Source organism: Pseudomonas sp. RL_105y_Pfl2_101 (genome assembly GCF_963970585.1).
In the GTDB taxonomy this organism is placed as follows: Bacteria; Pseudomonadota; Gammaproteobacteria; order Pseudomonadales; family Pseudomonadaceae; genus Aquipseudomonas.
Map to the genome: position 1 here is coordinate 1 of NZ_CAXAPG010000035.1, position 57671 is coordinate 57671.

Below are 57671 nucleotides of genomic sequence, written 5' to 3' on the forward strand. Positions count from 1 at the left end.
GAAGCGCCTTGCTGCGCCCGGAAGGGCTGAAAAATGAAGAAAATGGATCAAATTTCGACGCGGGTCGTTTTTTGAAAAGTACTGACGGCTCGATAGCCGGAGAATATCCGGCTATTTCAGACCATCCCTAAAGGGCCTGAGCGACTAATTCATTAATTTATTTTTTATCACGCTCAGTTTCGCCTTGTGTACCGAACTGATAATGGCTTCAGCTGTTTTATTCCACTTGAACGGCTTGGCTGAGAACTCATTGTGAGCCTCGATGAACTGGCGGATAGTTGTCTTCAAGTCGGCAACGCTGGTGAAGGCACCCCGGTACAGCGCTCGCCTTTCCAGTTGTGCAAACCAGCCTTCTACAGCGTTCAACCAGGACGCACTGGTCGGTGTGAAGTGCAATTTGAAACGCGGACGTTTTTCCAGCCACTGCTTGATTGCAGCCGTTTTGTGGGTCGAACTGTTATCCAGGATGACATGCAGATCCAGCGCCGGTGGTGTGCTGCGATCAATCTGGTGCAGAAAGGCCAGGAATTCCTTGGCGCGATGGCGTTGCGTGATCCGCCCGATGACTTGGCCGGTCATGATGTCGAATGCCGCGTACAGACTGGCTGTTCCGTGGCGCTTGTAATCATGCGTCCGACGCTCGATCTGTCCGGGGCGCAGAGGCAACATTGGCTGGGTGCGATCCAAGGCCTGAATCTGAGTTTTCTCGTCCACAGACAGCACCAGGGCGTTGTCTGGTGGATTCAGATAAAGCCCGACCACGTCGACCACCTTGTCGGCGAAATGGGGATCGTTGCTGATTTTAAAGGTCTTCAGACGATGGGGTTTGAGATCGGAAGCAGCCCAGACCTGACGCACCTGCCAGGTGGTGACCCGCGCATATTTGGCCATCAGGCGAACACTCCAGTGAGTCGCCTCCTTGGGTACTCGCCGGGTAGTCAGTGTGAGGATCTCGCTGACTTTTTCAGCCCCGAGTTTGAGCGGCTGACCACTACGTGGCAGGTCGCTCAAGCCCTCGACGCCCGCCTCCAGATAGCGTTTTCGCCACTTGAACACTGTCGGCGGCGTGACCTGCAACTGTTCGCTGATGACCTTGGGCGTCAATCCATCCGCCAGTAGAAGCAGGATACGTGCACGCAGGGTGAGGCTCTGTTCCAGCGTACTCATACGCAACCAGCCTTGCAGGATAGCGCGATCAGAAGGCGTTAAAGCGAAGGGGGAAGTCGGTCGAGCCATGCGCATAACCAAGCCATGATATTGAGCGCTTAGTATATTCCTGACCGACATATAAATAAATGAATTAGCCGCTCAGGCCACTAGCTACTGTCATATCTGACAGTAGTCGTCCCGCTTTAATGGGATCAGTCTTATGGTTCCTGTCTTCGCTAGGAAATACGCCATGAATACTGGAAATCCATTCTCTACGGCTGGGCGCTCCGGCCTGACAGCGCTGACGTTGGTACTTGCGCTGCCCGCACTGGTCAGCGCTGCAACCGATAGCCCCGAAGATTCGCTCCAAGCGACGTCTGCCAGCGTATATGCCGATGCGATCGGCAGTGCACGCTTTGAGCGTTCGGCAATATAAGGGTGAGCAGGGGTACACGATAGAAAGCGGTAATTTGTACACCCGCGATGGCGACACAGGCTCGCTGGTGATGGTCAGGTCGCCTGACGGTGCGATCACCGCTATAGTCGATGAGCCTGGCAAGCGTGGTTTGTTGGTGGTCGATGCGCAGGGGAAAAGCTCTTTTACCCAAGAGCCGCCCAACGATTATATGACTCCCGATACCGTTGAGATGTCTGAGGCTTCAGCGCCTGTGGTGGATAGTTCAAAAGCTGGCGAGCCGCGCTATATCGACATGTTGGTGGCGTATAGTGCTGATGCTCTGAATCGAATTAATACTGACCCTATCGCCTATGCCTTTGCGCAACTTGAAACAGCCAATCTCGGTCTCAGGAACTCGCGTGTTGAGGACCTTTCCTTGCGACTTGCTGCTGTTAACATATTTGACGTGAACTACCAGGTTACTGAAGATGGATTGGCGCTTTGGCAGGTGATGCTGGCATCTTATAGAGCTTTGTACCGTACTGACCTGAGTGCTACCTATTCGGTGGGCGGCAATGCAGGTGGATGGGGTTATCGGTCTGGCTATACTTCAGTTAATGCTTGGAACTCCCCTGCTGCTTTTCGACATGAAGTTGGGCACAATGCTGGCGGCACACACTGCAATAACAACCCGAGCAACTATAATTTTGGCTATAGCAATGGAAAATCCTCTACTTACCTTTGCGGTAACAAGGTTCCCTATTATTCGACGCCGGCAGTCAAGGATACACATGGCTTGCCATTGGGCAATGCACAAACCGCCGATATGGCTCGTGTATGGCGAGAAAATGCGGCGCGAATGTCAGGCTACAATGCGGAGTTGCCAGGTCTACGTATGCTTGTTGTCAGTGGGCTGCAAGATCATGTGTCGACTTATCTCCGAGTCCCCGGCATTGAGCGACTTTACAGTGGGGGGATAGTTGCTCTGAATGCAAATATTGGTCCTACTCAGTTGACGCCCGGCACAGACGAGAAGTTTACGATGTTGAATGCGTCATTATTGAACGCCCAGGGTCAAGCAGTAGTCGTGAAGTTGCGGGGTATCCGCACCGAAGAGGGGGGGGAGTACGCTTGGAGTGAGCATATGAACAGCAAGCGCTTTATTGGAGCGCTTAGCCAATGGCTTGGCCTCGAAATACAGTACGATGTACGGGACAATATGGCGCTCCCGTCGGGATATTACAATGGGATGTTGCAGTTGGAGGCTCGTAGACCTAATTCTGATTGGAAGCAGCCAATTAATGTTTTCATCTCTGTAAAAAAATAAATTGAAGAGATCGCGGCCTTCAGCAGCTATTGGATGGGTCTCTATCCATGCAATAGCTGCTGAAGGCCACAGTCTATCTGGGCTGAAAAGACCTTATATCAGTTGTCGTAACCGAGGTTTGGCGACAGCCAGCGCTCAGTCACGCTCAAGTCCTGGCCCTTGCGCGCGGTATAGCTCTGGACCTGGTCTTTGTCGATCTTGCCCACGGCGAAGTATTGCGCCTGGGGGTGAGCGAAATACCAGCCGCTGACCGCTGCCGCCGGGAACATGGCGTAGTGTTCGGTGAGGAACACACCGCTGCGCCCGGCCTTCAGTTCGCTGGCCTCGGGGTCGAGCAGGCGGAACAGGGTGACTTTTTCAGTGTGGTCCGGGCAGGCCGGGTAGCCGGGGGCAGGGCGGATGCCGGTGTACTGCTCCTTGATCAGCGCCTCGTTGTCCAGGTGTTCGTCCTTGGCGTAACCCCAATGTTCCTTGCGCACCTGCTGGTGCAGCCATTCGGCACAGGCTTCGGCCAGTCGGTCGGCCAGGGCCTTGACCATGATCGAGTTGTAGTCGTCGCCGGCCTCCTGGTAGGCCTTGGCGACTTCCTCGGCGCCGATGCCAGCGGTGGTAATGAAACCGCCGACATAGTCGGTCACCCCGCTGTCCTTCGGCGCGACGAAGTCGGCCAGGGAGAAGTTCGGCTTGCCGTCGGTCTTGATGATCTGTTGGCGCAGGTGATGCAGGCGGGCCAGTGGCTTGCCATCGTCGCCGTAGACTTCCAGGTCATCGTCATGCACCTGGTTGGCCGGCCAGAAGCCGAACACGGCGCGGGCGCTGATGAGTTTCTCGTCGATCAGCTTGCGCAGCATTTCCTGGGCATCGGCGTACAGCGCGGTGGCCGCTTCGCCGACCACTTCGTCGGTGAGGATGCGCGGGTATTTGCCGGCCAGGTCCCAGGAAATGAAGAACGGTGTCCAGTCGATGTATTCGGCCAGGACGTTCAGGTCGATGTTGTCGAGCACCTGGGCGCCGGTGAAGGTCGGCTTGACCGGCTGGTAGCTGCTCCAGTCGAACTGTGGCTTCTTGGCCACGGCGGCGGGGTAGCTCAGGCGCTCGGTGCGGGCGCTGCGGTTGGCCGTACGCTCGCGCACGTCCATGTAGTCCAGGCGGGTTTTCTCGACGAACGCCGGCTTGAGCTCCTTGGACAGGAGCTGGGTGGCCACGCCCACGGCGCGCGAGGCATCGGTGACGTAGATCACCGCATCGTTGCTGTACTTGGGCTCGATCTTCACCGCCGTGTGGGCCTTGGAAGTGGTGGCCCCGCCAATCATCAACGGTAGGTGGAAGTTCTGGCGCTGCATCTCGCGCGCCACATGCACCATTTCATCCAGGGACGGGGTGATCAGGCCGGACAGGCCGATGATGTCGCACTTCTGCTCCTTGGCCACCTGCAGGATCTTCTCCGCCGGCACCATCACGCCCAGGTCGACGATGTCATAGCCGTTGCAACCGAGCACTACGCCGACGATGTTCTTGCCGATGTCATGCACGTCGCCCTTGACCGTGGCCATCAGGATCTTGCCCTTGGCCTCTGGCTTGTCGCCTTTTTCCGCCTCGATGAACGGGATCAGATGGGCTACGGCCTGCTTCATCACGCGGGCGGACTTGACCACCTGGGGCAGGAACATTTTGCCGGCGCCAAACAGGTCGCCGACGATGTTCATGCCGGCCATCAGCGGGCCTTCGATGACCTCGATCGGGCGGGCGAAAGACAGTCGCGATTCCTCGGTGTCTTCAACGATGTGGGTGGTGATGCCCTTGACCAGTGCATGTTCCAGGCGCTTGTTCACTTCCCAGCCGCGCCATTCCTCGGTTTCTGCTTCCTTGACGCTGCCGTCGCCCTTGTACTTGTCTGCGATGGCCAGCAGGGCGTCGGTGCCTTCGGGGGTGCGGTTGAGGATCACGTCTTCCACGGTGTCGCGCAGTTCTACCGGGATCTGGTCGTAGATCTCCAGTTGGCCGGCGTTGACAATGCCCATCGTCAGGCCCGCACGAATCGCATACAGCAGAAACACCGAGTGGATCGCCTCGCGCACCGGGTTGTTGCCGCGGAACGAGAAGGACACGTTGGACACCCCGCCCGAGGTCAGCGCGTAGGGCAGTTCGTCACGGATGTAGGCGCAGGCGTTGATGAAGTCCACGGCATAGTTGTTGTGCTCTTCGATGCCGGTGGCGACGGCGAAGATGTTCGGGTCGAAGATGATGTCTTCGGGCGGGAATCCCACTTCATTGACCAGGATGTCGTAGGAGCGCTTGCAGATTTCCTTCTTGCGCGCCTCGGTGTCGGCCTGGCCGGCTTCGTCGAAGGCCATTACCACCACGGCGGCGCCGTAGCGCTTGCACAGCTTGGCGTGATGGATGAACTGCTCGACGCCTTCCTTCATGCTGATGGAGTTGACGATGCCCTTGCCCTGGATGCACTTGAGGCCGGCTTCGATCACTTCCCATTTAGAGGAGTCGATCATGATCGGCACGCGGGAGATGTCCGGTTCGCCGGCAATCAGATTGAGGAAGGTCACCATGGCCTTTTTCGAATCGAGCATGCCCTCGTCCATGTTGATGTCGATCACCTGGGCACCGGCCTCGACCTGTTGCAGGGCCACTTCCAGGGCTTCGGTGTAGTTGTCCTCACGGATCAGCCGGGCGAACTTGGCGGAGCCGGTGATGTTGGTCCGCTCGCCGACGTTGACGAATAAGGAGCTGCGATCGATGGTGAACGGTTCCAGGCCCGACAGGCGGCAAGCCCGTGGAATCTCTGGGATTGGCCGCGGTGCGTAGCCAGCCACGGCTTTGGCGATGGCTTCGATGTGCGCCGGGGTGGTGCCGCAGCAGCCGCCGACAATGTTCAGGAAGCCGCTCTGGGCGAACTCTTCGATGACCTTGGCCGTTTCGGCTGGCAGTTCGTCGTATTCACCGAATTCGTTGGGCAGGCCGGCGTTGGGGTGGGCCGATACGTGGGTGCTGGCCTTGTTCGACAGCTCCTCCAGGTATGGGCGCAATTCGCTGGCGCCGAGGGCGCAGTTCAAGCCCACGGAGATCGGCTTGGCGTGGGCCACGGAGTTCCAGAAGGCCTCGGTGGTCTGGCCCGAGAGGGTGCGGCCGGAGGCATCGGTGATGGTGCCGGAGATCATGATCGGCAGTTCGACGCCGAGTTCTTCGTAGACCCCTTGCACGGCAAAGATCGCCGCCTTGGCGTTCAGTGTGTCGAAAATGGTTTCGATCAGGATCAGGTCGGCGCCGCCTTCGATCAGGCCCTTGGTGGCCTCGGTGTAATTTTCCACCAGTTCGTCGAAGGTCACGTTGCGGTAGCCGGGGTTGTTCACATCCGGTGACAGCGAGCAGGTGCGGCTGGTCGGGCCGAGCACGCCGGCGACGAAGCGCGGCTTGTCCGGGGTTTCCAGGGTCTTGGCGTCCGCCACCTTGCGGGCCAGGCGCGCGCCTTCCAGGTTCAGCTCGTAGGCCAGGTCCTGCATGCCGTAGTCGGCCTGGGACACCTGGGTGGCGTTGAAGGTGTTGGTTTCCAGGATGTCGGCGCCGGCATCCAGGTAGGCTTTTTCAATGGCGCCGATCACGTCGGGACGGCTGAGCACCAGCAAATCGTTGTTGCCCTTGACGTCGCTCGGCCAGTCGGCAAAGCGTTTGCCGCGGTAGTCCTGTTCTTCCAGCTTGTAGCTCTGGATCATCGTGCCCATGCCGCCGTCGAGGATCAGGATGCGTTCCTTGAGGGCCTGCTGGAGAAGATAAAGGCGAGCGCTGCGATCAGTCATAGGACTACCTGGAAAAAAGACCATTACGAAGGCCGGGATGATAGCAAACCTGCGCAGGATTTGATCATGATGGGCTTTTGCATGAATATCGCTCATGTTTGCAAGGCGATGCTGGCCCGGTAGAATCGGCGGCTTATCTCTTAGGGACCCGAGACATGCCGTACCGCGTCTTATTCGGCAGTCTGTTACTGCTGTTATCTTTTACCGCAGCCGCCGGGAGTCCCGCTCCCACGATCTCCTACACTCGCGACATCCAGCCGATCTTCACGGAAAAATGTGTGGCCTGCCATGCCTGCTACGACTCCGCTTGCCAGTTGAACCTGGGCAGCGGCGAAGGCGCGGCACGGGGGGCGAGCAAGCGGCTAGTGTACGACGGCGAGCGGCGCCAGGCGGCCGATCCGACCCGCTTGTTCTATGACGCCTCCGGTCAGCGCGCCTGGCAGCGCAAGGGCTTTTATTCGGTGCTTGACGCCCAAGGCAGCCAGGCTGCCCTGATGACGCGCATGCTGGAGTTGGGCCACCGCACGCCGTTGCAGCCCAACGCCAAGCTGCCGGAAGAGATCGTGCTGGGCCTCAATCGTGAAAACAGCTGCGCGATGCCGGATCAATTCAACGAATACGCAGGTGCCCATCCCAAGGAAGGCATGCCCCTGGCCGTCACCGGCCTGACCGACCAGCAATACCAGACCCTGCAACGCTGGCTGGCCACGGGCGCTCCGATCGATCAGCAGGCCCTGGCCCCGAGCGCCGGCGAAGCCTTGCAGGTGGTGCAATGGGAAAACCTGCTCAATGCCCCTGGCGCCCGGGAAAGCCTGGTGGGCCGCTGGTTGTTCGAGCATTGGTTCCTGGCGCACATCTATTTCAAGGACGGCGAGCCTGGGCATTTCTTCCAGTGGGTCCGTTCGCGCACGCCCACCGGTCAACCGATCGACCTGATCAACACCCGCCGTCCGAATGATGACCCCGGCACCCGCATCTATTACCGGCTGTGGCCGGTGCAAGGGGTGATCGTGCACAAGACCCACATTACCTATGGCTTGAGTGCGGCGAAGATGGCGCGCATCAAGAGCCTGTTCTACAGCGGCAAATGGCAGGTCTCCGCGTTGCCGGGCTACGGTCCGGAGCGCCGGGCCAACCCGTTTTCCACCTTCGAAGCGATCCCGGCCCAGGCTCGCTACCAGTTCATGCTCGATAACGCCGAGTATTTCGTGCGCACCTTCATCCGCGGGCCGGTGTGCCGTGGCCAGATCGCCACGGACGTGATCCGCGACAATTTCTGGGCGCTGTTCCAGGCCCCCGAACATGACTTGTACATCACGGACCCGAACTACCGCGGCCACGCCACGCCGTTGCTGGCGATGCCGGGGCAGAACGACGACGTGGGCAGCGTCGTCAGTCTGTGGCTCGACTACCGGGACAAGCGCAACGACTACGAAGTCTTGCGCCGCGACAACTATGCCGAGCAGCCGGCGCCGAGCTGGTCGACGCTGTGGGCCGGGAATGACAATGCATTGCTGAGCATTTTTCGGCACTTCGACAGTGCCTCGGTCAAAAAGGGCCTGATCGGTGAAGTGCCGCAGACGATGTGGCTGTTCGACTTCCCGTTGCTGGAGCGCACCTATTACCAATTGGCGGTGAACTTCGATGTATTCGGCAACGTGTCCCACCAGGCCCAGACCCGGCTGTATTTCGACCTGATCCGCAACGGTGCAGAGCAGAACTTCCTGCGCCTGATGCCGGCCGACTCCCGGGAAGACTACCTTGACGACTGGTACCAGGCCGGCGGCAAATTCAAGATGTGGCTCGATTACGAGGCCATCGACGATGACACGCCGACCGCCCTCAAGCTTGATGAGCGCGACCCCAAAGGCGATTTCACCCGGCAACTGCTGTCCCGTTATGGCGAGCTGAATGCGCGCCCCGATCCGATCAACCGCTGCCACGGTGCCTACTGCTCGCGCCCGAACATCGACCCGACGCTGCAAAACGCCGAACAGGCCCTCAGTCGCCTGGTGTCACGCCCGGCGGCGGGGCTCAAGGTGATCGACCAACTGCCGGAAGCAACCCTGCTGCGCGTCGAAACCGCCAGCGGTCATCGTGAGGTCTACAGCCTGCTACGCAACCGTGCCCACAGCAACGTGGCGTTCCTGCTGGGCGAGGAGGCGCGCTACCAACCGGGGCTGGACACCCTGACGGTCTACCCCGGCGTGCTCAGCAGCTATCCGAACTTCATCTTCAACATTGCGGCCGGGCAAGTGCCGGCGTTCGTCGAGGCCATGCAAGGCGCCCAGGATGCTCCGGCGTTCGAGCGGATTGTCGAGCGCTGGGGCATTCGCCGCAGTCACCCGCAGTTCTGGTACTACTTCCACGACCTGAGCCAGTACATCCAGGAGACGGAGCCCGTGGAAAGCGGTGTGCTGGACATGAATCGCTACCAGAACCTCTGATCGACAGCTCCGGCGGCAAGCTCCGTGCCGCCGGGTGCTTTCCTGACAAAAATACTAGGACTTTGTCCGGCGCGATGATTGGCGTAAACTGCCGGCAAGCCTGCGAGGAGTTTCCATGACCGCCATTACCATTACCGATGCCGCCCACGATTACCTGGCCGACCTGCTGTCCAAGCAGAACACCCCAGGTATCGGGATCCGCATCTTCATCACCCAGCCCGGCACCCAGTACGCTGAGACGTGCATTGCCTATTGCAAGCCGGGGGAAGAAAAACCCGAAGACACCGCGCTGGGGCTCAAGAGCTTCACCGCGTACATCGACTCGTTCAGCGAAGCCTTCCTGGACGATGCGGTGGTCGACTACGCCACCGACCGCATGGGCGGCCAGTTGACCATCAAGGCGCCAAACGCCAAGGTGCCGATGGTCAATGCCGACAGCCCGGTCAATGAGCGCATCAATTACTACCTGCAAACCGAAATCAACCCGGGGCTGGCCAGCCACGGCGGCCAGGTTTCGCTGATCGACGTGGTGGAAGACGGCATCGCCGTGCTCCAGTTCGGCGGCGGCTGCCAGGGCTGCGGCCAGGCTGACGTTACCTTGAAGGAAGGCATCGAGCGCACCTTGCTCGAGCGCATTCCGGAGCTCAAGGGCGTACGCGACGTGACCGACCACACGCAGAAAGAAAACGCCTACTACTGATTGTGGCGAGGGGACTTGGCAAAACCTCACCCGCCCTGTAGGAGCTGCCGAAGGCTGCGATCTTTTGATCTTTCGCTTGAGACCCAAGTGTCAGCGCAAAGATCGCAGCCTCGCTTCGCTCGGCAGCTCCTACAGCAGGGGCAGGTTGGGTCTTGCTGAGCTTCAGGGCCTGTAGAGATGCGCATGCCCGGCGCGGTACAGCGAAGACTCGCTGAACACATCGTTGCCCAGTACACGTCCCACCAGAATCAGCGCCGTGCGGCGAAAGCCCTTGGCGTGTACCTTTGCTGCGATATCGTCCAGCGTCCCCATCACCCAATCCTGGTCCGGCCAGGTCGCCCGGTGGATCACGGCAATCGGGCAATCGGCGCCATAGTGGGGCCGCAGTTCGTCGACGATTTTTTCCAGATGATTGACCCCCAGGTGAATCGCCATGGTCGCCCCATGCTGTGCCAGGCTGCCCAGTTCTTCCCCAGCGGGCATCGGGCTTTTGTCGGCGTAACGGGTGAGGATCAGGCTCTGGGAAATGTCCGGCAAGGTCAATTCGGCGCCCAGTAGGGCGGCGCAGGCTGAGGTCGCGGTCACCCCCGGGATGATTTCGAAAGGGATGTCCAGTTCCCGCAGGCAGCGAATCTGCTCGCCAATGGCGCCGTACAGGCTCGGGTCGCCGGAATGCACCCGGGCCACGTCCTGGCCCTTGAGGTGGGCACTCTTGATCAATTCGATAATCTGTTCCAGATGCAACTCGGCGCTGTTGATCACCTGTTCGGCGCAATGGCCTTCGAGGACGGCGGTTGGCACCAGGGAACCGGCGTAGATGATTACCGCGCAATGGCGGATCAGTCGTTGGCCTTTGACGGTGATGAGGTCCGGGTCGCCGGGGCCGGCGCCGATGAAGTACACGGTCATGACCGGCTCCTGTGCAAGGTGGGTGAGCGTCGCCCAGATGAAGATCGCTCATGATCCTGGGCGCCGATTATCGGGATTTATGCCACGACCGCCAATGCCAGCGTGCTCTTGGGGCCTTTTTGGCGAGTAATCAACAGCGTCGCGGGCGGCGTGCCCAACCGGTCGGCCAAGGCCAGGGCGGCGCTTTCGGCGATGCCGTAGCAACCGGTGCGCTCGAAGGCGATCTCGGAGCGGTGACTGAGCCGCTGCTCGTAGCTGGCCAACTGTTCGACACTGAAACAGGTCAGCGGCAGGGCCAGTTGCCCGGCCAGTTCCAGCAGCCCGGGCTCGTCACGCTTGAGATCGATACTGGCCAGGGCTCGTACCCGATGAAGTTCGATGCCGTGGACCAGCAGCGTCTGGTCGAGCAAGGCCCGCAGCGTGCTGGCCGGGCAACCCCGCTGGCAGCCCAGGCCAATCACTAGGATCGGCTCGGCGCTCATGCGTCGTGGTGGGCTTGACCGTCACGGCGAAACAGCCAGGCGCTGATCAGGCCCAGGGCCAGCCAGAACGCGACGTTGGTCAGTTGCGAGGCGATCTTGAACTGACTCTCCAGGGCTTCGGGCGCCAGCATCGAGTGGACTTCGGGCTGCGGCGCACCGATGACGTGGGGCACCAGCAACGTCGCCACGCCCAGCACCTTGAGCAGCCAATGCCGGCCGAAGGCGATCAGGGCAATGCCCACCGCCGTGGACGCCGCGGTGCCGATCCACCACATCTGCCGTTGGGCCAGGTCGGCCGCTGCGGTGCCAGGCAATTCGGGGGGAAGGCCCAGCGTCGGCGCCAAGACGAACGTGGCATAACCGGCCAGGCCCCAGAGCAGGCCCTGGGAGGTCCGAGTCGGTGCACGCAAGGTGTACAGGCCCGCGAGCATCAGGGCAAACCCCACGGCGACCACCAGGTTGCCGCCCGTGGTGGACAGCACGCGCTGCCAGCCGTCTTCCGGCTCCCAGGCCTCGGCATCATGGGTATGAGCCGCCCCGGCGGCGTGTTCATGGACCTCGGTCGCCGGGGCCTTCTCGAAGGTTTCCGCCTGGAGAATCAGCGGCGATACCCAGAAACTTTGCAGCAGGGTCAGCAGCAGGGCGGCCAGCAAGCCGCTGAAACCAGCGGTTTGCGCGATACGCTTGATCATGTCGTCAGTTCTCAATGGCACGGGAAGGCGGCGCTGTGGCGGGTATCGTGGGCAGCGTTGTGCACCGCTTCGATGTGGGAGAAACCGGCGAAATAGACCAGCCCTGCGCCCAGGATCGAAGCCAGGATCGCGGTGCTCAGGCGTTGGCTCAGGGTGGTGGTGCTGCTGGCGGTGCGGGCGGTGCTGCTGATGGTCGACATGGCGCTTCCCTCTGTTCTTGTTCAGTGGGCATTCGAGCGCGATGAGACCCCGGGCGAAAGCCCGCCAAGGTTCGAACAGCGCCCGCCCACCGCGGGTTTGTTGATGCATGAGTCATGGGCCGGTCTCCGGGCTCGCGAGGGGCCAGAACCTGGCCTGCAAGCGTCACCTTCCCATGCCCTGGAGCACAGTGGTTCAGACGCTTCGCTCGCTTACCGTTGCGGGGGCAGCACCGGACTGACGTGGCTTTGGAGTAAAGCACACGATTCACCGGTTTCCCGTTTCACCCTGTGAAGGGCACCCATGACTAGGCGCACAGGAGAGCATGGGCGGGGGCGGGGCGTCAATTGGCGAGGTGCCGCCTACCCCTACACATGTAGGGTATTCATCCAGCATTCAGTGATATTTAATTCATTTCAAGTCAAAGCGGTGATGTTAGTCAGGTGACTCAGTCATGACCCTGTTTTTGAAGGTGTTTGAAATTAGCGAGGCGCAGTTAGGAGGTGTCTAGGTGAAGATGAAATTTGATCTGCGGACTGAATGCCGCTGTTCGATAACTGAAGAGAAGGCAATGTTTTTTGGGTTCGCAAGCATGGTCATGTTTATGTGTAGGCGGTATTCCACCTTTCGGATGCTGACATTGGATTTCTGGTTGTCGCCTGCAATTGATCATAGGCAGATAGTGTTTTTCTTTGATCGTGTTGGGCTGCCCAGGGGGTATGTGACTTGGGCGTATCTGGCGCCTGATTCCGAGGAGCGCTTGCTCTCGGATCCAGAGTTTTTGCTTCACCCTTCGGAGTGGAACGAAGGGGGTAGAACTTGGATTATTGATTTTTGTTTTCCTGTCGGGGGTGCAAGAGAGGCTATAGGGAAGATGAAGGAGATTTTCCGAGGGGAGGGTGTTGATAGGGTTTACTGGGCTCGCAAACGTCCCTATGTCGCACGTTGCGGACGTTTAAAGAGCTGTTCAATGAAATTGCGGGACTTTTAGATTTTCAAGGGGCAATTAAGGTTGTTTGGTTGGCGCTTTTTAAAGATTTGCTGGCGGTGGCGGTAAGCTAATTTACTGGAACCGCTTTATTGACCGAAAGGAGATATGGAAATGCGTGATTTGACGTTGGCTGAAATCGAGATGATCAGTGGGGCTGTAGGTCCATTGGGGGCAGTCGCTGGCGCTGCTGCAGCGGGGGCGGGGTATGTTGGAACCCAGGCAGGAAGCGGTTCGCCGGCCACGTGGACAGGAGCGGGGGCGGCCATGGTGGGTGGCGCGGTAACTGGATTTTTTACGCCCGCTACCACCGCACAAGCAGCCGGGGCAGCGATGATAGGTTTTTATGGAGGTTTGGCGGGAGGGTACGTAAGTAGGGGGCTCGGAAATACTGGCGCCTAGTTTCTTAGCTTGAATTCGCAGATGGAAGTCTAAGATTGCACTGTATGGCCGCGTGGCTGAATGCGGGGTGGGCTTCTATCGCGAACGTTGGCTTGTAACAGATGACTGCAAGATCGTGGTTGGAGTTTTTTAGTTTGGTGGTGTTCAGGTTTGTTTGCGTTGGTGTTTGAATATTTTTGTAAATTGGTATGGGTGTCAGTTAGTTATTGAGGAGGTGGGGTGGGCGCTTTTTTTTGGAGTGAGCTCTGTATGGTGTTGGCTACGGGCGGAATATGGGGAGGGGTGGCGCTTCTTGTGATGATGGGTATCTGTTTGTCGATAAAAAAAATTGCTGGGTTTGAATTTTCTCAGCCGGTTAAGTATCTGGTTTTCATGGGGGGGAGCTTCATCATGGTGCGCATATGTTCAGAGAGTATGCCTATTCGTTTGTGTGGCTGAATAGCTGGTGAAACATAGTATCAATGGGTGCTTTTGCCATTTTTTCACAAAGGCCGTTCCTGATTCGGCGGAGGCGCGATGGAGGCGTTTTCCTGGCGTGAACTTTGTGTAGGATTCATGGATGTTATGTTGGGGCTTGTCGTTATTTTTCTATTGATGACTATTTTTTATTGCTAAAACGATTGGCTGGGTTTGAGTTGCATCCACCCGTCAGGTTGGTCGTACTTGTTATTTTTGCCATTTTCTTGATGCAAGCCTGCTCGGAAGATGTATCTGTCCCCGTGCGCGGCTCAGTTGTCGGTTGGAAGGTCTAAGATGAGTATCGGGTCGTACCCAATCGCGAGCAAGCTGCTCCCACAGTGGATCTACATTGATCTTGAATTTTGGGCCCGGCGAAGGTCCCTGTGAGAGCGAGCTTGCTCGCGATGAGGCCCGTCCATGCACCGCAGAACGCTCTGGAGATTGACCCGCCCCCACACCCTGCGTAGCCTTGCGCCTTCGAGGTTCTTCGGCATGTGCCGGAGCTAAGAAGGGAACGCGGTCCAAGCCGCGGCTGCCCCCGCAACTGTGAACGGTGAGGTTTCTGCAAGGCCACTGTGCATGCCCTTTTAAAGGGGCGCACGGGAAGGCGCAGCAATTGCCAGTCGAAAGATTGGCCCGCCGTCAGCCAGGAGACCTGCCTCGAGACAGATTCTCACTACAACCGGGCGGGGTGATCCGGTGGCGAACTTTTCCGCGCGCGCCTGTGCCAGCGGTTGTCGTCCCGTTTGCCCGCCACCTTGCCAAAGGGCATCCGATGAAAACACTGGCCAAACTCCCCGTCACCATCGTCACCGGTTTCCTCGGCTCGGGTAAAACCACCTTGCTGCGGCATATGCTCGACAACGCTCAGGGCCGGCGCATCGCCGTGATCGTCAACGAGTTCGGTGAGCTGGGCATCGACGGCGAGATCCTCAAGCAGTGTGCCATCGGTTGCACCGAAGAAGAGGCCAGCGGCCGCGTCTATGAACTGGCCAACGGCTGCTTGTGCTGCACGGTGCAGGAAGAGTTCTTCCCGGTGATGCGCGAGCTGGTGGCCCGGCGTGGCGACCTTGACCACATCCTCATCGAAACCTCCGGCCTGGCCCTGCCCAAGCCGCTGGTCCAGGCCTTCCAATGGCCGGAAATCCGCAGCGCCTGCACCGTCGATGCGGTCATCACTGTGGTGGATAGCCCGGCCGTGGCCGCGGGTACCTTTGCTGCCTTCCCCGACCAGGTCGATGCCCAGCGCAAACTCGACCCGAACCTGGATCACGAGTCGCCGCTGCACGAACTGTTCGCCGACCAACTGGCCAGCGCCGACCTGGTGATCCTCAACAAGGCCGACCTGATCAGCCCTGAAGACCTGGCCAAGGTGCGCCTGGAAGTCGCCGAAGAGCTGCCGCCGGCGGTCAAGGTCATCGAAGCCAGCAGCGGTCGCCTGCCGCTGGACGTACTGATCGGCCTGGGCGCCGGTTCCGAGGAACACATCGACGGCCGCCACAGCCATCACGACCATCACCACGATGGTGACGATGATGACCACGATCATGACGCCTTCGATTCCATTTCCATCGAGCTGCCCCAGGCTGACGAAAGCCTGTTGCTCGACGCGCTGACGCAACTGGTGGTTCAGCACGGCGTGCTGCGGGTCAAGGGTTTCGCGGCAATCCCGAACAAGCCAATGCGCCTGTTGATCCAGGGCGTCGGGACGCGTTTTGACAAGCATTTCGACCGCCAGTGGGGCGCAGAGGAGGCGCGGGTCACTCGTCTGGTGCTGATCGGCCAGGCGCTTGACGCCGCGCTGCTCGAAGCGCAGTTGCGCGCAGCCCTCGGCGCCTAAGCCATGCACCTGCTCAGGACCCAGCCCGGCGGCTTTGTGTCGGATGACAACATTGCCGACCTGGGGCAAACCCCCGCCGAACTGGTGATCCTGTGCAGCGGCGACTCCAGCCTGGCGCTGCTGGCCGAAGCGGCGAAGCAGTTGCCGGATGATTATCCAGAGTTTCGCCTCGCCAACCCGATGCAGGTGCAAAACCACGCCTCGGTGGATCTGTATGTCGAAGACGTGCTGCGCCACGCCAAGGTCATCCTTCTGTCGCTGCACGGCGGCATCGGCTATTGGCGTTACGGCATCGAGCGCCTGATGGAGCTGGCTGGGCGCGGGGTGAAGCTGATCCTGGTGCCGGGGGATGATCGTCCGGACCCGGAACTCAGTGACCTGAGCAACGTGCCCTGCGAAGACCGCGACCGGCTCTGGCAGTTCTTGCGCCAGGGCGGGCTGGGCAATGCCCTGGACCTGTTTTACAACTTGGGCAGCCAATGGTTCGGCCGCGATTATCCGTGGGCCGAGCCGCAGGCCTTGCCACGCACGGCCATCTATCACCCGACGAAAACCAGCGCCAACCTCGACGATTGGCAAGCCGACTGGAGCGCCGGGCAACCGGTGGCGGCGGTGCTGTTTTATCGCTCCCACCTGCAAGCGGCGAACACCGCGTTCATCGACGTGTTTTGCCAGCGCCTGCAAGCGGCGGGGCTCAATCCACTGCCGATTGCCGTGGCCAGCCTCAAGGAGCCGGCTTGCCTGGCGCTGGTAGAGGACTGGCTGGACGAAGTGGAAGCGGGGGTGATCCTCAACACCACCGGCTTCGCTCAATCCAGCCCCGAAGCTCCGCACTTGCGACCGTTTCGCCGCAACATCCCGGTGATCCAGGCGATCTGCGCCCAGGACAACGAACCCGGCTGGCGTGCCAGCGAGCAGGGCCTGGGACCGCGGGACCTGGCGATGCACATTGCCTTGCCGGAACTGGACGGACGGATCATCAGCCGCCCCATCAGTTTCAAGGACCTGGCCTGGCGCAGCGAGCGCAGCCAGAGCGACGTGGTCTGCTACCGCGCCGCGCCCGAGCGCATGGATTTTGTCGCCGAACTGGCCCGACGCTGGACCACCCTGGCGCGCTTGCCCAATCCCCAAAAGCGTGTGGCGCTGATCCTCGCCAACTACCCGACCCGCGACGGTCGCATCGGCAATGGCGTCGGCCTGGACACCCCGGCAGCGGCCTTGAATATCTTGCGGGCCTTGCAGGCCGAAGGCTATCCGTTGCCGGCTGAACTGCCGGCGAGCGGCACCGCGTTGATCCAGCAATTGCTCGGCGGGGTCAGTAACGACCTGGACAGCCTCGACCTGCGCCCCTGTCACCAGAGCCTGGCCCTCGATGCCTACCAATCCCTGTTCGACGCACTGCCCGAGGCCAATCGCCAAGCGGTGCTGGCGCGCTGGGGCAAACCCGAGCAGGACCCGATGTTCCGCGACGGACGCCTGATGGTCGCCGGCCTGCGCCTGGGCCTGACGTTTGTCGGCATCCAGCCGGCGCGGGGTTATCAGGTCGATCCGAGCGCGGTGTACCACGACCCGGACCTAGTGCCGCCCCACGGTTACCTGGCGTTCTATTTCTGGTTGCGTCACACCTACGGTGTCCACGGGGTGATCCACGTCGGCAAGCATGGCAACCTCGAATGGCTGCCGGGCAAGGGCGTCGGGTTGTCGGAAAACTGCTGGCCGGACGTGCTGTTGGGGCCGCTGCCGAATATCTATCCGTTCATCGTCAACGACCCGGGTGAGGGCGCCCAGGCCAAACGTCGCACTCAGGCGGTGATCATCGACCACTTGATGCCGCCCCTGACCCGGGCCGAAACTTATGGACCGCTGCGTAACCTCGAGTTGCTGGCCGACGAGTACTACGAGGCGCAATTGCTCGATCCGCGCCGTGCCCGGGAGCTGCAACGGGACATCCTCAACCTGGTGCGCGAGACGCACATCGACCGCGAACTGCAACTCGATGCCGGGCTCGACAGCGACACAGACGCGGCGATCTGGCTGCCACGCCTGGACACTTACCTGTGCGACTTGAAGGAGTCGCAGATCCGCGACGGCCTGCACATTTTTGGTGAGTCGCCCAACGGACGGCTGCGCATCGACACCTTGCTGGCGTTGCTGCGCATTCCCCGGGGCGACGGCAAAGGCGCGCAGTCGAGTCTGTTACGGGCGCTGGCCAAGGCGTTCGGGCTGGGGTTCGACCCGCTGGATTGTGCCTTGGCCGAGCCCTGGACCGGCGACTGTCCCGAGGCATTGCGGCAGGTCAGCGCCGAGCCTTGGCGCACCACCGGCGATACCCGCGAGCGCCTGGAGCTGTTTGCTGTGCAGTTGATCGAGCAGGCCCTGGACGGTGCGGTGGAGCCGCTCGACGCACCAGGCTGGGAGGTGGTGGGCAGCATCATTGAAAACCTGCGATCCGTCGTGGCCCCGCGCCTGGACGCTTGCGGCCCGGCGGAAATGCGCGGCCTGCTCGATGCCTTGAGCGGGCGCTTCGTGCCGGCCGGCCCCAGCGGCGCGCCGAGCCGCGGGCGCCTGGACGTGCTGCCCACTGGGCGCAACTTCTTCTCGGTGGACGTGCGCAACCTGCCCACCACCACGGCGTGGCGTATCGGTTTCCAATCGGCGAACCTGATTCTTGAGCGGCACTTGCAGGACCACGGCGACCACCTGCGTCAGCTCGGCCTGTCGGTGTGGGGCACCGCCACCATGCGCACCGGTGGCGATGACATCGCCCAGGCCATGGCGTTGATGGGCGTGCGCCCGGTGTGGGCCACCGGCAGCCAGCGGGTCGATGACTTCGAGATCCTGCCGCTGAGCCTGCTGGACCGGCCTCGGGTCGATGTCACGCTACGCGTGTCCGGTTTCTTCCGTGACGCCTTTGCCAACCTGATTCACTTGTTCGATGCCGCTGTGCAGGCCGTCGCCACCCTCGATGAGCCGGACAATCTGAACCCCTTGGCGGCCAAGGTGCGCAGTGAGCGCGAAGCCTTGCTGGCGTCGGGCCTTGAGCCTGAGGCCGCGGCGCGCCAGGCCGGTTGGCGGATCTTCGGCGCCAAGCCCGGTGCTTATGGCGCGGGCGTGCAGGGCGCGATTGACGGTCGCTTATGGCAGAGCCGCGAGGATCTGGCCGAGGTGTACCTGAACTGGGGCGGTTATGCCTACGGTGCCAGCGATGAAGGCACGGCTGCCCGGGAGCAGTTCTCCCGGCGCTTGAGCCAGGTGCAGGCGGTGTTGCAGAATCAGGACAATCGCGAGCACGACCTGCTCGATTCCAATGACTACTACCAGTTCCAGGGCGGCATGCTGGCGGCGGTCGAGACCCTCAGTGGTGATGCGGCGGCCAGTTACCATGGCGATCACAGCCAGCCGGACCTGCCCAGGATTCGCACCCTGAAAGAAGAGCTCAACCGCGTTATCCGTTCCCGCGCGGCGAATCCGAAGTGGATCGACGGCGTGAAGCGTCACGGCTATAAAGGCGCGTTCGAGCTGGCGGCGACGGTGGACAACCTGTTTGCCTTCGACGCCACCACCCGGTTGATCGACGATCACCAGTACGCCTTGCTGGCCGATGCCTACCTGCTCGACCCGGACACCCGGGATTTCGTCCGCCAGCACAACCCCGACGCCCTGCGGGACATGACCGAGCGCATGCTCGAAGCACAGCAGCGGGGGATGTGGCAGGCACCGGGCGAGTACCGTGAGGCGCTGGAGAATTTGTTGTTGGACATTGAAGAAGATGGCTGACGTGCCTTTGTGGCCAGTAATGGCTCCCGCTGGGTTGCGCTGTAGGAACTGCCGAAGGCTGCGATCTTTTGATCGTTCGCTTGAGACTCAAGGGTCTGGGGAAAGATCGCAGCCTCGCTTCGCTCGTCAGCTCCTGCACAGCCCGGCGGGAGCAAGCGCCCTCGCCACAGGGGACTATCGAACACTCATGAGATATTCAACATGACCCACACCCCCCATTTCCCACTCTCCGCCGTGGTCGGTGCCGATGACCTGAAACTGGCCCTGTGCCTGGCAGCGATCGATCCGAAGATCGGCGGAGTGCTGATCGAAGGGCCTAGGGGCATGGCCAAGTCCACGTTGGCCCGAGGCCTGGCGGACTTGTTGGCCAGCGGTCAGTTCGTCACTTTGCCCCTGGGTGCTACCGAAGAGCGGCTGGTGGGCACCCTGGACCTGGACGCGGCGCTGGGGGAAGGGCGCGTGCAGTTTTCGCCCGGCGTATTGGCCAAGGCCGACGGTGGCGTGCTGTACGTCGATGAAGTGAACCTGCTACCCGATCACCTGGTGGACTTGCTGCTCGATGTGGCCGCCAGCGGCACCAACCTTATTGAGCGCGACGGCATTTCCCATCGGCATCCGGCGCGCTTTGTGCTGATTGGCACCATGAACCCGGAGGAGGGGGAGCTGCGCCCGCAGTTGCTCGACCGTTTTGGCTTGAACGTCGCCCTCGACGGTCATACTGCACCGGCTGAACGTGGCCAGATCATCCGGCGGCGACTGGATTTCGACAGCGATCCGCTGGCGTTCTGTGCGGCGTGGGAGACGGCCCAGGCGCAGTTGCGCGAACGTTGCCAGCAGGCGCGCGACCGCTTGGCCGGGATCGCTCTGGATGATGCGGCGCTGGCGCAGATCACCAAGCGTTGTTTTGCCGCGGGGGTCGATGGCTTGCGCGCCGACCTGGTCTGGCTGCGGGCGGCCCGGGCCCATGCGGCCTGGCGCGGGGCTGCTGAAATTGCCGATGAAGACATCGATGCGGTCGCCGAGTTTGCCTTGCGGCACCGGCGGCGCGGGCATTCGGCACCGACACCGTCCCAGGCGCCGAGCGGCGCGCAGAAACCCACTGAACCCAACGAAGGCCAGGGCCAGTGGGGCGACCTGCCGGCCCGGGCATTGCCGACCGGTGCCCGGCGCGACGTGCCGAACTGGCCAAAAAAGCCCTAGGCATTCGCCCCCGTTCGCCGGCGGGGGCGAATGCCAGACCCCGTGCAGGACGACTCGACCAGGGCCGCCAGGGCCGCAGCAAAGCGGCGGCCAGCGGTTTGGTGAACTGGCCGGGGACGTTGCTCAATGGCCGGCCACGTCTGTACGAAGACCTGCGCTTTCACAGTCGCCAGCGTTCGCCCCATGAGTTGTGGCTGGTCATCGTCGATGCGTCGGCCTCGACCCGGCGTCATCGCGCCTTGAGTGACGGCAAGGGCCTGCTGGCGCAGTTGTTCGACGACGCCTACCGACAACGCGCCCGCCTGGCGCTGTTGACGGCCAGCGGCACGCTCCCCAATTGGCAGGTGCAGGGCCTCAAGGCCTCGGCCGGCCTGCGCGACTGGCTCGATGGGCTGGGCGCCGGTGGCGGAACGCCGCTGCTGGCGGCGTTGAACGAGGCCGAGCGCTGGCTGGTGGCGCGGCGCAAGCGTTACCCGGCGGAGCAGCAGCGGGTCTTGGTGATGACCGATGGGCGAGTCAAGGAGGGGCTTTCACCGCCGTTCCTCGATTGTCCGTGCCTGTTGATCGACATCGAGCGAAGCCCGATCCGCCTGGGCCGGGCCCGGCAGTTGGCGCAACGGTTGCAGGCGGAGTATCGGCATATCGATGAAGGGGGGCATGGCTGAGATTGGCAGCGGTTTGTCTGGCCTCATCGCGAGCAGGCTCGCTCCCACATTGGTTCTGCTGTGAGCACACGGCCAATGAACGCCACAGCTCTTCCTGTGGGAGCGAGCCTGCTCGCGAAGGCATCACCTCGGTTCTGGATATGCCCAGCGAACCCGCATCACTGCACTATGCTCAGGCAGCCCCTCACAGGAGTGAACCATGCGCGTACTCGTCACCAACGCCCAGGACGATTTTCGGGTCAAGGCCTATGCCGGCACCAACGGCGTGCTGCTCGCCATGGACTTGGCGGAATCCCGACGCAAAGGGCTGCTGGGCTTTGCCATCGAGAAGCAGCAGGGCGACAAGCCCTGGCTGTTCCTGTTCAACAGCCTGACCTTCCCCGACAAGGCCCACACCTTTCCCCAGTTCCACGCCACCCCCAGCGACAAGGCACCGTTGCAGAAATTTCGCTGGGCCGACTACGCGGTCAACCCCGGCGTGACCATGCACTACCGCGTGCACCTGGCCTACGGCAGCCCCGAAGCACCGCAGTTGGGCGAATCCCTGGCCGTCACCGTCACCAGCGACGACGGGCAGCCGGCCAACCAGCGGGTGATTTTCAACCGTGCCGTGGCCGCCAGCCAGGCGTTCCAGCGCAAGTTTCCTGAAGTGGACGCGCTGATCGGCGCCAACAAGCACCTGTCCATCGATGACTGGCCCGACGCCCCGCGTCGCTGGTTGGAAAATGGCCTGCTGGGGCGCCTGACCGGTTTTATCGATCGGGCGCTGGATGCCAACTGGACCCTGGACGTCGCCATTTATGAATACGAACTGCCGGTGATCGTCGAGGCGGTGACGGCCGCTCACGCTCGCGGTGCCCAAGTGCGAGTGCTGTACCACGCCGAGCCGGGCGACGACACCACGGCGCGTAACGAAGCCAGCCTCGAAAAAATGCCGGCGGCCAACAAGCGCGGGCGGATCACCCACAACATTTTTCATAACAAGTTCATTGTGCTGAGCAAGGTGGATGCCAGCGGCTCATTGCAACCCGAAGCCGTGCTGTGCGGCAGCACCAACTTCACCGCCAACGGTGTCTACCGCCAGGCCAATGTGGTTCATGTGCTCGACGACCCTCGGATGAGCGCCAGCTACCTCCAGGTGTTCGAGCAAGTCTGGGCCACGCCCCAGGACGTCGATGCGACTCGCCAGTGGCTGACCCGCAACAATGCCATGGCGCCGCAAGAGGCCTTGTTCGCTGGGTTCTCGCCGCGCACCGGGGAGGGCGACCTGGATCGCTTCGTCGACATCATCAAGGGCGCGCGAAAGGACCTGTTGTTCGTCACCGCCTTTGTGTTGCCCGAGCGCATCCTCGACGCCTTGCTCGGCGCCCCCAATGACGACGTGTTGCGCTACGGCCTGCAAAACACCAAGAGTCGCATCACCGGCTTTCACGCCGACCGCACCGCCGAATTCGCCGCCACCGCGCTGCTCAACACCGGCCTGGAAGGCTGGTTGCGGGAAAACATGAAAGGCCAGAAGGGCAACCTGCTGGTGCACACCAAAGCCATCGTCACCGACTTCACCAGCGACACGCCGACCATCCTCAGCGGCAGCCACAACCTGAGCGCCGCAGCCAGCAGCGGCAACGACGAGAACTACCTGATCATCCAGGGCAACACCGACCTGGCCGACCGCTACGGGCTGGAGTTGCTGCGTTTCTATGAACATTACCGCTTTCGCTACTTCGCGAAAAAACTCGCCCTCAAGCAGGTCAAGCCACTGGCAGTGGATGACAGTTGGAGTGATGACTATTACCGCGAGGGGGATTTGCGGATGTTGTCCAGGGTGAGGTTTTGCGGGCGTTGAACGGTGGTAAGAGATGTTTTAGGGTGCTATTTTTAGTGCCATTAAGAGTGCTTAAGGACTCATCTCATGACACATATCGTGCTTTCTCAGGTTGTAGCCAGTATTTCCGAGCTTAAGAAAAATCCGATGGGCACTGTCGCTGCCGGGGGAGGGTTATCTGTAGCGATCCTCAACCGAAACGAGCCGGCTTTTTATTGCGTCCCTGCTAGGGAGTATGAAGCCATGATGGATCGGCTTGAAGACATGGAGTTGGTCGCTCTCTGCCGCGAGCGTGAAAATGATCCAACGATCAAGGTTTCTCTTGATGACCTATGAGTTGGAGTTTTCCGATAAGGCATGGAAGGAATGGCAAAAGCTGGGAGCTTCACTGAGAGAGCAGTTCAAAAAGAAGCTTGAAGAGCGACTGGTGAACCCGCATGTCCAGGCCGACCGCCTACATGGGTTGGGCAATGCCTATAAAATCAAGCTGCGCAATGCAGGCTATCGATTGGTTTACCGGGTAGTAGATGATTTGCTGGTCGTTACGGTGATCGCAGTAGGTAAGCGCGAGCGCGGCCAGGTGTATGACGAGGCAGCCAAGCGGTAATAGCCAAATTCCCCGCCGGCGAGTTGTTGTCCATGGTGAGGTTTTTGCGGGCGTTAGGCGCAGTAGATGATCCGATGCTGGCATAGAGCTATCTATCAGCCTGGAAGCTGCTATGAATCTCTGTCACGGACCGTCAGCTTTACTTCGTATCAGCGTTGCTATCCTGTTGTTGGCCTTGGGTGCTTCGGCCCTTGCCGCCAATCAACCGTGTTCCGGTCGCAAGGGCGGTATTGCCGGATGTGACGGCGATACCTTCCTGTGCAACGACGGCTCCATCAGTGCTTCGAAGAAGTCCTGTTCCGCTGTGCTGGGGCTTCGGAACGAGGCCCGGCCGCAGTCGTTGCTCAAATCATCCGAGGGTTGCCAATGCGGCAATGGCAATTACTGCGTCGGTTCCCGGGGCGGGGTCTATTGCCTCACGCCCGGCGGCAGCAAGAGCTACAAGCGCAAATAGCGCGCCCTCTCAGGCCTAAAAACACCGCTGATTCATTGTGGGAGCGGGCTTGCTCGCGAAGAGGCCGGCAGATTCAACTTCGTGGTTGACTGACACACCGCCTTCGCGAGCAAGCCCGCTCCCACAGGTCCTTATTCGCAGTTCCACTTCTGCGTTGACCGCTTACCCGTTTCGTTTCTGTGCAGCGGCACCGGTTTGGGGCCTTGTTACCCGCAAGGCCGTGGCCAATGGTAGCAATAACGGTGCGGCCTGCAGGGCGCCATCAATCGTCTTGCTTCCCATCTCCCTGATTTCCTTAACTTTCCATTTTCCTCACCTTCTCCCTGCAAGCCTGTGGCACACTTTCTGCTGTCTATTCCGTTGTTACATACCGCATTCCGGTATAGCGGAATAAACTCATTCTGGAGTACTTACCATGCAACGTCGACCTTCCTTGTTCAAAACGTGTGTTCTTCTCTTCGCGGCCACGACGGCCACGACGGCCGCCATGGGCGTCGCTCAGGCGGCCGACAGCAAGCTGGACAGCGTGCTGCAGCGGGGGAAATTGATCGTGGGCACGGGCAGTACCAATGCGCCGTGGCACTTCCAGGCAGCGGATGGCAAGTTGCAGGGCTTTGATATCGATATTGCGCGGATGGTCGCCAAGGGCCTGTTCAATGACCCGGAGAAAGTCGAGTTCGTGGTGCAGTCTTCCGATGCGCGCATTCCCAACCTGCTGACCGATAAGGTCGACATGAGCTGCCAGTTCATCACCGTCACCGCCAGCCGCGCCCAGCAAGTGGCGTTCACCTCGCCGTACTACCGCGAAGGCGTGGGCCTGCTGCTGCCGGCCAACAGCAAGTACAAGGAAATCGAAGACCTCAAGGCCGCCGGCGACGGCGTCACCGTGGCGGTGCTGCAGAACGTCTACGCCGAGGAACTGGTGCACCAGGCGCTGCCCAAGGCCAAGGTTGACCAGTACGACAGCGTCGACCTGATGTACCAGGCGGTGAACTCCGGCCGCGCCGATGCCGCCGCCACCGACCAGTCCTCGGTCAAGTACCTGATGGTGCAGAACCCTGGCCGCTACCGCAGCCCGGCCTATGCCTGGAGCCCGCAAACCTACGCCTGTGCGGTCAAGCGCGGCGACCAGGACTGGCTGAACTTCGTCAACACCACCTTGCATGAAGCCATGACCGGCGTGGAGTTCCCCACCTACGCGGCGTCCTTCAAGCAGTGGTTCGGTGTCGAGCTGCCGTCGCCTGCGATCGGTTTCCCCGTTGAATTCAAATGACCCTCTGAGCCCGGGGCGCCCCTGGCGAGCGCTCCGTCGAAGGTACTGCCGACCATGAATTATCAGTTGAACTTTGCCGCCGTCTGGCGCGATTTCGACACGCTGCTGGCGGGGCTTGGCCTGGGGCTTTCCCTGGCGCTGGTGTCGATCGCCATCGGTTGCGTGATCGGCCTGGGGATGGCGTTTGCGCTGCTGAGCAAACATCGGGTCTTGCGGGTGCTGGCGTCGGTGTATGTCACGGTGATCCGCAATACGCCGATCCTGGTGTTGATCCTGTTGATCTACTTCGCTTTGCCGAGCCTGGGCATCCGCCTGGACAAGTTGCCGTCGTTCGTCATCACCCTCTCGCTGTACGCCGGGGCCTACCTGACCGAAGTGTTTCGCGGCGGCCTGTTGAGCATTCACAAGGGTCAGCGTGAAGCGGGATTGGCCATTGGCCTGGGCGAGTGGCAGGTCAAAGCCTACGTCACCGTGCCGGTGATGCTGCGCAACGTGTTGCCGGCCTTGTCGAACAACTTCATTTCGCTGTTCAAGGACACCTCCCTGGCGGCCGCGATTGCGGTGCCGGAGCTGACCTATTACGCCCGCAAGATCAACGTGGAGAGCTATCGGGTGATCGAAACCTGGCTGGTGACCACGGCCCTGTATGTCGCGGCCTGTTACCTCATTGCCATGGTGCTGCGCTATTTTGAGCAGCGCCTGGCGATCCGCCGTTAGGAGTTTCCCATGTATGAATCACCCAGTTGGTTGCATGAGTTGTGGGTCGCCCGGGACACCCTGTGGGGCGGTTTCCTGACCAGTGTGCAGTGTTCGCTGCTGGCGATTGTGTTGGGCACCTTGATCGGCCTAGTCACCGGGCTGGTGCTGACCTACGGTCGGATCTGGATGCGCGCGCCGTTTCGCTTTTACGTCGACTTGATTCGCGGCACGCCGGTGTTCGTGCTGGTGCTGGCCTGCTTCTACATGGCCCCGGCCCTGGGCTGGCAGATCGGCGCATTCCAGGCCGGTGTCCTGGGCCTGACGCTGTTTTGTGGCTCTCACGTGGCCGAGATCGTGCGCGGGGCCTTGCAGGCATTGCCCCGTGGGCAGATGGAAGCGAGCCAGGCCATCGGCCTGACCTTTTTCCAAGCGCTGGGTTATGTGCTGTTGCCCCAGGCGTTGCGGCAGATCTTGCCGACCTGGGTCAATTCTTCCACTGAGATCGTCAAGGCCTCGACCCTGCTGTCGGTGATCGGCGTCGCCGAATTGCTGCTCAGCACCCAGCAGATCATCGCCCGGACCTTTCTGACCCTGGAGTTTTACCTGTTCGCCGGGTTTCTCTTTTTCATCATCAATTACGCCATCGAATTGCTCGGGCGGCACATTGAAAAGCGGGTGGCCTTGCCATGACTGACGTTTCGAATCTCTCCAATACGGAGCGCTCCAACACCCAGCCGCTGCTGGACATTCGCGGCCTGCGCAAACAATACGGACCGCTGGAAGTGCTCAAGGGCGTGGACCTGAGCATGCAGCGCGGCAACGTGGTCACGTTGATCGGCTCCAGCGGTTCGGGCAAGACCACGCTGCTGCGCTGCGTCAACATGCTGGAAGAGTTCCAGGGCGGGCAGATCATGCTCGACGGCGAGTCCATCGGTTACGACGACATTGACGGCAAGCGTGTGCGCCACGCTGAAAAAGTCATCGCCCGGCACCGGGCCATGACCGGCATGGCCTTCCAGCAGTTCAACCTGTTCCCGCATTTGACCGCGTTGCAGAACGTCACCCTCGGTCTGCTCAAAGTGAAAAAGCTACCCAAGGACGAGGCGGTGGCCTTGGCCGAGAAATGGCTGGAACGGGTGGGCTTGTTGGAGCGGCGCGATCACTTTCCCGGCCAGTTGTCTGGCGGCCAGCAGCAGCGCGTGGCGATTGCCCGGGCGATTGCCATGAACCCCAGCCTGATGCTGTTCGACGAAGTCACTTCGGCCCTGGACCCGGAACTGGTGGGCGAGGTGCTGAACGTGATCAAGGGCCTGGCCGAAGACGGCATGACCATGCTGCTGGTGACCCACGAAATGCGCTTTGCCTTCGAGGTGTCGGACAAGATTGTGTTTATGAACCAGGGGCGCATCGAAGAGCAGGGGCCGCCGAAGGAATTATTCGAGCGTCCGCAATCACCGCGCCTGGCGGAATTTCTCAAGAACACACGTTTTTAATCCATTGAGCTTTCAATCGATTCAACAAGGAGATAACCCATGAGCATTACGCGCTACGGCACCGGCAGCACCGCAGGCGGCGGCCAGCCTCGGCCATTCGCCCGCGCCGTGGAAGCCGATGGCTGGTTGCACGTGTCCGGCCAGGTACCGGCGGTGAACGGCGAGATTATTGTCGGCGGGATCGTCGAGCAGACCCACCAGACCATGAAAAACCTGGTCGCCATTCTCGAGGAGGCCGGATATGGCCTGGAAGATGTGGTGCGCTGCGGTGTGTGGCTGGAAGACCCGCGGGATTTCTGGAGTTTCAACAAGGTCTTCGGCGAATACTTCAGCCCGGAACACGCCCCGGCCCGGGCCTGCGTGCAAGCGAGCATGATGGTCGATTGCAAGGTCGAGATCGACTGCGTCGCCTACAAGAAAAAGGGCTGAACCGTTGTAGGCGCTGCCGAAGGCTGCGATCTTTTGATCCTGATCTTTCGGGCTTTCGCTCAAGACTCAATTGGCTGGGGAAAGATCGCAGCCTCGTTACACTCGACAGCGCCTACGACCAATGAACGGGAATGCAATAAATGACCGAAGACACCATCAAACGCCGGGCCCGGGGACTGGATAGGGCGTTCGATATCCTCGACTTCCTCAAGGAAATCGGCCAACCGCTGCGCCCGAACGATATTGCCAGCGGCATCGGCAGCCCCAAGTCCACGGTCTATGAACTGGTGGCGTCGCTGCTGGAGCGGCGCATCCTCGAGCCGGTGGGCAAGGACGGCCATGTCTACCTGGGCCGCCAGTTGTATTTTCTCGGGCAGGCACACTTGCGGCATTTCGATTTGAGCCGCGAGGCTGACCAGGCGTTGCAGGAGATCGTGCGCCAGACCCGGGAAACGGCGCAGATGTGCCTGCTCAATGGGCGCAAATATACGGTCGCGCTGATGAAGGAAGGCGAGCGGCATTTCCGCATTTCATCGGACATCGGGGAAAACGCGCCGATCCCCTGGACGGCGTCCGGGCGCCTGCTGCTGGCGCATTTGAGTGACCAGCAGATCGTCGACCTGATCGACCCCGACGACTTCATCCTGCCGGATGGCGAGCGCCTGCCCCTGGAGCAATTTCTCAAGGAAATCCGCCAGGCCGGTCTCGATGGATTTTTCTCCTTCGACAGCGTCGCCGATACCTTCACCCATTGCTTCGCCGCACCGGTCAAAGACCCCAGCGGCGTGGCCATCGCCACCCTGTGCATCGTCGCCCCAAGGGCCGACGCCAAGAACAATTACGCCGACTACCGCCGGGTGCTGATCGAAAGCGCCAACCACCTGGCCCGTCGTATCAATGAATAGACAGCAACGGCACGAATGGCCGTGTGCGAGGAGTTCGAACATGCCTTCCGCCATCCTTAATGCCGGCGTCGAGAAGGGCGCCGCCACCGTCGGCGCCCACCTGCTACGGGACGTCAGCCTGCCGGCGCTGGTGCTGCATCGCGCGGCGCTGGAGCACAACATTCGTTGGATGCAAGGGTTCGTCAGCGCCAGTGGTGCCGAACTGGCGCCCCACGGCAAGACCAGCATGACCCCCGCGCTGTTTCGCCGGCAACTGGAGGCCGGTGCCTGGGGTCTGACCCTCGCCAGCGCCGTGCAGACCCGCGCCGCTTACGCCCACGGTGTGCGTCGGGTGTTGATGGCCAACCAATTGGTGGGCACGCCGAACATGGCGCTGATTGCCGATTTGCTCGCCGATCCGGCGTTCGAATTCCACTGCCTGGTCGATCATCCGGACAACGTCGCTGACCTTGGCGTTTACTTCGCCGCTCGCGGCGTACGGCTCAATGTGATGATCGAGTACGGCGTGGTCGGCGGTCGTTGTGGCTGCCGGACCGAAGCCGAGGTGCTGGCCCTGGCCGAGGCGATCCAGGCGCAATCGGCCCTGGCGTTGACCGGCATCGAAGGCTACGAAGGGGTGATCCACGGTGACCACGCCATCAGTGGTATTCGCGCGTTCGCGGCGTCCTTGGTGCGGTTGGCGGTGCAACTGCAGGACAACGGCACCTTTGCCCTCGACAAACCAATCATCACCGCCTCGGGGTCGGCCTGGTACGACCTGATTGCCGAATCCTTCGAAGCCCAGAATGCCCACCGGCGTTTCCTCAGCGTGCTGCGTCCCGGCAGCTACGTGGCCCACGACCATGGCATCTACAAAGAGGCGCAGTGCTGCGTGCTGGAGCGCCGCAGCGACCTGCACGAAGGCCTGCGTCCGGCCCTGGAAGTCTGGGCCCATGTGCAATCGCTGCCGGAGCCGGGCTTCGCGGTGATCGCCCTGGGCAAGCGCGACGTGGCCTACGACGCCGGATTACCGGTGCCGCTCAAGCGCTACCAGCCTGGATCGGACGCGGTGGTGGGTGACGATGTGAGCGGCTGCAAGGTGACGGCGGTGATGGACCAACATGCGTTCATGAGCGTGGCGGCGGGGGTAGAGTTGCGTGTGGGCGATATTATTTCGTTTGGTACGTCCCATCCGTGTTTGACGTTCGACAAGTGGCGGGTGGGGTGCCTGGTGGATGAGCAGTTGCGGGTGGTCGAGGGCATGGAGACGTGTTTCTAGCCTTTGAACCGAGTGGCTTGCCCGCGATTAGCGATCTTCCAGGCACCACCGAAATATCAGGATCACTTATGAGCAATTCCTCCCAGAAACCCCGCATCGCCCTGATTGGCGAATGCATGATCGAACTGCAACAACGCGCTGACGGCAGCCTGCAGCAAAGCTTCGGCGGCGACACCCTGAACACGGCGGTGTACCTGGCCCGCGCCTTGGGCGACAGGGGCGCGGTGGATTACGTCACGGCCCTGGGCGACGACAGTTTCAGCGATGCCATGTGCGAAAGCTGGGCCGCCGAGAACATCGGGCTGCAGAGGGTCCAGCGCTTGCCGGGACGCCTGCCGGGTTTGTATTGCATCCAGACCGATGCGGCGGGTGAGCGGCGATTCCTGTACTGGCGCAACGAGGCGGCGGTGCGCGAGTGTTTTACCACTCCGGCCGCTGGGGCGATCCTGGCGGCGATGCCGGATTACGATGTGCTGTATTTCAGCGGCGTCACCCTGGCGGTGCTCGGCGAGCAGGGGCGTGGCAAGCTCATCGAAACCCTGGTCGAGGCGCGTCGGCGCGGGGCGCGGGTGGTGTTCGACAATAATTTCCGGCCCAGGCTCTGGGCCTCGATCGAAGCGGCGCGGGCGGCGTATCGCAGTGTCTTGCCCTATGTGGAATTGGCGCTGCTGACCGTAGAAGACGAGCAGGCGTTGTTCGGTCATGCCGACAGCGAGGCGGTGTTCGCTGCCTATGCGCCGCTCGGCACGTGCGAGGTGGTGCTCAAGCGTGGCGCCGAGGCCTGCCTGATTCGTTGCAACGGCCAGTCTTATGAAGTTCCTGCCCTGCGGGTCGAGCGCGTCGTGGACACCACGGCGGCGGGGGACTCCTTCAGCGCCGCGTACCTGGCGAGCCGTTTGCTCGGCGGTAGCCCGGTGGAAGCGGCCGAGGCCGGGCACCTGTTGGCGAGCCGGGTGATCCAGGTGCCGGGGGCGTTGCTGCCCAGGGGCTGACTGGGGGCGATGTGCCTGTGGGAGCCAAGCTTGCTCGCGATGAACGAGAGCGCGGAAGTTCTGAAGAACTGCATCGCCTGGATCGCGAGCAAGCTTGGCTCCCACAGGCACGCTTTTTTCCGCAGACAGGTTTCGCTGACAAAGTGACCGATCAATCCCGGTAGAACACCTGCACCAGGTGATACCCGAACTTGCTCTTGATCGGCCCATGCACCACCCGCAGCGGCTTCTTGAAAATCACCGCATCAATCACCCCGACCATCTGCCCCGGCCTTACTTCCCCCAAATCGCCGCCGCGTTTGCCGGAGGGGCAGGTGGAGTATTTCTTGGCCAGCACGTCGAAAGCTTCGCCCTTGGCGATGCGTTGCTTGAGTTGTTCGGCTTCTTCGGCGGTTTTCACCAGGATATGGCGGGCTTGGGCTTTCATTGCTGTGGTGACCTGAACGGTGCGACGGGGCGGCGATTATGCCTCAAGTCAGTTGTCATGGCTGATCATCGTCCGAATCTTGTTGGCCAGCAGATCGAGGGTGAAGGGCTTGGCGACCATGTCCATGCCCTGGTCGAGGAACCCCTGGCGTTCGGCGGCTTTCTGGGCGTAGCCGGTCATGAACAGCACTTTGAGCCCAGGTCGGTGCTGACGGGCGATTTCCGCCAGTTGCCGGCCGTTCATACCCGGCAGCCCGACATCGGTCACCAGCAGGTCGACGCGCTGGTCCGATTCCAGCACGGGAAGCGCGGTCGCGGCGTCCCGGGCGTCGAGAGCCGTGTAGCCCAAGGCCTGCAACAGGTCGAGCACCAGCATGCGCACGGCGGGTTCATCCTCCACCAGCAACACGGTTTCCCCGGCGATGGCCGGCGGTACGACGACCGTCTCTGGCGTGTCGGGTGGTTGGGTCGGCGAAACGTGCAAGCGTGGCAGGTACAACTGCACCCGCGTGCCCTGGCCCGGCACACTGTCCAGGTTGAGGTGCCCACCCGACTGCTGGGCAAACCCGTAGATCATCGACAAGCCCAGGCCGGTGCCCTGGCCGATGGGCTTGGTGGTGAAGAACGGATCGAAAGCCTTGGCCCGCACGGCGGGGGTCATGCCGCTGCCGTTGTCGCTGACGGCGATCATCACGTAGTCGCCGGCCTTGACCGGCTCCAGGGTGTTGATGTCCGTACCGTCGAGATAGACATTGGCGGTTTCGATGATCAATTCGCCGCCCTCGGGCATGGCATCGCGGGCATTGATCACCAGGTTGAGCAGGGCGTTTTCCAACTGACTGGCGTCGGTGTTGACCGGCCACAGCTCGCTGGCCAGTTGCAGCCGCAGCACGATGTGATCGCCCGTGGTCCGGCTCAGCAGGTCTTCGAGCGAGCGCACCAGGTCATTGACGTCCAGCGGTTTGCGGTCCAGGGACTGGCGTCGGGAAAAGGCCAGCAGCCGATGGGTCAGGGCAGCCGCGCGGTTGGCCGAGGACACCGCCGCTTCGGTGAAACGCCCGATCTCGGCGATACGCCCTGCGGCGATGTAGCGTTGCATCAGGTCGAGGCTGCCGAGGATGCCGGTGAGCATGTTGTTGAAGTCATGGGCAATGCCGCCGGTGAGCTGGCCCACGGCTTCCATTTTCTGCGCATGGCGCAGGGCCTCTTCGGCACGCTCGCGTTCGAACATCTCGCTTTGCAGCCGGTGATTGGCTTCGGCCAGTTGCTGGGTGCGGGCAATGACACGTTCTTCCAGTGTTTCGTTGAGGTTGCGCAGGGCCTCCTCGGTTTTCCGACTCTCGGTTTCGTCGATCACGAAGATGTAGAAACCGTTCACCGCATCGTCCGGTCCATGGCGAGGCAGGTAGTTGATCAGCGAATGGCGCGGGCGCCCGTCGCGATGGTCCATCTGCACGGTGAAGCTGCACGGCTTGCCGGCCAGGGCCTCGGCGATCTGCTGAGCGCGGGCGACATAGGCCTCTTCGCCGAGCACTTCGCGGACGGTTTTGCCATAGAGCTCCTGCGGGGTCAGGCCGTACCAGTCCAGGTAAGCGCTGTTGTTCAGTCGGAAACGCTCTTCGCGGTCCACGTAGCTGATGAGGATCGGCATGGCGTTGATGATCAACTGCAGCTCGCTCTGGCTCTGGCGCAGGGCTTGCTCGGTGCGCTTGCGTTCGGTCAGGTCCAGCGCCGCGCCAAGAAAGCGCTTGGGGCGGCCGTGGCGATCCTTGTAGCAACGGCCGCGCACGTACACCCAGCGCAACTCATCGTCGGGCTGCAGCAGTCGGTACTCTTCGGCGTATTCAGTGCCGTGGGTGATGCAGTGTTTGATGCTGCGGGCAACCATCGCCCGGTCCTCGGGGTGCACGCCTTCGAGATAGGCGCTGATGGGCAACTGGCGCGCCAGGCTGGGGTCGACGCCATGCAACAGGGCGAAATGTGCGTCGGCAATAAAGCGATCCTCGCTGATGTCCCAATCCCAGGTGCCCAACGCATCGGCGGCGGCCAGGGCCAGTTGCAAGCGCTCTTCGCTTTCGTGTTGGGCCTTGAGGCTGGCCTCGGAGCGGCGTTCGAACTCCATGGCCAGGCGGCGTCGTTCGCTGGTCTCGATGGCGCTGACCAGGATGCCGGTGACGCTGCCGCTTTCGTCATGCACCGGGCTGTAGGTCAGGTCTAGCCAGACATCACAGAGACGGCCGGCGAAGGGCACGCGCCATTGTTGATCGCGGCAGGTGTGTGTCTGGCCATGCAACACGCGGTGGTAAATCCCTTCGGTCGCACTCCTGAGTTCGGGCCATGCTGTATGGGTCGGCTTGCCGAACGCCCAGGGATGCTTGTCACCGGCCAATCGGGCGAAGGCGTCGTTGTAGAGATGGGACAGCTGCGGTCCCCACAGCAAGGCCATCGGCGTGGGCGAATGGAGCACGATGTCCACGGCGGTGAGTAGGCTCTGGGGCCAGTTTTGGGCAGTGCCCAGCGAGGTCAGGGACCAGTCCAGTTGGCTGACCAGGCGCTGTGTTTCGCTGCCGGTGGGTATCGCGTTCATCACACAACCCCTGGCTGTCGTGTCTGTGCCACGGCGTCTACTATCCTCTGGGGAAGGTAGGTGCGGGTGGGGCTGAAGGGTTTCATGTTCGGCTCAGCTTGTTTCATTGATGTCTCGCGGAAGTTTCAGTCCATGGAAATCGATCCGTTGTTGCGAATCCTGGCGAGCCAGAATGGTTCCGACCTTTACATGTCCACGGGCGCGCCACCGTGCGCGCGCTTCGAGGGTGTACTCAAGCCCTTGGGGAACGAGGCGTTCAAGGTCGGTGACATTGCCATGCTCGCCGAGTCTCTCATGGACGCCGAACAGCGCCTTGAGTTCGATCGGGAATTGGAAATGAACCTGGCGATCTCCTTGGCCGGCGTCGGGCGGTTCCGTGTCAATATCTTCAAGCAGCGCAATGACGTGTCCATGGTGATACGCAACGTCAAGCTGGACATCCCGCGCTTCGAAGACCTGAAACTGCCGCGGGTGCTTTTAGACGCCATCATGCAGAAACAGGGGCTGATGCTGTTCGTCGGTGCGACAGGTTCGGGCAAGTCGACCTCCCTGGCGGCGCTGATCGACTACCGCAATCGCAACAGCAGCGGCCACATCATCACCATCGAGGACCCGGTGGAGTATGTCCATCGGCACAAGAAATCCATCATCAATCAACGGGAAGTCGGTGTCGACACCCGCAGTTTCCATGCGGCCCTGAAAAACACGCTGCGCCAGGCCCCGGACGTGGTGCTGATCGGTGAAATCCGCGACCGGGAAACCATGGAACATGCCTTGGCGTTTGCCGACACCGGGCACTTGGTGATTTCCACTTTACATGCCCACAACGCCAATCAGGCCCTGGACCGGGTGATCAATTTCTTTCCGCAAGAGCGTCGGCCGCAGTTGCTCAATGACCTGGGCAACAACCTCAAGGCGTTCGTCTCCCAGCGTCTGGTGCGCACCTGCACTGGCCAGCGGCGGGCGGCGGTGGAGGTCATGCTGGGCTCGCCTACGGTGGCCGACCTGATCCGGCGCAACGAGCTCGACGAGCTCAAGGGGATCATGGAAAAGTCAGAAGAACTGGGGATGCAAACCTTTGATCACGCGTTGTTCAACCTGGTGGTTGAAGGTGCCATCGATGAGGAAGAAGCCCTGAAAAATGCCGACTCGGCGAACAATCTGCGCTTGCGTTTGAAGCTGCATGCCGAGTCGGGGGCGGTGCCACCGGCCGATCCGGCGGCGGGTGAGTGGGGGCTTATGGACTGAACACCTATTGGAGTAGCCATTGTAGGAGCAAAGCTTTGCTCCTACAGACCTGGCTCCCACAAGTGTTTTTGCTCCCCACACGTCTGAGGCCTGTTCAGTTCAAGTAGCCAGCTCCGGACGATCCCGAAATTGCTCCAAAGCCCCGGGGTTGGCCAGGGCATCGGTGTTCTTCACCACCTCGCCATGCACCACATTGCGCACCGCCAGCTCCACCACCTTGCCGCTGATGGTCCGTGGAATATCACTGACCGCGAGGATCTTCGCCGGCACATGACGCGGTGTGGTGTTGGCCCGGATGACCTGACGGATCCGTTGCTCCAGGGCTTCATCCAGTATCACGCCATCGCGCAGGCGCACGAACAGCACCACCCGGACATCGCCCTGCCATTGTTGGCCGATGGCGACGCAGTCCAGCACTTGCTCGACTTTTTCCACCTGCCGATAGATTTCCGCCGTGCCGATGCGCACGCCGCCGGGGTTGAGCACGGCGTCGGAGCGTCCATGGATCAAGAAACCGCCGTGGGGCAGTTCTTCGGCGTAGTCACCTTGAGCCCACACCCCGGGAAACTGGGCGAAGTAGGAGGCGCGAAGTTTTTCCTGCCGAGGGTCGTTCCACAAGCCAATGGGCATCGCCGGGAAATGCCGGGTGCACACCAACTCACCCTTTTCTCCAATGATCGGTTTACCGGCCTCGTTCCAGACCTGCACGGCCATGCCCAGGCTCTTGCCCTGCATTTCGCCCCGGCGCACCGGTGACAGCGGGTTGCCGTTGACGAAGCAGGACACAATGTCGGTGCCGCCGGACATCGAGGCCAGGCAGACGTCGGGCTTGACGTCGCGGTACACGTAATCGTAGCTATGGGGTGCCAGCGCCGAACCGGTGGAAAGGAGGGTTTTCAGGCTGTCGAGGCGGTGGGTCTGGCGGGGCTTGAGGTCCTCGCTTTCCAGGGCGGCAAGGAACTTGGGACTGGTGCCGAAGACGCTGATGCGCTGCTGATCGATCAAGTCGAGCAAGCGCTCGTGGCCAGGGTGGAACGGCGAACCGTCGTAGAGCACCACTGTGCTGCCCACGGCGAGGGCCGACACCAGCCAGTTCCACATCATCCAACCGCAGGTCGTGTAGTAGAACAGCCGATCCTCGGGCCCGAGGTCGACGTGCAGGCCATGTTCCTTGACGTGTTGCAGCAGCACGCCACCGGTGCCATGGACGATGCACTTCGGCACGCCGGTCGTGCCGCTGGAATACAGGATGTACAGCGGGTGATCGAAGGGCACGCTGACGAACGTCGGTTCGCCACCGGGTTGATAAAAGTTGTTCCACAGCGCGACAGCGGCCGAGGTCTTGAAGGCCTCGACGCGCACGTCCGGCAGCGCATATGGCAACACGATCAGTTGCTGCAGCGACGGTAGCCGTTCGAGGATTTCATTGACCTTGGCCCGCTGGTCGATGGCCTTGCCAGCGTAGCGATAACCGGCGCAGGTGATCAGCACCTTGGGTTCGATCTGGCCGAACCGGTCGATGACGCCTTGGGTTCCGAAGTCGGGTGAGGAACACGACCAGATAGCGCCCAGGCTGGTGGTGGCGAGCATGCCGACCAGGGTCTGCCAGGTGTTGGGCATGCAAGCGGCGACCCGATCGCCCTGAGTGACGCCGGCGGCTTTCAGACTTGCTTGCAGGCCAGCGACATGGGCGGCGAGTTCGGCCCAGGTCAGTTGTTCCTGGCCGCCGTTTTCGTCGAGCGCCACCACCGCGACGGCGTCATCGCGGCGGCGCAGCAGGTGTTCGGCGAAGTTCAGCGTGGCGCCAGGGAACCACTGGGCGCTGGGCATTTGCGAACCTTCCACCAATACCGCATCGGGCGTCTGGTGAAAGCGAATCTCGAAGAAATCGACGATGGCCTGCCAGAAGGCCTCGCGCTGGTCGATGCTCCAGGCGTGCAGGGTTGGGTAGTCGTTCAGTTGCAGGTGATGTCGCGCGTTGACGAACTGGCGAAAGGCGTTCATGCGCGACTGGGCGATGCGTTCGGGGCTGGGTTGCCAGAGGATGTCGGACATGGGGTGCCTCTTGTTTTTTTTGTGTACACACAAACTATAGAGCGACCCAACCTTGTGGCGAGGAGATTTATCTCCACTCTGTGGGAGCAAGGGGATGAATCCCCCTCGTCACAAGGGATCGCAAGGGATTTACTGAGCCAACCATCCACCATCGATATTCCACGCCGCGCCGCGCACCTGGCTGCCGGCTTCGCTGCACAGGAACAGCACCAGCTCCCCCAGTTGCGGCGGGGTGACGAATGCCAGGGACGGCTGTTTCTCGGCCAACAGATCGTGCTGTGCCTGCTGCGGATCGACGCCGGCGGCAATGCGATCATCGATCTGTTTTTGCACCAGCGGTGTCAGCACCCAGCCCGGGCAGATAGCGTTGCAGGTCACGTTGCTGGTGGCGGTTTCCAGGCCGACCACCTTGGTCAAACCGATCACCCCATGCTTGGCCGCGACATACGCCGCCTTGCCCACCGAGCCGACCTGACCGTGCACCGAGGCGACGTTGATAATCCGTCCCCAGCCCTTGGCACGCATGCCCGGCAGGCTCAGGCGGGTGGCGTGGAACACTGAGGACAGGTTGATGGCAATGATCGAGTCCCAGCGTTCCACCGGGAAATCCTCCACGGCGGCCACGTGCTGGATCCCGGCGTTGTTCACCAGGATGTCCACGCCGCCGAACTCGCGCTCGGCGTAGGCGAGCATGTCGGCGATCTGTGCCGGGTCGCTGACGTCGGCCGGATGATGGCCGACCTTGCCGCCGAACTGTTTCACCTCGGCGATCACTGCCGAGGCATCGCCAAAGCCGTTGAGGACCAGGTTGGCCCCGGCCTTGGCCAGGCTCAAGGCGATGCCCAGGCCGATGCCGCTGGTAGAGCCGGTGACCAGGGCCGTTTTGCCCGAAAGAACTGTCGTCATGGGAGCCTCATACAATGCCAGTGGCGTAGAACGTACCGATCACGAAGAACACCGCGAGGGTCTTGATCAGCGTAATGCAGAAAATGTCTTTATAGGCTTCGCGGTGGGTCAACCCGGTGACGGCCAGCAAGGTAATCACGGCGCCGTTGTGGGGCAGGGTGTCCATGCCGCCGCTGGCCATGGCGGCCACCCGGTGTAGCACTTCCAGGGGAATGTTGGCGGCGTGGGCAGCGTTGATAAAGGTTTCGGACATCGCCGCCAAAGCGATGCTCATACCCCCCGAGGCGGAGCCGGTGATGCCCGCCAACAGCGTGACGGTCACCGCTTCGTTGACCAGTGGGTTGGGAATGTTCTTGAGCCAGTCGGCCAGTACCAGGAAACCCGGTAAGGATGCGATGACCGCGCCGAAGCCGTATTCCGAAGCGGTGTTCATCGCCGCCAGTAATGCGCCGCCCACGGCGCTCTTGCTGCCTTCGGCCAGTTTGCTGCGAATGGTCCGGAAACCGAACAGCAAGACCATGATGATGCCCACCAGCAATGCCGCCTGCACCGCCCAGATCGCGGTGAGCTTGGCGATGTCGCTGGTCACTGGCGTCGCCATGCCCGGCAGCGCCAGGCTGTGGGTTTTGCCATACCACTGGGGAATCCACTGGGTGAACAACAGGTTCATGAGCCCTACCGCCAGCAGTGGCGAAACAGCGATCCAGGGGTTCGGCAGCTTGATGTCTTCGGCGGTTTCCGGCTCGTTGCGCAACTCGGAGCCGTAGCCTTCGCCCGTGCGCTGGGCCTTGTTGCGCTGGCGTTGCAGGAACAGCATGCCGAGGCTGAACACGAAGAGCGTGCCGATCACGCCCAGCCACGGTGCGGCCCAGGCGGTGGTGTTGAAGAACGTGCTGGGGATGATGTTCTGGATCTGCGGCGTGCCAGGCAGGGCGTCCATGGTGAACGAGAATGCGCCGAGGGCGATGGTGGCCGGGATCAGGCGCTTGGGGATATTACTCTGGCGGAACATCTCGGCGGCGAACGGGTACACCGCGAACACCACGACGAACAGCGACACGCCGCCATAGGTCAGCAAGGCACAGACCAGCACGATCACCAGCATGGCCTGGCGCGTCCCCAGCAAGCGAATCGCCGCGGCAACGATGGCGCGGGAGAACCCCGACAGCTCGATCAACTTGCCGAACACCGCGCCGAGCAGGAACACCGGGAAATACAGCTTGATGAAGCCGACCATTTTTTCCATGAACACCCCGGTGAAGGCAGGGGCGACGGCGGACGGGTCGGTGAGCAGGACGGCGCCGAGGGCGGCGATGGGGGCAAAGAGGATAACGCTGTAGCCACGGTAGGCGGCGACCATCAGCAGCGTGAGGGCTGCCAAGGCAATGATCACACTCATGGTGTGTCTCCTGGATTGTTATTGTTGTGGTGACGCTGTGGAGGGGGCTTTAGCGAGTTTTGTGCCAGGTGCGTAACTGGCTGAAATATAAGGAAATTGTTTGAGGTTGTGGGGCGGGAATGAGAGGCTTGTCTCTGTTTTGAGATTTTTTTGGCAGGGTTGGCCTCATCGCGAGCAGGCTCGCTCCCACAGTTGACCGCGTTGAACAGGAGAAACGCCATCCCATGTGGGAGCGAGCCTGCTCGCGATGAGCGCGAAGGGCTCCAAAGGAGCTATCTATATATAGAGAATTAAATCTCTTTATTGAGACTAGGCAATCCCCAACGCCACCATCTTCTTGTACAACGTCGACCGCCCCAACCCCAACCGCTCGGCCGCTTCAACCACTTTGCCCCCGCATTGCGCGAGGGTGGTTTCGATCAACTGCCGGTCGAATCGTGCCCGGGCCTGGCTGAAAGTTTCTTGCGACAGCGGTTCCAGGGACGGGCTTGCCGTGTGGGTTACCGGTATGAAGGTGCCGATGGCGGCGCGGATGTCCACCGCCGTGAGCACCGGGTCATCGCTGAGCAGTGCGGCCCGCTCCAGCACGTTGCGCAGTTCACGGATGTTGCCCGGCCAGGCGTGTTGCCGCAGCAGGTCGAGGGCTGCGCGGTTCAATTCGTGCTGGCTGCGCAGTTCTTCAAGGATCGCTTCGCTTAAGGCCGGCAAGTCATCCAGGCGTTCGCGCAACGGCGGGACCTGGATCGGCAGTACGTTGAGGCGGTAATACAGGTCGGCGCGAAACTCTCCGCGCTTGATCGCCGCTTCCAGGTCCATGGAGGTGGCAGCGATCACCCGCACGTCGCTTTGCAGCACCTCGTTGGAGCCCACCGGTTCGTATTCCTTTTCCTGGAGCACTCGCAGCAGTTTGCTTTGCAGCGGCAGCGGCATGTCGCCGATTTCGTCGAGGAACAGCGTGCCGCCCTGGGCAATTTGCAGCTTGCCGGCGCGACCCTTGCGGTCGGCCCCGGTAAAGGCCCCTGGGGCGGTGCCGAAAAATTCGGCTTCCAGCAGCGATTCAGGAATCGCCGCGCTGTTGATGCTGACGAACGCCTTGTGCGCGCGCGGCGAAGCACTGTGGATGGCCTGGGCCAGCAGTTCCTTGCCGGTGCCGGTTTCGCCGAGCAGCAGCACCGGCGAATCAGCGCTGGCGCTGCGTCGGGCACGGCGTTTGACCTCAAGGCCGGCGTTGCTGGTGCCGATGAAATGGGCAAAGTTGTATTTGGTTTGTCGTGCCCGCAGCAGCGAGCGGGTCGAGGCCAGTTCTTCCTGCATGCTCAGGTAGCGCTTGAGCATGGGTGACAGGCTGCGCAGCTCGTCGAACAAGGCAAAACCGATGGCACCGATCACGGCTCCGACGCTGTCGTGGATCGGCAGGCGCATCACCACCAACGGCTCCTTGGGCGTGTCCTGCATGTCCAGCAGAATCGGGCGTCCGGTGCGCACCACTTCGCGCAACAGGCTGCTGGGAATCACGCTTTCGCATGCCCGGCCAATCGCCTCCTGCGCCGAGTTCAGGCCGAAGCGGCGGGCGTAGCGTTCGTTCATCCAGACGATATTCGCGTCACGGTCGACAATCACCGTACCTTCGCTGGACTGCTCGATGATCTCGAACAACGAGCGGATCGCCAGCGTGCGGACGCGCTTGTAATCCTTGAGGCTTTCGGTGGGGTTCATGATAGTTCCAGAATGTGTGGGTTCTGTTCGGGCCTCTTCGACTTGCTCGCGAAGGCCGCGACGCGGTCCAACTGCATAACGCCGATTATGCCCAGCCCGGATGCGCCGCCGCCAACAACTCCTTGGTATAGGGATGCTGGGGCGAGTCGAACACGTCATGACTGGCGCCTTGCTCGACCACTTTGCCGTCCTTGATCACGATCATGTCGTGGGCCAAGGCACGGACCACCGCGAGGTCATGGCTGATGAACAGGTAGGTCAAGTCGTACTTCTCCTGGAGCTGGCGGAGCAGGGCAACGACTTGTTTCTGCACGGTGCGGTCCAGTGCCGAGGTCGGTTCGTCCAGCAGAATCAACGCCGGCTTGAGCACCAAGGCCCGGGCAATGGCAATACGCTGGCGCTGGCCGCCGGAGAACTCGTGGGGGTAACGATGACGGGTCGAAGGGTCGAGGCCGACCTCCTTGAGGGCCTGGATCACCCGGGCTTCACACTGTTCGGCGCTGGAAGGCTGGTGGACTTCAAGGCCTTCGCTGATGATCTGCTGCACCGACATACGCGGGCTGAGGCTGCCGAACGGGTCCTGGAACACCACCTGCATTTGCTTGCGCCACGGCCGCAGTGCCTTGTGCGACAGCTGGTCGAGGGCCTGGCCCTGGAAGTGGATGCTGCCTTTGGAGTCGATCAGCCGCAGGATCGCCTGGCCGAGCGTGGACTTGCCGGAACCGGATTCGCCGACGATGCCCAGGGTCTTGCCGCGCTGGATGCTAAGGCTGATACCGTCCACGGCGCGCAGGTATTCCTTGCGCTGGAACAGCCCGCCGCCCAAGGGAAAACTCACGTGCAGGTCCTGTACCTGCAACACGTTTTCGCGCTCGTCCCGGGGCAGGGCTTCGCCTTCCGGTTCGGCATGCAGCAGCTCGCAGCTGTAGGGATGTTTCGGTGCGCTGAACAGGGTTTCGCAAGGCGCCTGTTCGACGATTTCCCCAGCCTTCATCACGCACACCCGTTGGGCGATGCTGCGCACCAGGTTGAGGTCGTGGCTGATCAGCAGCAAGGACATGCCGAGCCGTTGCTGCAGGGACTTGAGCAGCAGCAGGATCTTGCGCTGCACGGTCACGTCCAGTGCGGTGGTCGGTTCGTCGGCAATCAACAGTTCCGGCTCGCAGGCCAGGGCCATGGCGATCATCACCCGTTGCCGCTGGCCGCCGGACAGTTGATGGGGATAGGCCTTGAGGCGTTCGGCGGGTTTCCGGATGCCCACCAGGGCCAGCAGTTCCAGAATGCGCTGGCGCGCCGCTTTGCCGCCCAGGCCCCGGTGCAGCATCAGGGTTTCACCGATCTGCTTCTCGACGCTGTGCAGCGGGTTCAGCGAGGTCATCGGCTCCTGGAAGATCATCGCGATCCGGTTGCCGCGCAGCTTTCGCAGGGCTGTGGTATCGGCGCCCAGCAGTTCCTGGCCGCGATAGCGAATGCTGCCGGTGGTGCGGGCTTCTGTTTCGGGCAGCAATTGCAGGATCGAGTGGGCCGTCACTGACTTGCCGGAGCCGGACTCGCCCACCAGGGCCAGGCATTCGCCAGGGCGGATGTCCAGGCACAGGTTGCGCACCACGGTCTGGTCGTTGAAGGCCACGCTCAGGTCGCGGATTTCGATCAGGTTGTCGCTCATCTCAAGGTTCCGCTTCATGGCCGTTTCAAGATCGAGGATCGAACGCGTCTCGCAACGCCTCGCCGATAAACACCAGTAGAGAAAGAATCAGCGCCAGGGTGAAAAACGCCGTCAGCCCCAGCCACGGTGCTTGCAGGTTCTGCTTGCCCTGGGCGATCAATTCGCCCAGCGATGCACTGCCGGCCGGCATGCCGAAACCAAGGAAATCCAGGGCGGTGAGGGTGGAGATCGCCCCGGTGAGGATGAAGGGCAGGTAGCTCAGGGTGGCGTTCATCGCGTTGGGCAGGATATGCCGCACGATCACCTTGCGGTCCGACAAACCCAGGGCCCGGGCGGCTTTCACGTATTCGAGGTTGCGCCCGCGCAGGAACTCGGCGCGGACCACATCCACCAGGGCCAGCCAGGAAAACAGCGCCATGATCCCCAGCAGCCACCAGAAATTCGGCTCCACGAAGCCGGACAAAATGATCAGCAGGTAGAGCACCGGCAGTCCGGACCAGACTTCCAGCAAGCGTTGCCCCAGCAAATCCACCCAGCCACCGTAATACCCCTGCAGCGCACCGGCGGCGATGCCGATCAGTGCGCTGATGGCGGTCAGGGCCAGGGCGAACAGGATCGACACCCGCGCGCCGAAGATCACCCGGGCCAGCACGTCCCGGGATTGGTCATCGGTGCCCAGCCAGTTCTGCGATGAGGGAGGGCTCGGGGCCGGCTGATTGAGGTCGTAATTGGGCGTGTCGTCGCTGAACGGGATCGGTGGAAACCACAGCCAGCCGCCGTCCTTGTGGATCAGGTTCTGCACGTAACTGCTGCGGTAGTCGGCCTGGAATGGCAGCTGTCCACCAAACTCCCGTTCGGTATGGCGCTTGAATACCGGGAAATACAGTGAGCCCTGGTAGCTGACCACCAGCGGCTTGTCATTGGCGATCAACTCGCCACCCAGGCTCAGGATGAACAGGCCGATGAACAGCCACAGCGACCACCAGCCCCGACGGTTCTTCTTGAAACGTTCGAAGCGCCGGTGGCCCAAGGGGGAAAACTTGAACATCAGGCGTTCCTCGCAGCGAAGTCGATGCGCGGGTCCACCAGGGTGTAGCAGAGGTCGCCGATGAGTTTGATCAGCAGGCCGAACAGCGTAAAGATGAACAGCGAGCCGAACACCACCGGATAATCCCGGGCCACCGCGGCTTCGTAGCTCATGCGTCCCAGGCCGTCGAGGGAAAAAATCACCTCGATCAACAAGGAGCCGGCGAAGAACACGCTGATGAATGCCTGGGGAATACCCGATACCACCAGCAGCATCGCATTGCGGAACACATGGCCGTACAGGACCCGTCGCTCACTCATGCCCTTGGCTCGCGCGGTGACCACGTACTGGCGGGTGATTTCATTGAGGAACGAGTTCTTGGTCAGGATCGTCAGGGTGGCGAAGCCGCCGATCACCAGCGACGTGACTGGCAGCACCAGGTGCCAGAAGTAGTCGGCGATCTTGCCCAGCGTCGACAGCGACTCGAAGTTGTCCGACACCAGCCCACGCACCGGAAACCAGTTCAGCGAGGTGCCGCCGGCGAACACGACGATCAGGAACATCGCGAAGAGGAATGCCGGCATCGCATAACCAATGATGATCGCTGTGCTGCTCCACACATCGAATGCCGAGCCGTGACGCACAGCCTTGCGGATGCCCAGGGGGATCGACACCAGGTAAGTGATCAGCGTCGCCCAGAGCCCGAGGGAAATGGTCACCGGCATCTTTTCCAGGATCAGGTCGGTGACCGTTGCGCCGCGGAAGAAGCTCTTGCCGAAGTCGAGACGGGCATAGCTGCCGAGCATCAGCCACAGGCGTTCGTGGGCCGGTTTATCGAAGCCGTATTGTTTCTCGATGTCCTTGATCAGTTGCGGATCCAGGCCGCGACTGGCGCGGGAGCTGCCGGTCATGGCATTACCCGAACTGCCGACGCCGGTGCCGCCGATGCCTTGCAGCTGGGCGATGGCCTGTTCCACCGGCCCGCCGGGCGCGGCCTGCACGATGACGAAGTTCACCAGTAGGATAATCACCAGTGTGGGGATGATCAGCAACAGGCGCCGCGCGATATAAGCCCACATCAATGCGCCCCTCCAGGGGCGCCGCGTCTGATGCGTTCGGCGCGCATCTGCTCGTTGGTCAACGGTGTGGTGCTCACTTCCCACCAGCTTTCGATGGCTTCGTCATTGCTGGCCTGTACTTTCGGGATACCGAAGCGGTTCCACCACGCGGTCGAGCTGCCTGGCGGGTAATAGTTGGGGATCCAGTAGTAATTCCATTGCAGCACCCGGTCCAGGGCGTGGGCATGGTGCAGCATGTCGGCTTGGGTGGTGGCCTTGACCAGCCCGTCGATCAGCGCGTCCACCGCCGGGTTCTTCAAGGCCATGTAGTTGTTGGCCCCCGGGTCGTTGGCGGCCGCTGAGCCGAAGTAGTTGTAGAGCTCCATGCCCGGCGATGTGCTGACGGGGTAACCGGTAATGATCATGTCGTAGTCGCGACTCATCAGGCGATTGACGTACTGGGACGCGTCGATACGGCGGATGCTCATGTCGATGCCGATTTGCGCCAGGGTTCGTTTGTAGGGCAGCAGCAGGCGGTCGACACTGTTCTGAGTGTTCAGGAACGTGAAGCTCAGCGGCTCGCCCTCGGCATTCACCAAGCGGTCGCCGTCGGGTTTCCAGCCGGCCTGTTCCAGCAGCGCCAGGGCTTGCAGTTGTTTGTCGCGGATCACGCCACTGCCGTCGGTTTTCGGGGCCTGGAAGACTTGGGTGAAGACTTCGTCGGGAATCTGCCCGCGCAAGGGCTCGAGAATCGCCAGCTCGCCGGCATCGGGCAGTTTCCGGGCGGCAAGGTCGGTGTTGGAAAAGTAACTCTGCTGACGCACATAGAGGTTGCGCATCATCTGGCGGTTGCTCCATTCGAAGTCCCAGAGCATGGCCAGGGCCTGGCGCACGCGGCGGTCCTGGAACTGCGGTTTTTGCAGGTTGAAGACGAAACCCTGGGCGGTTTGGGGGGCCTCGGTGGCCAGGTGGGCCTTTTGCAGGCGACCATCCTGCAGGGCCAGACTGTCATAGCCAATGGAATAACCGGTGGCAGAGAATTCACGGTTGTAATCATAGGCGCCGCCGCGCAGCACCTGGCGGGCGACGTCGATGTCGCCAAAATACTCGATTCTGAAATGGTCGAAATTGTAGAGCCCACGACTGACCGGCAGGTCCTTGCCCCACCAATTGGCATTGCGCTTGAAGGTAATGCTGCGCCCGGAATCGACCTTGCTCACCCGGTAGGGGCCACTGCCCAGTGGCGCCTCGTAACCGCCGCCGCTGGCGAAATCGCGGCTCTTCCACCAATGTTCGGGAAAGACTGGCAGGGTGGCGATGTCCAGGGGCAGGGTGCGGCTTTCGTTGTTCTTGAAGTTGAAGCGAACGGTGCGCTCGTTCTCGACCACGACGTCCTTGACCGCCGCTAACTGGGTGCGATAGCTCAGACTGCCCTGGGTCATCAACAGCTCGAAGCTGTAGCGCACGTCCTGGGCGGTGATGGGCTTGCCATCGGCGAAGCGTGCCTTGGGGTTCAGGTAGAAGCGCAGCGACAGGCCATCGTCAGCCCGCTCCATCTTCTGCGCCACCAGACCGTAGACGGTATAGGGTTCATCCAACGAGCGCTGGGCCAGTGGCGAATACAGTAGGCCATCGATCTGGCTGACCCCGATGCCTTTGTCGATATACGGCAGCAGATGGTCGAAATGGCCGATCTGGATGGCCGAGCGGCGCATGGTCCCGCCTTTGGGGGCCTGGGGATTGGTGTAGGCGAAGTGGCTGAAGCCTTCGGCATATTTGGCCGGTTCGCCATAGACGGTCAGGGCATGTTGCGGTGCTGCATCGACGCCGACGGCGCCTGTCAGCAGGACCACGGCAGTCAATAACAGGGAAGGGAACGCCAGTCGCATTGTCAGCCTTAGAGCCGGATGATCGATGAAACGATTTGTACGCGAGCGGCGTCTGTATCGCCAGCGCTTATGGCGAAGGGAGCTATGCGTGGGAGCAAGTCCTGTGGGAGCAAGGCTTGCCCGCAATTGCCGCGCCGCGGTCCAACAGCTGTTCCGCGTCATCGTTCATCGCGGGCAAGCCGTGCTCCCACTAGGGGTCATCAGTCCTGACGGCTGGTGACTTCCAGCAGGTGGTAGCCGAATTGGGTCTTGACCGGGCCTTGGACCACATTGATCGGTGCGCTGAATACCACAGTGTCGAATTCCTTGACCATCTGGCCCGGGCCGAACGAACCCAGGTCGCCGCCCTGACGGCTGGATGGGCAGGAGGAGTTGGTCTTGGCTACTTCGGCGAAATCGGCGCCAGCTTCGATCTGGGCCTTGAGTTCGTTGCACTTGTCTTCAGTGGAAACCAGGATGTGGCGGGCAGTGGCTTTGGCCATGGGGGAAATTCCTTTCGCTGTATTTAAAGGTGTTGAGCCTACCGGATTCATTAACGGGGTGTTGTTAAAAATGCGTCAAAACCTTGGGTCCGGCGATCAAAGGCCAGCTTTGCGCAGGCGCTCGGCGTGGCGCAGGTAAAGCTCTGTGGTGCCTGCTGGGTTGATAGCCTCCATGTGGTCCATGGGGTAGTCGGAGCGAATGACCTTGCCCAAGTGCGAACTGAAACGCCCGACCAGGCCGTCGTTTTGCCCGGCTTCGGTGATGAAGTATTCGGAAAAGGCGCGGCAGAAAACCTGCAGAGGTCCTTGTTCTTTATCCGTCGACTCTCGCAGCGTGCCGCTCCATGAGTAGTAGCGCACGCCGTTGACCCTGTCCGGACCGTTCCCGCCCCAGTGCTTTGGCAGGCCTTGAGGGTATTTGTCATTGAAGGCGCCCACGCCTTCAGTGGTCAGTGCCGCCAGTGCGGCGACGGCGGCCGGCGATAGCTGCGCCTGGCCGTCCAGAAACGAGATGAAATCGGCGAACAGCGTGGCGACGCCCCTTGCCACATGCCCTGGCAGCCGTCCGGGGGTAAGGGCCTTGTGCAGGAAGTCGGCCAGCTCGGAGCCATGGTTAGGGCCGCTGACCGACGTGACCGAGGCCACCCTGTCGGGTGCCAGCGCGCCAGCATACCGGGAGGCCAGCGCACCCTGGCTGTGGCCGATCAGGTTGACCCGAGTGGTGCCGGTGCCGACCAGGACCCGATCGATCTGCGCCAACAGTTGTTCGCCTCTGGCCTCGTTGGAATGGGTGGCTGACAAGTTCGGGATGAACACCCGGGCACCGCCTGCGCGTAGGGCTTGTTTGATGCCATGGAAAAGTTCGAAACCGCCGACCCTGTCAAACCCGAACAACCCATGGATCAACAGGATGGGAAATTGAGTGGTTGCATTCCGTTGCATGTTCGTACCTTTTTCGAAGAGGTTCACGATGAATTTGCGACCTCACTCTAATCCAGGCCTGAAATGGATGGTGTAGGAAGAAACCGCGTTGGGCCGGGGAAACCGGAATAGAAATAGTGGGAAAAGTGGGAAATAACCCGACAGTGGCAAAAGGTATAGGCGGTCTCCTATAACCCGGGTCGTATGCAGCTACATCTTTGAACGCCAGGGACCACCGCCGTTGTCGTCTTGTCTGGCTGTGGGTTTGGCGCGAGTGGGGTTTAATAGCTCCATCGAGCACCGTTATGCAAACGGTGCCTTCATCCAAGGACTGGAGCCTGCATATGATCACTTACCCCTCTCTTCAACGATCCCGCTCAACCTCAGGAACAAGGCTGTCGCCACCGGTCCTGGCTGCGGCCAGGGACGGGGTGATCAACCCCGCTTGGCGCAAGACCGTCGTTACCGTCAAACCTTATCCCATGATGACGTGCGGGGATGAGGTGCTGCTGCGTTGGCATGGGCTCAACAACGAGGGTGAGCCTTACCGGCATGAAGTGGCCGGGTTCGTCACGGAGCGGCAAGTAGGGCGAGACGTCGTGTTCGTCGTGCGCGAACCGCATATCGCCGAGTTGGACGGTGGCTCGCTGGAGATCTCCTACCAGGTGATGGGCAAACGATTGCCGGGCACGTTGGTTTCAGAACACCTGCAACTGGAGATCGGCGATGCATCGCCGCAACTGCTGCCTGCCATTGCCAACGATGCGGTAGGCGGCAGTCTCGATCCGAATCGGGTGCCTGACGGAACCTGGGTGAGCATTCGGCCCTACGCCAGGATGGCGGTTGGCGATCGCTTGATCCTGACTGCCAGCAAGGATTCCAACGCGCTGTGGCGCGATGTGCTGGATATAGAAGCTCATGCGGTTGGCCGCGAGGTATCGCTCTGGATCGACCACTCGTTGATCGCTCCCTATGTGGGACACGATCTGGTCCTGGCCTATGTCGTCAGGCGTGGGCATTCGGTGCGTCGTGCCGAGCCCTTGTCGTTGCACATCGGTCCGCTGCTGCGCCCTGCGTTGAAGGCCCTTCAGATTCGGGAGATGAACGCTGGGTGGCTGGAGGTCGACGACCTGCAAGAAGGGGTGACGGTTGTCATCGATGACCCCGGGCTGGAGGCGGGCGAGTGGGTCGGGTTGCAGTGCAATGGCAACTCCGCCTATGTGCTTGAACGCGAAATCACCGAGGCCACGGCAGGTCGGCCGCTGGTGTTTGTGATTCCTGCCTGGTATTGGCAGGCGCAGCGCGACAGGTCGGTGAACGTGTTCTATCAGGTCGAGCGCCTGGATGACGTCAGCCAGCGGTCCGAGTGGGTGACGGTCCAGGTGCGTTCCAAGGCGCCAGGCTGAACGAAGGCCTGCACAACCTTGCGGGAGCTCGCTCCCACAAGGTCTGCGCCGCCCTCTGGTGTCTCGGGATCTCAGGCTGGCAATTGCAACCTGTGATGAGCATCGCGCAACAGCTGCTCGGTGGACTCCCAGCCCAGGCAACCATCGGTGATCGAGACGCCGTAGCGCATCGACGGGCCCAGCGGCTGGCAGCCTTCGAACAGATGGCTTTCGAGCATCATGCCGATCAGGGAGCGGTTCCCTTGCAGTCGTTGTTCCAGCACGTCATTGAACACCTGCGGTTGGCGCAGCGGGTCTTTGCCGCTGTTGGCGTGGCTGCAGTCCACCATGATCCGCGCCGGTATCTTGAGGCGGGTCAGGTCGTGGTGTACCTGCGTGACGCTCTGCTGGTCGTAGTTCGGCCCGCGATGGCCGCCGCGCAGCACCAAGTGGGTGTCGGGGTTGCCCGGTGTCTGGATGATCGCCGGATGCCCCTGGCTGTCCACGCCGAAATGCCGATGGGGATGGGCGGCAGAGCGCATGGCATCGCAGGCAATGCCGACCCCGCCGTCCGTGCCGTTCTTGAACCCCACGGGCATGCCCAGGCCGCTGGCCATTTCCCGGTGGATCTGCGACTCGGTGGTGCGCGCACCGATGGCGACCCAACTGAGCAGGTCATCGAAGTAGCTGGCGGCCATGGGTTGCAATAATTCGGTGGCGACAGGCAAGCCCAGTTGCAACATTTCGCGCATCAGTTCCCGGGACAAGGTCAGGCCGGCGGCCATGTCATCGCTGCCATCCAGGCCAGGATCGTAGGCCAAGCCTTTCCAGCCCACGGTCGTGCGGGGCTTTTCCACGTAGGCGCGCATGACCAGCAGCATGCTGTCGCTCACTTCATGGGCCACGCGAGCCAGGTTGGCGGCGTATTCGAGGGCGGATTTGGGGTCGTGGATCGAGCAGGGACCGACGATGACCAGCAGGCGGGAGTCCTCACCGTCGAGGATCGCGCGGATAGCCTGGCGATGGGCGCTCACTTGGTGGCTCAACGCGGTGCTGAGCGGCAATTGGTGCTTGAGTTGCAACGAGCTCGGCAGACGCAGGGTCAGGGCTTCGTTGGCAGGGTTGAGCGTGGACAGCGGCAAAGCGGAGATGGACGAATTCATGATCTGGCTTCCTGGACGAGCAGCGGGTTCGTTCCCGCGGGCCGGCCCTAGAGGGGTGTTCGACAATTGGCCGGATTGGCCCGCAATTGAGGCTTGCCACCGGTAGGTGACCGATCGGAGGCGGCAGGCTGTCCCGAGCGGTGGCTGGTAAATCGCCAGGCGGAAAAACTGTCGTAACGGTAAAAAGTGGCGTAGTTCATGGCTCAATCCTCAAGTTGTCTGGTGCTGCAAATGTGTGTGGCCTGAAAAACAAAACCCCCGGTCGGGAGGCCGACCGGGGGTTTGAAAACTCTGGAAGGCGACCCGTTTAAAGTGGGCGCCGGTTGGGTATCAGGCGCGCCAGTGGCTAAACCAATACCCAAAATACAAGCTGACCGGAGTTTGAACGCTGTTCGCCCAGGCAGCCGCAACCGAGCGCGGGGCGCTGGCGGTTTGAAGCGGTGAGAGGGCGTTGAGCATGGTCTGTCTCCGATGAATGGCCCTGAGCTTACTTGAGGACGGTGCGCCCGTTCAATCAGAAAATGCTATCGAGGGCATGCAATTGTTCGCCTCGGCTTGAGTCCGCTGGGCTTTATGACAAACTTCAAGTTTGCAGCGCCTCCCAGGATGACCTATGACCGCTCCAATCTTCGCCACCGCCCAGTCGATCTCCATCGCGGGGGATATTCGCGCCAACGTCAGGTGTCATCAGCGTTTCATGCAGGCTGCCGTCGAACAGGGCGTGCAGTTGCTAGTGTTTCCTGAGCTGTCGCTCACCGGCTACGAACGTGGCCTGGCGGCGGACCTGGCCATCCTGGCGGACGATGCCGTACTGCAACCGCTGCGCGAGTTGGCGCGTGAGCTCGGCTTGACGGCGGTAGTGGGCATGCCGATTCGCCTGTCGGCGGACGCCCCGGTGTTGATCGGCGCGTTGGTCCTTGGCGCGGACGGTTCCCTCGAGGTGTACAGCAAGCAGCATCTGCACCCTGGGGAAGAAGTCACCTTCGCCCCGGGGCATGGCGGCTCGATACTGGCGATGGGGCAGGATTACATCGCCCTGGCCGTATGCGCCGATTTTTCCCACGCCAGCCATGCTGCCGCGGCAGCCGGGCAGGGCGCTACGCTGTATGCGGCGGGGGTGTTGATCACCGAGGGGGGCTACGTGCCCGATACGGCATTGCTGCAAGGATACGCCCGGCAGCATGCCATGGCCGTGCTGATGGCCAATCATGGCGGCGCTACCGGAGGCTGGGAATCGGCTGGTCGCAGTGCTATCTGGGGCCCGGACGGTTCGCTGCTCGCGACAGCGCCAGGCACGGGGGAGCTGTTGGTGATCGCCCGCCGCGACGCCAGCGGTTGGGTAGGGCAAGTCGTGCCGGTGGCAGTGCGTTGATGAGGTGTTCATGAGTTTCGAGTGGCGTGTGGCAACGGCCGGGGACATCGATTTCGCCCGGCAGCTGACCTGCGACAACATGCTTCCTTATTACCTCAAGCATGATTTGCTCTGGCAGGACGAAGCATTCGATCTGGCCTGGATCATTCGCCAGAGCTGGATAATCAGTCGTGCCGGCCAGGCGCTGGGCTTCGTCAGTCTCAGTCGTGATGCCCGAGCGTTGTATATCCGGGAGTTGCAGATCGGCGAGGCGTTTCGCGGGCAGGGCGCTGGTACCTGGGCGATCGGACAGGTTTGGGGGCTGGTAGGGTTGGAGCGTCGCCCGGCGCTGCGCCTGACGGTGTTCAAGGATAATCCGGCCAGGGCGTTGTACGAACGCATGGGCCTGCGCGTCGTGGGCGAGGATGAGTGTTTCCTGAGGATGCAGCGAGACGTCGGTGCCTGAAGCCTCGGACGTTGTGCCAATAAAGATGTGTTGTAACTTTTATCTGTTCCTTTGCGCTAGGTCTGCCGGATGCTTTTTGCTAAGGTGTTGTGCAACCCAAATAAGACCAAATCGTGAGGTGTCTGCTTGATTAGGGTGTTAGTGGTCGATGACCATGATCTCGTCCGTACGGGCATTACACGAATGCTGGCTGACATCGATGGCCTGCAGGTAGTTGGCCAGGCTGAATCCGGGGAAGAATCCCTGATCAAGGCGCGTGAATTGAAACCCGACGTGGTGTTGATGGACGTCAAGATGCCTGGCATCGGCGGCCTTGAGGCCACGCGCAAGCTGCTGCGCAGTCACCCGGACATCAAGGTGGTCGCGGTGACCGTGTGTGAAGAGGATCCGTTCCCCACCCGGTTGTTGCAGGCGGGTGCGGCGGGCTACCTCACCAAGGGCGCTGGCTTGAACGAGATGGTCCAGGCCATTCGCCTGGTTTTTGCCGGGCAACGCTACATCAGCCCACAAATCGCCCAGCAATTGGCGATCAAATCATTCCAGCCAACCAACGATTCTCCCTTCGATGCGCTGTCGGAGCGGGAAATCCAGATTGCCCTGATGATTGTCGGTTGCCAGAAGGTGCAGATCATCTCCGACAAGCTGTGCCTGTCGCCAAAAACCGTCAACACCTACCGCTACCGTATCTTCGAGAAGCTTTCGATCAGCAGTGACGTCGAATTGACACTGTTGGCGGTGCGCCACGGCATGGTCGATGCCAGCGCCTGAAAATGACTGAATTGTTTGATCCAAGCGCGTTCCTGTCCACTTGCAGCGGTCGCCCCGGCGTGTACCGCATGTTCGACAGCGAGGCGCGCCTGCTGTACGTCGGCAAGGCCAAGAACCTCAAGAAACGCCTGGCCAGTTACTTCCGCAAGACCGGTCTCGCCCCGAAGACTGCCGCCCTGGTGGGGCGCATCGCGCAAATCGAAACAACGATCACCGCCAATGAAACCGAGGCGCTGCTGCTTGAGCAGACGCTGATCAAGGAGTGGCGTCCGCCGTACAACATTCTGTTGCGCGACGATAAATCCTACCCGTATGTGTTTCTGTCCGACGGTGCCTTTCCGCGCCTGAGCATTCATCGGGGCGCCAAAAAGGCCAAGGGTCGGTATTTTGGTCCTTATCCCAGCGCTGGGGCGATTCGTGAAAGCCTCAGTCTGCTGCAGAAAACGTTTTTCGTTCGCCAGTGCGAAGACAGCTATTACAAGAATCGCACCCGGCCCTGCCTGCAATACCAGATCAAGCGCTGCAAGGCGCCTTGCGTGGGGTTTGTCGAGCCGCAGGTCTACGCCGAAGACGTACGTCACTCGGTGATGTTCCTGGAGGGCCGCAGCAATGCGCTGACCGATGAATTGTCGGTAGCCATGGAAGACGCGGCGGTCAACCTTGAGTTCGAACGGGCCGCCGAGTTGCGCGACCAGATTGGCCTGCTGCGCCGCGTGCAGGACCAGCAAAGCATGGAAGGGGGCAGCGGTGATGTCGATGTGATCGCTGCGTTCATCAACCCGGGTGGCGCTTGCGTGCATTTGATCAGCGTACGTGGCGGTCGCGTGCTGGGCAGCAAGAACTTCTTTCCCCAGGTGGGCATCGAGGAAGACGTGGCCGAGGTCATGGCGGCATTTCTGGGTCAGTACTACATCAGCAGCCCGGAACGCGACTTACCTGCCGAGTTGATCGTCAACGTGGTCCACGAGGATTTCCCTGCCCTGATCGAAGCCATCGACAAGCTTCGTGGTCGTGAACTGACCATCAGTCACCGCGTTCGTGGCACCCGTGCCCGTTGGCAGCAACTGGCCGTGACCAACGCCGAACAGGCCCTGGGTGCGCGCCTGGCCAACCGTCAACACGTGGCGGCGCGGTTCGAGGCCCTGGCCGATGTCCTCAACCTGGACGAGCCGCCGCAGCGGCTGGAGTGCTACGACATCAGCCATTCCAGTGGCGAGGCAACGGTGGCGTCCTGCGTGGTGTTCGGTCCGGAAGGCCCGATCAAGTCCGATTATCGCCGTTACAACATCGAAGGCGTCACGCCGGGCGATGATTATGCGGCGATGCATCAGGCGTTGATGCGACGCTTCGGCAAGCTGAAGGACGGGGAGGGCAAGTTGCCAGACATCCTCCTGGTGGACGGTGGCAAAGGCCAGTTGTCCATGGCCCGTGATGTGCTCAATGAACTGATGGTGCCGGACCTGATCTTGCTGGGCGTGGCCAAGGGCGCAACGCGCAAGGCCGGTTTCGAGACCTTGTACCTGAACGACGCTGCCCATGAGTTCACCCTCAAGGGTGATTCTCCGGCGCTGCACCTGATCCAGCAGATCCGCGACGAAGCCCACCGTTTTGCCATCACTGGACACCGTGCCCGCCGTGGCAAGACGCGCCGTACGTCTACACTGGAAGGTGTGGCAGGCGTCGGCCCGACGCGACGCCGCGACTTGTTGAAACATTTTGGTGGATTGCAGGAGCTGTCTCGTGCCAGCATCGAGGAGATAGCCAAAGCACCCGGTATCAGTAAAAAGCTCGCTGAGTCGATTTATGCAAACCTGCACAGCGAGTAGAATGCCCGTCAACCTCGCAGCCAGTTGTGCCGATGAATATCCCAAATCTGATTACCGTCCTACGCGTCCTGCTCATCCCAATCTTCATTTTGCTGTTCTATTTGCCGTACCACTGGAGCTACATGGCCTCCGCCTCGGTCTTTGCGTTCGCCGCCGCGACGGACTGGCTGGATGGTTACCTGGCTCGACGTCTGGAGCAGAGCACGCCGTTTGGTGCCTTCCTGGATCCGGTGGCCGACAAGCTGATGGTCGCGGTGGCCCTGGTGCTGCTGGTCCAGGAACACGGCAACCTCTGGCTGACCTTGCCGGCGGCGGTGATCATCGGCCGCGAAATTGTTGTCTCGGCGCTCCGTGAATGGATGGCCGAGCTGGGTGCCCGCGCCCAGGTCGCCGTGTCGAACCTGGGCAAATGGAAAACCGCCGCGCAGATGCTCGCGCTGGTGATCCTGCTGGCGAATCCTTCGGACTTCAGCTTCTGGGTGCTGTTGGGCTATGCGCTGCTGGTGGTATCCGCCGGCCTGACGCTGTGGTCGATGATCCAATATCTGCGCGCCGCTTGGCCGCATCTGCGGACGGATGTAGACCCGAAATAAAACTTTTTTGAATCAAGGGGTTGACGGCGTAGTCTGAATCTATAGAATGCGCCACACCAAGACGCGGGAATAGCTCAGTTGGTAGAGCACGACCTTGCCAAGGTCGGGGTCGCGAGTTCGAGTCTCGTTTCCCGCTCCAAATATTGCGCTACAGAGTTCCACTGAATTCTGTAAGTGATTGAAATCAGGGCCTTTAGGCCCTTTTTTCGTTCCAGCGGGAACCACTGAAATCCAGCACTATCCGGTGCGTTTAAGTCCCGATTTAAGTCCCGAATGAGGATCTTGGATTTGGATGTGCACTGAATCGGTTTTTTGCTGGAGCAGCTTGGATAGCGAGACGAGCATCTGGCCCTGACTCTGTTCAGGAGCTCGCGATGGCACTCTCGGATACGACCGTTCGGCAAGCCCGAATCACCGGCAATGACTACACAATAGGCGACACGGATGGGCTTGCGCTTAACGTGACGGCCCGCGGCGGAAAAATCTGGCGTTTCAGATACTATTGGGCGGGTGTGCAGAAGCGCATGTCTCTCGGTAGTTATCCGCAAATCAGTCTCAAAGAAGCCCGTGCCAGACGTGATGAGGCGCGAGCCTTGGTTGCCCAAGGCATCAATCCCTATGAACACCGTAAACAACAGCGTCGTGCTGTTCGTTTTGCGGCAGAGCATACCTTTGAGGCCGTGTTCAATCAGTGGGTGGAGTTCCGCAGGCTGAGCCTGAAGGAGGGCCGCCAGAGTACGCTCTCGCAGATCTTGCGAATCTTCAACAAAGACGTCCTGCCCACGTTGGGCGGGAGGTCCATCTACGATATCAATCGTCACGATCTGTTGGATTTGCTGAGCAGGATTGAACAGCGCAAGGCCTTAACGACCGCCGAAAAATGCCGTATCCGCTCCACGAACCCCACATTCCAAGCAGATAGCTGACGGCTGATGCTGTGCTCCCGATTTCCCTCAGGAGCCCACCACCATGATGCGTCCCAATGCCAGCGTCGAAAAAGTCTACCTCTACCCCAAGCCAGTAGACTTTCGAAAGTCCATCGATGGCCTCACCGCACTGGTCGAACTGGACATCAAAGTCGCCGTGTTCGACCCCGTTCTTTTCGTCTTCCTAAATAAAGCCCGTAACCGCATCAAGGTGTTGTACTGGGAGCGCAACGGCTTCTGCCTTTGGCTCAAGCGCCTGGAAGCCGAGCGTTTCAAAACTTCGCCAGACGCCACCGATGACACCATTGTTCTGACTGTCCAGGAACTGAGCTGGCTACTCGACGGTTTCGATCTCTGGCGCAACCGTCCGCATCAGGTTCTGACACCCCGTTTTGTTGCCTGACCCGGTATAATCCGGGCCATGATTTCCCTGCCCG

49 protein-coding genes, 1 tRNA gene, 1 pseudogene and 2 riboswitches (1 of these 53 running past the window's edge) are annotated in these 57671 nt (G+C 61.3%); of the genes and pseudogenes, 32 read left to right on the forward strand and 19 right to left on the reverse strand.

What is annotated here, in order from left to right; genetic code table 11:
• Window positions 1–144 precede the first annotated feature (144 nt).
• Window positions 145–1236, reverse strand: a complete 1092-nt coding sequence (locus AACY31_RS24760; protein ID WP_339483639.1) for an IS630 family transposase — start codon at window positions 1234–1236, stop codon at window positions 145–147.
• Window positions 1237–1399: 163 nt separating this feature from the next.
• On the opposite strand from AACY31_RS24760, the gene AACY31_RS24765 reads away from it, so the two are divergent.
• Both AACY31_RS24765 and AACY31_RS24770 read left to right on the forward strand, forming a co-directional pair.
• Window positions 1400–1585: a hypothetical protein gene (locus AACY31_RS24765; RefSeq protein ID WP_339483637.1), complete on the forward strand. Its 186-nt coding sequence runs from the start codon at window positions 1400–1402 to the stop codon at window positions 1583–1585.
• 34 nt (window positions 1586–1619) lie between these two features.
• The gene (locus AACY31_RS24770) at window positions 1620–2873 is read left to right on the forward strand and encodes a hypothetical protein (RefSeq protein WP_339483636.1); all 1254 of its coding nucleotides are present in this window, start codon (window positions 1620–1622) and stop codon (window positions 2871–2873) included.
• 98 nt (window positions 2874–2971) lie between these two features.
• On the opposite strand, the gene metH is transcribed toward AACY31_RS24770, so the two are convergent.
• Entirely contained in the window at window positions 2972–6682 is a 3711-nt protein-coding gene (metH, locus tag AACY31_RS24775; RefSeq protein ID WP_339483635.1) for a methionine synthase, read from the reverse strand.
• A 155-nt stretch (window positions 6683–6837) separates the two neighbouring features.
• Between metH and AACY31_RS24780 the strand changes: the two genes are divergently transcribed.
• Both AACY31_RS24780 and nfuA read left to right on the forward strand, forming a co-directional pair.
• On the forward strand, window positions 6838–9129 hold the full coding sequence (locus AACY31_RS24780; RefSeq protein WP_339483634.1) for a fatty acid cis/trans isomerase: 2292 nt from the start codon (window positions 6838–6840) through the stop codon (window positions 9127–9129).
• A 115-nt stretch (window positions 9130–9244) separates the two neighbouring features.
• On the forward strand, window positions 9245–9829 hold the full coding sequence (gene nfuA, locus AACY31_RS24785) for a Fe-S biogenesis protein NfuA (RefSeq protein ID WP_003182850.1): 585 nt from the start codon (window positions 9245–9247) through the stop codon (window positions 9827–9829).
• A 162-nt stretch (window positions 9830–9991) separates the two neighbouring features.
• On the opposite strand, the gene cobM is transcribed toward nfuA, so the two are convergent.
• The 4 genes from cobM to AACY31_RS24805 all read right to left on the reverse strand — a co-directional run bounded on the left by cobM (window position 9992) and on the right by AACY31_RS24805 (window position 12112).
• Window positions 9992–10738 (reverse strand): precorrin-4 C(11)-methyltransferase, encoded by a 747-nt coding sequence (cobM, locus tag AACY31_RS24790; protein WP_053187130.1) that lies wholly within the window; start codon window positions 10736–10738, stop codon window positions 9992–9994.
• Between the two features lie 77 nt (window positions 10739–10815).
• Window positions 10816–11220 (reverse strand): cobalamin biosynthesis protein, encoded by a 405-nt coding sequence (locus tag AACY31_RS24795; RefSeq protein WP_339505217.1) that lies wholly within the window; start codon window positions 11218–11220, stop codon window positions 10816–10818.
• On the reverse strand, window positions 11217–11912 hold the full coding sequence (locus AACY31_RS24800; RefSeq protein WP_339483628.1) for a CbtA family protein: 696 nt from the start codon (window positions 11910–11912) through the stop codon (window positions 11217–11219). The genes AACY31_RS24795 and AACY31_RS24800 overlap by 4 nt, the downstream gene beginning before the upstream one ends.
• An 11-nt stretch (window positions 11913–11923) precedes the next feature.
• On the reverse strand, window positions 11924–12112 hold the full coding sequence (locus AACY31_RS24805; protein WP_339483626.1) for a CbtB domain-containing protein: 189 nt from the start codon (window positions 12110–12112) through the stop codon (window positions 11924–11926).
• A 100-nt stretch (window positions 12113–12212) separates the two neighbouring features.
• Window positions 12213–12430: riboswitch (cobalamin riboswitch) on the reverse strand.
• A gap of 251 nt (window positions 12431–12681) precedes the next feature.
• Here AACY31_RS24805 and AACY31_RS29065 point away from each other — a divergent pair.
• From AACY31_RS29065 to AACY31_RS24885, 17 genes are all read left to right on the forward strand, one after another.
• On the forward strand, window positions 12682–13101 hold the full coding sequence (locus tag AACY31_RS29065; protein WP_445261577.1) for a toxin-activating lysine-acyltransferase: 420 nt from the start codon (window positions 12682–12684) through the stop codon (window positions 13099–13101).
• A 1321-nt stretch (window positions 13102–14422) separates the two neighbouring features.
• A riboswitch (cobalamin riboswitch) is annotated at window positions 14423–14636 on the forward strand.
• A gap of 98 nt (window positions 14637–14734) precedes the next feature.
• Window positions 14735–15799: a cobalamin biosynthesis protein CobW gene (cobW, locus tag AACY31_RS24810; protein ID WP_339483014.1), complete on the forward strand. Its 1065-nt coding sequence runs from the start codon at window positions 14735–14737 to the stop codon at window positions 15797–15799.
• Window positions 15800–15802: 3 nt separating this feature from the next.
• Complete coding sequence (gene cobN / locus AACY31_RS24815) at window positions 15803–19576, forward strand: cobaltochelatase subunit CobN (RefSeq protein ID WP_339492832.1); 3774 nt, start codon at window positions 15803–15805, stop codon at window positions 19574–19576.
• A gap of 201 nt (window positions 19577–19777) precedes the next feature.
• Window positions 19778–20776 (forward strand): ATP-binding protein, encoded by a 999-nt coding sequence (locus AACY31_RS24820; RefSeq protein ID WP_339483012.1) that lies wholly within the window; start codon window positions 19778–19780, stop codon window positions 20774–20776.
• A 101-nt stretch (window positions 20777–20877) separates the two neighbouring features.
• Complete coding sequence (locus tag AACY31_RS24825; protein WP_339483018.1) at window positions 20878–21441, forward strand: vWA domain-containing protein; 564 nt, start codon at window positions 20878–20880, stop codon at window positions 21439–21441.
• Window positions 21442–21640: 199 nt separating this feature from the next.
• Window positions 21641–23287 (forward strand): phospholipase D-like domain-containing protein, encoded by a 1647-nt coding sequence (locus AACY31_RS24830; protein WP_339483011.1) that lies wholly within the window; start codon window positions 21641–21643, stop codon window positions 23285–23287.
• A gap of 66 nt (window positions 23288–23353) precedes the next feature.
• A complete protein-coding gene (locus AACY31_RS24835) occupies window positions 23354–23602 on the forward strand; it encodes a type II toxin-antitoxin system Phd/YefM family antitoxin (RefSeq protein ID WP_024616638.1) in 249 nt (82 codons plus the stop codon).
• Window positions 23592–23873: a type II toxin-antitoxin system RelE family toxin gene (locus AACY31_RS24840; RefSeq protein ID WP_339483010.1), complete on the forward strand. Its 282-nt coding sequence runs from the start codon at window positions 23592–23594 to the stop codon at window positions 23871–23873. Before AACY31_RS24835 ends, AACY31_RS24840 begins: the two co-directional genes overlap by 11 nt.
• 112 nt (window positions 23874–23985) lie before the next feature.
• A complete protein-coding gene (locus AACY31_RS24845; RefSeq protein ID WP_339483008.1) occupies window positions 23986–24327 on the forward strand; it encodes a hypothetical protein in 342 nt (113 codons plus the stop codon).
• 415 nt (window positions 24328–24742) lie between these two features.
• On the forward strand, window positions 24743–25600 hold the full coding sequence (locus tag AACY31_RS24850; protein ID WP_339483007.1) for a transporter substrate-binding domain-containing protein: 858 nt from the start codon (window positions 24743–24745) through the stop codon (window positions 25598–25600).
• 54 nt (window positions 25601–25654) lie between these two features.
• Window positions 25655–26317 carry an amino acid ABC transporter permease gene (locus AACY31_RS24855; RefSeq protein WP_339483006.1) on the forward strand — a complete coding sequence of 221 codons (663 nt, stop codon included), beginning with the start codon at window positions 25655–25657 and terminating at the stop codon, window positions 26315–26317.
• 9 nt (window positions 26318–26326) lie between these two features.
• A complete protein-coding gene (locus AACY31_RS24860) occupies window positions 26327–26989 on the forward strand; it encodes an amino acid ABC transporter permease (RefSeq protein WP_339483005.1) in 663 nt (220 codons plus the stop codon).
• Entirely contained in the window at window positions 26986–27792 is an 807-nt protein-coding gene (locus AACY31_RS24865; RefSeq protein ID WP_339483004.1) for an amino acid ABC transporter ATP-binding protein, read from the forward strand. Before AACY31_RS24860 ends, AACY31_RS24865 begins: the two co-directional genes overlap by 4 nt.
• A gap of 39 nt (window positions 27793–27831) precedes the next feature.
• Window positions 27832–28221: a RidA family protein gene (locus tag AACY31_RS24870; protein WP_024616640.1), complete on the forward strand. Its 390-nt coding sequence runs from the start codon at window positions 27832–27834 to the stop codon at window positions 28219–28221.
• A gap of 140 nt (window positions 28222–28361) precedes the next feature.
• The gene (locus AACY31_RS24875; protein WP_339492835.1) at window positions 28362–29126 is read left to right on the forward strand and encodes an IclR family transcriptional regulator; all 765 of its coding nucleotides are present in this window, start codon (window positions 28362–28364) and stop codon (window positions 29124–29126) included.
• A 40-nt stretch (window positions 29127–29166) separates the two neighbouring features.
• The gene (locus tag AACY31_RS24880) at window positions 29167–30384 is read left to right on the forward strand and encodes an amino acid deaminase (RefSeq protein WP_339483000.1); all 1218 of its coding nucleotides are present in this window, start codon (window positions 29167–29169) and stop codon (window positions 30382–30384) included.
• A 68-nt stretch (window positions 30385–30452) separates the two neighbouring features.
• Window positions 30453–31376: a sugar kinase gene (locus tag AACY31_RS24885; RefSeq protein WP_339482999.1), complete on the forward strand. Its 924-nt coding sequence runs from the start codon at window positions 30453–30455 to the stop codon at window positions 31374–31376.
• Window positions 31377–31527: 151 nt separating this feature from the next.
• On the opposite strand, the gene AACY31_RS24890 is transcribed toward AACY31_RS24885, so the two are convergent.
• Entirely contained in the window at window positions 31528–31803 is a 276-nt protein-coding gene (locus AACY31_RS24890; RefSeq protein ID WP_003182808.1) for a peptidylprolyl isomerase, read from the reverse strand.
• Between the two features lie 48 nt (window positions 31804–31851).
• On the reverse strand, window positions 31852–34389 hold the full coding sequence (locus AACY31_RS24895) for a hybrid sensor histidine kinase/response regulator (protein WP_339482996.1): 2538 nt from the start codon (window positions 34387–34389) through the stop codon (window positions 31852–31854).
• A 132-nt stretch (window positions 34390–34521) separates the two neighbouring features.
• Between AACY31_RS24895 and AACY31_RS24900 the strand changes: the two genes are divergently transcribed.
• Entirely contained in the window at window positions 34522–35637 is a 1116-nt protein-coding gene (locus AACY31_RS24900; protein ID WP_339482995.1) for a PilT/PilU family type 4a pilus ATPase, read from the forward strand.
• Between the two features lie 99 nt (window positions 35638–35736).
• Here the strand turns inward: AACY31_RS24900 and AACY31_RS24905 are convergent, their stop codons facing one another.
• The 10 genes from AACY31_RS24905 to AACY31_RS24950 form a co-directional block, all read right to left on the reverse strand.
• Window positions 35737–37692, reverse strand: a complete 1956-nt coding sequence (locus AACY31_RS24905; RefSeq protein ID WP_339482994.1) for an acetoacetate--CoA ligase — start codon at window positions 37690–37692, stop codon at window positions 35737–35739.
• A 129-nt stretch (window positions 37693–37821) separates the two neighbouring features.
• The gene (gene hbdH, locus AACY31_RS24910) at window positions 37822–38598 is read right to left on the reverse strand and encodes a 3-hydroxybutyrate dehydrogenase (RefSeq protein ID WP_339482993.1); all 777 of its coding nucleotides are present in this window, start codon (window positions 38596–38598) and stop codon (window positions 37822–37824) included.
• Between the two features lie 7 nt (window positions 38599–38605).
• Window positions 38606–39997: a GntP family permease gene (locus AACY31_RS24915; protein WP_339482991.1), complete on the reverse strand. Its 1392-nt coding sequence runs from the start codon at window positions 39995–39997 to the stop codon at window positions 38606–38608.
• Between the two features lie 309 nt (window positions 39998–40306).
• Entirely contained in the window at window positions 40307–41713 is a 1407-nt protein-coding gene (locus AACY31_RS24920; RefSeq protein WP_339505218.1) for a sigma-54 interaction domain-containing protein, read from the reverse strand.
• Window positions 41714–41798: 85 nt separating this feature from the next.
• Window positions 41799–43379 carry an ABC transporter ATP-binding protein gene (locus tag AACY31_RS24925; protein WP_339492842.1) on the reverse strand — a complete coding sequence of 527 codons (1581 nt, stop codon included), beginning with the start codon at window positions 43377–43379 and terminating at the stop codon, window positions 41799–41801.
• A 25-nt stretch (window positions 43380–43404) separates the two neighbouring features.
• Window positions 43405–44427, reverse strand: a complete 1023-nt coding sequence (locus tag AACY31_RS24930) for an ABC transporter permease (protein WP_339482989.1) — start codon at window positions 44425–44427, stop codon at window positions 43405–43407.
• A complete protein-coding gene (locus tag AACY31_RS24935; RefSeq protein ID WP_339492836.1) occupies window positions 44427–45485 on the reverse strand; it encodes a microcin C ABC transporter permease YejB in 1059 nt (352 codons plus the stop codon). Before AACY31_RS24935 ends, AACY31_RS24930 begins: the two co-directional genes overlap by 1 nt.
• Complete coding sequence (locus tag AACY31_RS24940) at window positions 45485–47353, reverse strand: extracellular solute-binding protein (RefSeq protein WP_339492837.1); 1869 nt, start codon at window positions 47351–47353, stop codon at window positions 45485–45487. Before AACY31_RS24940 ends, AACY31_RS24935 begins: the two co-directional genes overlap by 1 nt.
• Window positions 47354–47553: 200 nt before the next feature.
• A complete protein-coding gene (locus AACY31_RS24945; protein WP_339482983.1) occupies window positions 47554–47835 on the reverse strand; it encodes a peptidylprolyl isomerase in 282 nt (93 codons plus the stop codon).
• Between the two features lie 96 nt (window positions 47836–47931).
• Window positions 47932–48777 carry an esterase/lipase family protein gene (locus tag AACY31_RS24950; protein WP_339482981.1) on the reverse strand — a complete coding sequence of 282 codons (846 nt, stop codon included), beginning with the start codon at window positions 48775–48777 and terminating at the stop codon, window positions 47932–47934.
• Between the two features lie 323 nt (window positions 48778–49100).
• Between AACY31_RS24950 and AACY31_RS24955 the strand changes: the two genes are divergently transcribed.
• On the forward strand, window positions 49101–50162 hold the full coding sequence (locus tag AACY31_RS24955; RefSeq protein ID WP_339505220.1) for a hypothetical protein: 1062 nt from the start codon (window positions 49101–49103) through the stop codon (window positions 50160–50162).
• Between the two features lie 71 nt (window positions 50163–50233).
• Here the strand turns inward: AACY31_RS24955 and AACY31_RS24960 are convergent, their stop codons facing one another.
• Window positions 50234–51304, reverse strand: a complete 1071-nt coding sequence (locus AACY31_RS24960; protein WP_339505222.1) for a 3-deoxy-7-phosphoheptulonate synthase — start codon at window positions 51302–51304, stop codon at window positions 50234–50236.
• Between the two features lie 613 nt (window positions 51305–51917).
• On the opposite strand from AACY31_RS24960, the gene AACY31_RS24965 reads away from it, so the two are divergent.
• From AACY31_RS24965 to tnpC, 9 genes and pseudogenes are all read left to right on the forward strand, one after another.
• Window positions 51918–52676 carry a carbon-nitrogen hydrolase family protein gene (locus AACY31_RS24965; RefSeq protein ID WP_339505224.1) on the forward strand — a complete coding sequence of 253 codons (759 nt, stop codon included), beginning with the start codon at window positions 51918–51920 and terminating at the stop codon, window positions 52674–52676.
• 10 nt (window positions 52677–52686) lie between these two features.
• Entirely contained in the window at window positions 52687–53121 is a 435-nt protein-coding gene (locus AACY31_RS24970) for a GNAT family N-acetyltransferase (protein WP_339492839.1), read from the forward strand.
• Window positions 53122–53247: 126 nt separating this feature from the next.
• A complete protein-coding gene (gacA, locus tag AACY31_RS24975; protein ID WP_003200277.1) occupies window positions 53248–53889 on the forward strand; it encodes a response regulator transcription factor GacA in 642 nt (213 codons plus the stop codon).
• A 2-nt stretch (window positions 53890–53891) separates the two neighbouring features.
• A complete protein-coding gene (uvrC, locus tag AACY31_RS24980) occupies window positions 53892–55715 on the forward strand; it encodes an excinuclease ABC subunit UvrC (protein ID WP_339482974.1) in 1824 nt (607 codons plus the stop codon).
• Between the two features lie 32 nt (window positions 55716–55747).
• On the forward strand, window positions 55748–56308 hold the full coding sequence (gene pgsA, locus AACY31_RS24985) for a CDP-diacylglycerol--glycerol-3-phosphate 3-phosphatidyltransferase (protein ID WP_339482973.1): 561 nt from the start codon (window positions 55748–55750) through the stop codon (window positions 56306–56308).
• 63 nt (window positions 56309–56371) lie between these two features.
• Window positions 56372–56447: transfer RNA gene (locus tag AACY31_RS24990), tRNA-Gly, on the forward strand.
• 235 nt (window positions 56448–56682) lie between these two features.
• Window positions 56683–57195: pseudogene (locus AACY31_RS24995) on the forward strand (tyrosine-type recombinase/integrase); the annotation flags it as partial.
• 82 nt (window positions 57196–57277) lie between these two features.
• Window positions 57278–57637 carry an IS66 family insertion sequence element accessory protein TnpB gene (tnpB, locus tag AACY31_RS25000; RefSeq protein ID WP_339492840.1) on the forward strand — a complete coding sequence of 120 codons (360 nt, stop codon included), beginning with the start codon at window positions 57278–57280 and terminating at the stop codon, window positions 57635–57637.
• Between the two features lie 18 nt (window positions 57638–57655).
• Window positions 57656–57671: the 5' portion of an IS66 family transposase gene (gene tnpC / locus AACY31_RS25005; protein WP_339505226.1), read on the forward strand. The gene runs 1532 nt beyond the window's last position; 16 of the gene's 1548 nt are visible here — the first part of the coding sequence; its start codon is at window positions 57656–57658; the stop codon falls past the right edge of the window.

Bases quoted from the DNA above. Each gene is read 5' to 3' on its own strand.
- AACY31_RS24760 (WP_339483639.1), bottom strand. From the start codon at position 1,236: ATGGCTCGACCGACTTCCCCCTTCGCTTTAACGCCTTCTGATCGCGCT.
- AACY31_RS24765 (WP_339483637.1), top strand. From the start codon at position 1,400: ATGAATACTGGAAATCCATTCTCTACGGCTGGGCGCTCCGGCCTGACA.
- metH (WP_339483635.1), bottom strand. From the start codon at position 6,682: ATGACTGATCGCAGCGCTCGCCTTTATCTTCTCCAGCAGGCCCTCAAG.
- AACY31_RS24780 (WP_339483634.1), top strand. From the start codon at position 6,838: ATGCCGTACCGCGTCTTATTCGGCAGTCTGTTACTGCTGTTATCTTTT.
- nfuA (WP_003182850.1), top strand. From the start codon at position 9,245: ATGACCGCCATTACCATTACCGATGCCGCCCACGATTACCTGGCCGAC.
- cobM (WP_053187130.1), bottom strand. From the start codon at position 10,738: ATGACCGTGTACTTCATCGGCGCCGGCCCCGGCGACCCGGACCTCATC.
- AACY31_RS24795 (WP_339505217.1), bottom strand. From the start codon at position 11,220: ATGAGCGCCGAGCCGATCCTAGTGATTGGCCTGGGCTGCCAGCGGGGT.
- AACY31_RS24800 (WP_339483628.1), bottom strand. From the start codon at position 11,912: ATGATCAAGCGTATCGCGCAAACCGCTGGTTTCAGCGGCTTGCTGGCC.
- AACY31_RS24805 (WP_339483626.1), bottom strand. From the start codon at position 12,112: ATGTCGACCATCAGCAGCACCGCCCGCACCGCCAGCAGCACCACCACC.
- AACY31_RS29065 (WP_445261577.1), top strand. From the start codon at position 12,682: ATGTTTTTTGGGTTCGCAAGCATGGTCATGTTTATGTGTAGGCGGTAT.
- cobW (WP_339483014.1), top strand. From the start codon at position 14,735: ATGAAAACACTGGCCAAACTCCCCGTCACCATCGTCACCGGTTTCCTC.
- cobN (WP_339492832.1), top strand. From the start codon at position 15,803: ATGCACCTGCTCAGGACCCAGCCCGGCGGCTTTGTGTCGGATGACAAC.
- AACY31_RS24820 (WP_339483012.1), top strand. From the start codon at position 19,778: ATGACCCACACCCCCCATTTCCCACTCTCCGCCGTGGTCGGTGCCGAT.
- AACY31_RS24830 (WP_339483011.1), top strand. From the start codon at position 21,641: ATGCGCGTACTCGTCACCAACGCCCAGGACGATTTTCGGGTCAAGGCC.
- AACY31_RS24835 (WP_024616638.1), top strand. From the start codon at position 23,354: ATGACACATATCGTGCTTTCTCAGGTTGTAGCCAGTATTTCCGAGCTT.
- AACY31_RS24840 (WP_339483010.1), top strand. From the start codon at position 23,592: ATGACCTATGAGTTGGAGTTTTCCGATAAGGCATGGAAGGAATGGCAA.
- AACY31_RS24845 (WP_339483008.1), top strand. From the start codon at position 23,986: ATGAATCTCTGTCACGGACCGTCAGCTTTACTTCGTATCAGCGTTGCT.
- AACY31_RS24850 (WP_339483007.1), top strand. From the start codon at position 24,743: ATGCAACGTCGACCTTCCTTGTTCAAAACGTGTGTTCTTCTCTTCGCG.
- AACY31_RS24855 (WP_339483006.1), top strand. From the start codon at position 25,655: ATGAATTATCAGTTGAACTTTGCCGCCGTCTGGCGCGATTTCGACACG.
- AACY31_RS24860 (WP_339483005.1), top strand. From the start codon at position 26,327: ATGTATGAATCACCCAGTTGGTTGCATGAGTTGTGGGTCGCCCGGGAC.
- AACY31_RS24865 (WP_339483004.1), top strand. From the start codon at position 26,986: ATGACTGACGTTTCGAATCTCTCCAATACGGAGCGCTCCAACACCCAG.
- AACY31_RS24870 (WP_024616640.1), top strand. From the start codon at position 27,832: ATGAGCATTACGCGCTACGGCACCGGCAGCACCGCAGGCGGCGGCCAG.
- AACY31_RS24875 (WP_339492835.1), top strand. From the start codon at position 28,362: ATGACCGAAGACACCATCAAACGCCGGGCCCGGGGACTGGATAGGGCG.
- AACY31_RS24880 (WP_339483000.1), top strand. From the start codon at position 29,167: ATGCCTTCCGCCATCCTTAATGCCGGCGTCGAGAAGGGCGCCGCCACC.
- AACY31_RS24885 (WP_339482999.1), top strand. From the start codon at position 30,453: ATGAGCAATTCCTCCCAGAAACCCCGCATCGCCCTGATTGGCGAATGC.
- AACY31_RS24890 (WP_003182808.1), bottom strand. From the start codon at position 31,803: ATGAAAGCCCAAGCCCGCCATATCCTGGTGAAAACCGCCGAAGAAGCC.
- AACY31_RS24895 (WP_339482996.1), bottom strand. From the start codon at position 34,389: ATGAACGCGATACCCACCGGCAGCGAAACACAGCGCCTGGTCAGCCAA.
- AACY31_RS24900 (WP_339482995.1), top strand. From the start codon at position 34,522: ATGGAAATCGATCCGTTGTTGCGAATCCTGGCGAGCCAGAATGGTTCC.
- AACY31_RS24905 (WP_339482994.1), bottom strand. From the start codon at position 37,692: ATGTCCGACATCCTCTGGCAACCCAGCCCCGAACGCATCGCCCAGTCG.
- hbdH (WP_339482993.1), bottom strand. From the start codon at position 38,598: ATGACGACAGTTCTTTCGGGCAAAACGGCCCTGGTCACCGGCTCTACC.
- AACY31_RS24915 (WP_339482991.1), bottom strand. From the start codon at position 39,997: ATGAGTGTGATCATTGCCTTGGCAGCCCTCACGCTGCTGATGGTCGCC.
- AACY31_RS24920 (WP_339505218.1), bottom strand. From the start codon at position 41,713: ATGAACCCCACCGAAAGCCTCAAGGATTACAAGCGCGTCCGCACGCTG.
- AACY31_RS24925 (WP_339492842.1), bottom strand. From the start codon at position 43,379: ATGAGCGACAACCTGATCGAAATCCGCGACCTGAGCGTGGCCTTCAAC.
- AACY31_RS24930 (WP_339482989.1), bottom strand. From the start codon at position 44,427: ATGTTCAAGTTTTCCCCCTTGGGCCACCGGCGCTTCGAACGTTTCAAG.
- AACY31_RS24935 (WP_339492836.1), bottom strand. From the start codon at position 45,485: ATGTGGGCTTATATCGCGCGGCGCCTGTTGCTGATCATCCCCACACTG.
- AACY31_RS24940 (WP_339492837.1), bottom strand. From the start codon at position 47,353: ATGCGACTGGCGTTCCCTTCCCTGTTATTGACTGCCGTGGTCCTGCTG.
- AACY31_RS24945 (WP_339482983.1), bottom strand. From the start codon at position 47,835: ATGGCCAAAGCCACTGCCCGCCACATCCTGGTTTCCACTGAAGACAAG.
- AACY31_RS24950 (WP_339482981.1), bottom strand. From the start codon at position 48,777: ATGCAACGGAATGCAACCACTCAATTTCCCATCCTGTTGATCCATGGG.
- AACY31_RS24955 (WP_339505220.1), top strand. From the start codon at position 49,101: ATGATCACTTACCCCTCTCTTCAACGATCCCGCTCAACCTCAGGAACA.
- AACY31_RS24960 (WP_339505222.1), bottom strand. From the start codon at position 51,304: ATGAATTCGTCCATCTCCGCTTTGCCGCTGTCCACGCTCAACCCTGCC.
- AACY31_RS24965 (WP_339505224.1), top strand. From the start codon at position 51,918: ATGACCGCTCCAATCTTCGCCACCGCCCAGTCGATCTCCATCGCGGGG.
- AACY31_RS24970 (WP_339492839.1), top strand. From the start codon at position 52,687: ATGAGTTTCGAGTGGCGTGTGGCAACGGCCGGGGACATCGATTTCGCC.
- uvrC (WP_339482974.1), top strand. From the start codon at position 53,892: ATGACTGAATTGTTTGATCCAAGCGCGTTCCTGTCCACTTGCAGCGGT.
- pgsA (WP_339482973.1), top strand. From the start codon at position 55,748: ATGAATATCCCAAATCTGATTACCGTCCTACGCGTCCTGCTCATCCCA.
- tnpB (WP_339492840.1), top strand. From the start codon at position 57,278: ATGATGCGTCCCAATGCCAGCGTCGAAAAAGTCTACCTCTACCCCAAG.